Consider the following 57,671-nt stretch of genomic DNA (forward strand, 5'->3'; position numbering starts at 1 on the left):
TGCCGTCCCTGCCGTCCCTGGCGCCGCTGGCGTCCCTGGCGGTCCCTGTGGTCCCTGCGGTCCCTGCGGTCCCTGCGGTCCCTGCCGTCCCTGGCGCCGCTGGCGTCCCTGGCGGTCCCTGTGGTCCCTGTGGTCCCTGTGGTCCCTGTGGTCTCGGCGGTCCCTGTGGTCCGGTCGTGGTCGTCCCCGCCGCCCCGGCGGCCTGTAGCCCTGGTGGTCAAGCCGGCGGACGGTACCGCGCGGCGGCGGCCCGGCGGCGCAGCAGCCGCACCCTGCGCACGATCACGGTCGACCCGGCGACGAGGGTCCCGCCGTACAGCCAGCCGGCCTCGGTGGCCAGGGCGGTCACCAGCCCCATCAGCCGCCCGCCGAGCCCCTTGCCGCTCTCGGCGACGGCCACCAGGCCCACCGCGAAGGCGATGGGCACGACGACGGGGGCGGTCAGCAGGTCACCCCTGCGCACCCAGAGCGCGGTGAGCAGGCACACCGGCAGGAACAGCACGCCGTACACCGTGAGGGACGCGCCGAACAGCAACTTGTCGAGGAAGCCGAGCACCACCATCACGGCCGCGCAGAACAGGCCGCTGCCCAGCCCGGTCAACCGTGGATTGGGCATCCCGCGCAGGGCGCGCACCGCCCGCGCCACGGGAGTACCGGACCGCGCCGCGGGAGAACGGGACCGCGTCGCCGGCCGGCCGGACCGCGCCGCCGGTCGTGCCGCCGCCGGTCGTGCCGTCGCCGGCCGTGCCGCGGCGGGCCCGCGCGGACCGCCGCCCGCACCCGCCCCGACCGGGCGAGCGGCAGGCCGCCCGACCGCGGCGCCGCCCGCTCCCCGCCCCTGCGGGGGCAGCGGCGCCCGGCCCCGTCGCGGTCCGTACTGCGCAGGTCGCGTCCTGTGTTGCTCCACTGGACCAACTTAGGTCGGTTTATGTGCCGAATAGCCCGACAGACACGCCGTCGGGCACAGCTTGGCCAAGCGTTCGACACCGCGCGGGGCCGGTACCGGCCACCCCGTAGACTGGTGGATCGGCCCCTGCCTGGCCCGCCCCACCTCCTCCGCATCCTCACGTACGGGAAGTCGCAACGTGTCGCTCACGATCGGAATCGTCGGTCTGCCCAATGTCGGCAAGTCGACCCTGTTCAACGCCCTGACCAAGAACGACGTGCTGGCGGCCAACTACCCGTTCGCCACGATCGAGCCCAACGTCGGCGTCGTGGGTGTTCCCGACCCCCGCCTGGCGAAGCTGGCCGAGATCTTCTCCTCCGAGAAGGTCCTCCCGGCGACGGTCGACTTCGTCGACATCGCGGGCATCGTGCGCGGCGCGAGCGAGGGCGAGGGCCTGGGCAACAAGTTCCTCGCCAACATCCGCGAGTCCGACGCGATCTGCCAGGTCATCCGCGCCTTCAAGGACGAGAACGTCGTCCACGTCGACGGCAAGGTCTCGCCCAAGGACGACATCGAGACGATCAACACCGAGCTGATCCTCGCCGACCTGCAGACCATCGAGAAGGTCCTCCCGCGCCTCCAGAAGGAGTCCCGGATCAAGAAGGACGTGGCGCCCAAGGTCAAGGCGGTCGAGGAGGCCAAGGAGATCCTGGAGAAGGGCGACACGCTCTTCGCGCACGGCATCCTCCAGGGCAGCGAGCGCGCGGAACTCCTCCACGACCTCCACCTCCTCACGACGAAGCCCTTCCTCTACGTCTTCAACGTCGACGAGGACGAGCTGACCGACGAGGACTTCAAGAACGAGCAGCGCGCCCTGGTCGCCCCCGCCGAGGCGATCTTCCTCAACGCCAAGCTGGAGTCGGACCTCGCCGAGCTGGAGGAGGACGAGGCCCTGGAACTCCTCCAGTCCGTCGGCCAGGAGGAGCCCGGCCTGGCGACCCTGGCCCACGTCGGCTTCCGCACCCTGGGCCTGCAGACCTACCTGACCGCCGGCCCCAAGGAATCCCGCGCCTGGACCATCAAGAAGGGCGCCACCGCCCCCGAGGCCGCCGGTGTCATCCACACCGACTTCCAGAAGGGCTTCATCAAGGCCGAGGTCATCTCCTTCGACGACCTGGTCACCACCGGCTCGGTGGCCGAGGCCCGCGCCAAGGGCAAGGCGCGCATGGAGGGCAAGGACTACGTGATGCAGGACGGGGACGTGGTGGAGTTCCGCTTCAACGTGTAGCCGGGTACTTATCGTCACGTCGCTGATCTTGCAAACTTGCAAGTCAGAAAGGGACCGACATCACGGTCGGGCCCTTTGTGTTTTCCCGTGCTGAGATTGTGTCGGGGTGCGGATGGGCTGACGGTGCTGGGACAGCACCGGGCGTAGAGCCCGACTCGTCTGCCACTCCACATTCCCACGGTTCAGAGGTCCTGTTCCCCGGACGGAAAAACGCCCGGGGGCTGGCCGTGCCAGTGAGTGGCGATGTGGCGTGGGCGCTCGCTCGACATGGAGCGTTCAGTCGAAGTCGGTTTGCGACTCCTGGTCGAGTATCCGCAGAGGAGCCCAGGCCCCAGCATGGCGCGTGCTGTCGCTGATGTGGCCACCGGTACGACAGCCAATACCGCCAGGTACCCTCGAACACATCGTCACGCGGCCCGACGGGCTTCCGCTCCACCTCGTGGAGTCGAAGGACATGCCCCCACCCGCACGGCCTGTTTCGTGCTGCCCCGGGGGAAGTCCTTGTTGTTCCGCGCGTCTGCGAAGACGGTCGCCGCCATGGCGCTCGACAGTTCGCTCTATCTCCACCTAACCGAGCAGTTCACCCACATGCACGGTTGCCGGCCCACCCCCTCGGAGGCGCGGTCCTGGGAGCGGAGCATCCCCGCGCTGACCGCCGCGCTCAATGACGCGGGACTCGGTGACGTGGAGGTCATGCTCGAGTACTCGCTCCCGATGAACAGCAAGCGAGCCGACGCGGTTCTCACCGGGTTTCACCCACGCACGGGCGCCCCCTCCTATGTCGTGGTGGAGCTCAAGCAGTGGAGCGATGTAGTCCCGGACGAGGACGACCCGGTCCTCTGCCACGTCCCTTCCTATACTCAGCCGGTACTCAATCCCATCGAGCAGGTGCGCCGCTACTGCGAGTACCTCGTCAACTTCAACGGCGCTGTCGCCGGCCACCCGGAGAGGGTTGGGGGAGTGGCCTTCCTGCATAACGCAACCGAGTTCGATGTGGCTGCACTGCGCGAGATCGAGTCCGACCAGTGGGGCCAGTTGTTCGCGGGCGACACCCGTGGCGGGTTCATCGACTACGTTTGTGCCCGGCTCAGCCCCGAGTATCCGGGCGCCGCAGCCGCTGACGTGCTGCTCGCGGGCAAGACGGTCCCCTCGAAGCAGCTGATGGCGGTCGCAGCACAGGAAGTTCGTGAGAGGGAGCAGTTCGTGCTCCTCGACGAACAGCAGGTCGCCTACCGCAAGGTCCTCAACGCGGTACGCAAGGCCCAGCAGTCCGACCACAAGGAAGTCGTGGTCATCACCGGTGGTCCTGGCACCGGTAAGAGCGTCATCGCGCTTTCCCTGCTCGGCGAGTTGTACCGGCGAGGCATCCCGGCTCTGCACGCGACCGGGTCCCAGTCCTTCACCAAGACGATGCGCAAGGTCGCCGGTGCGAGGAAGCGCGAAGTGCAGGATCTCTTCAAGTACTTCAACAGCTTCATGACGACGGAGAAGAACAGCCTCGACGTCCTGGTCTGCGATGAGGCCCACCGCATCCGTGAGACATCCGCCAACCGGTACACGCCGGCCGCACGCCGGACCGGCAAGCGGCAGATCGACGAACTGATAGACGTGGCCAAAGTGCCCGTCTTCCTGCTCGACGAGCACCAGGTTGTGCGCCCGGGCGAGATGGGCACGGTGGAGGACATTCGAGCCGCAGCCGCACGCAGGGGGCTGAACTGCCCCGTCGTAAGGCTGGGAAGCCAATTCCGCTGTGGCGGGAGCGATGCTTACCTGCGCTGGGTGGTGCGGCTTCTGGGGCTGGAGCCCGGCGGTCCGGTGGTGTGGGACCCGGATGACCGGATGCAACTCCTGTTGGCCGACAGCCCGGAAGAGATGGAAGGCTTCCTGGACGGCCGCCGCGGCCGGCGCTTCAGCGCTCGCATGTCAGCTGGCTATTGCTGGCAGTGGTCCCCGGAACCCAAGCCGGGACAGCCTCTTCCGGCAGACGTGAGGATCGGGGCCTGGGCGCGCCCCTGGAACCTGCGCGGCGATCGCTCTGTCTCCGGCGCACCGCCGTCCGCCCTGTGGGCCACGGATCCGGCGGGCTTTGGTCAGATCGGTTGCGTCTACACCGCCCAGGGCTTCGAGTACGACTGGTCCGGCGTCATTATCGGCCCCGACCTGGTGTGGCGCGGCGACCGATGGGTGACGGACCGTGCGGCGTCCAAGGACCCGGTCTTCAAGCGCTCGACGCCGGACGCCGATGTGGATCGCCTGATCCGCAACACGTACAAGGTGCTGCTGACCCGAGGAATGGTTGGCACGGTCGTCTACTCCACGGATCGGGAGACGCAGGAGAAACTACGAGAACTGGTGGGTGCCGGGCGGCGCGTGGTTGCTACGGCGTAGACGACCAGCCTGAACTGGCAGCTTTTTTGCCAACCGGCCGCTGACATGACATGGGTCGGCGGGAGGAGTACCCGTGAGCTGCCGCGGTCCCTAAGATCGTCCGTACCAATTGCGGCCCGACGGGCTTCCACTCCGCGAGGACACGCCCCCACCCGCACGAGTCACTCGTGCCCTGGGGGAACCACCTCGTGTCCATGCTCCTGCTGAGGCTGTCGGCGCAGGATCTGCTCACTCTGAACTCGAGGCGGCGGATGGTGCCGCATCTCGCCGCCAGATACCGGTACTTCCGAGGGCGCGACGTGTCCGAGACAGAACGGGAGGCATGGGCCGAGAGCTTGGTCGAGTTGGCGGAAGACCTGGTTGAGGCGGAGCGGGGCAACGTCGAGATGGTCGTCGAGTGCGCGGCGACGGTCGATGAACCGAAGAAGGGGGAGCCGCCTCTCATCGACGTCGTGCTCGTGGGCCGACACCCGGAGACTCGTCTGCCGTCGTTCCAACTCGTCGAGCTGAAACGATGGTCAATGGTGACGCAGGTGGAAGCCGCCACCGCGAAGCTCGTGAGTGTGCCGGGATGCAAAAGGCCCAAGAAGCATCCTGCGTTGCAACTCAGGAACACATACCAATTGTTCACTGGAGACCAGGGACCGCTGCGTGGCATCGCGGTCGAATGCGGCGGATTCGCGTATCTGCACAATGCCACCGATGACTCGGTTCGACCGCTGCTCGATACGTTGGCGCCGACTGGCGCCTATGAGCGTGTGTACACCCGGGACAGCCGCGACCTGCTCCTTGTGGACCTACGAAGGCATTTCGCGGAGGACGGCGCGGCTTCCGAAGCCGAGCAACTCCTGCGGTTCATGAACCTGCGAAACACGCCGCTTCTCGACGCGATGATCAGATCTCGTGGAGAGGACACGGTGTTCACTTTGCGCGGACAGCAGAAGAGAGTGGCGGCGAGTGTTCTGCAACGAGCCGCTCTGGTACTCGGCAATCCAGATCAGCCCGCTTCGCCGCCGGACCACGGACGAGCCGTGTTCATCGTGACGGGTGGTGCAGGCACCGGAAAGAGCGCCGTGGGTCTACAGCTCAGGGCCGATTTCGAGGCAGCCGGACAAACGGTGAAGTACGCCAGTGGCAGCCGTGCCTTCAACGGGGCGCTCCAAGAGCAGGTGGGCTACACCGACAAGGAGTTCAGGAAGAGGTTCGCCTACTTCAGCCACTTCGTGACACCCCCGGACCCTCCCTTGGACGTCCTCATCTGCGACGAGGCGCATCGCTTGAGAGAGCGAACCATCGACATGTACCGTCGAGAGGACAAGTCGGGCAAGCAGCCGCAGGTGGACGATCTGCTCGATGCCTCCCGCCTGACAGTGTTCTTTCTCGACGAGAGTCAGTCCGTGCGACCCAAGGAAGTCGGAACGGTGAGCCTGATCGAGGGAGCCGCAAGAGCGCGGGGGATCACTCCACTCCGCTACGGGCTCAGGGAGGAATGGCGCTGCGGGGGGAGCGACGCCTACATCCGCTGGGTGCGGGCTGTCCTCGACATCGAGACAGGCATCACCGATTGGACCCCCGACGGTTTGATGCACGTCGAAGTCGCGGACAGTCCAGAGGAACTCGAGTACATCATCAGGGCTGAGGCGGAGGCGGGAGCGACGGCACGCATGGTGGCCGGCTTCTGCTGGCCGTGGACCGAGCCGGTGGGACAGGGGAAGGCCGCGCGCCTGGAGACAGACGTGCGGATCGGTGACTGGCACCGACCGTGGAACGCCAAAGGCGACTCCTATCGAGAGAACGGAGCGGTGCCCCCGTCCACGAAGTGGTCAGTGCACCCGTATGGCATCAACCAGATCGGCTGCGTTTACACGGCTCAGGGCCTCGAGTGGGACTGGTGCGGGGTGATCCTCGGCGGGGACATGGTGAGACGCGGCGACCGCTGGGTCTACCGCAAGGGGCAGTGGTGTGAGGACCCGGAAAGCAAGGTCAAACGTGTCAAAGTGCCCGGTTCGTTCGATATGAAGCTCCGCGAGGGAACAGGAAGTGAGGAAGAAAAAGACAAGGAGTTCGCGCGATGTGTTCGGCACGCGTACCACGTGCTCATGACCAGGGCGAGCCGGGCGACGGTGCTGTACTCCACGGATGCGGAGACACAGGCGTACCTCAAGAGCTGCATAGGTGACGTGCAGATACACGGCCTGCGGCCCACGTGGGAAAACCTCCCTGCCGAGGCGCGGGTACCACATCTCCCCAGCCCCAAGCGGAAGGGTAATGACACTCCTCCCGGACAGGAACTGCTCTTCTGAAGGATTCTCGCCGTAGAGCTAAAGCCAGACAGGATGAAGAGTGGCGGGCTCGCCGGGCCCACCACCTGCCTGCCTCAGATGAGGTGGCGCGCTGCCACCGCCAGTGTCTCCCACACGAGGTTGGAGATCGCGCTCGCGGCGGCGCCAACCAGGATCTCGCGGATCCAGGAACGACGCGCAGGCTTGTACTCGACCGATTCCATAAAGGCCCACTCCATGGTGTGAGTTCGAAATGGTAGGACCGCCCTACCGGGCATCCGCCCCATTCGTCACTCACGGCCAGTGGACTGGACCGTGGAGTCCGCCTCGTACCCTCCGGGAAGGTGCGCAGCAGTAACAAGCCTATCTCACGGGGTGCGCCACTCGTCGAGCCAACGACCCGAAGCCGAATGGAGTTAGAGCTGGAGATCGGCCCAGACGGTCTTCCCCCGCAAGCAGCGGGATCGCACACCGGCATCGACGGCCGCCGACTGTACGTCCACCTTGGAACAAGGCCGAACGGACACTGACTTGTCAGCGGAGCGCGATAAGGCCAACCAGGAGTATCTGGCCGAAGCGAGTGAGCGCTTCATGAACGAGGTACATCCCGGAGGCGCGGTGATCACCCGCGGCTCCGGCGGTTGCGTGAAGTGGTGGACATGGGCCGGCCATCGGGCGAACACCACAGGACGCGAGTGGCGCATTGCGACGGGCCTGGGATCGGGTGCTGGAGACCAAGCCGGTGCTGCTGGTCCTCATCGGCTCCGATCTGTCGATGATGCAAGCGCTGAACAGGTACGGGCGGCCGTTCCACCAGCGAGGCCGGGAGATGGTGCTCGGGCCGTTGAACCCGGCCGAGGTAGGGCGGCTGCTTGGGCTGCAACCGGCGGACGCCTTCGACGCCGCGCTGGTCACCGGCGGGTTGCCGCTGATCTGCGCGGAGTGGCCGCGGGGCGCGGGGCTTTGGGACTTCCTGGGCGAGGCGCTGAGTGACCCGGTCTCGGCCCTGCTGGTGTCGGCCGAGCGCTCGCTGGCTGCCGAGTTCCCTCCGCAGGCTCAGGCGCGTACGGTGCTGGCGGCCATCGGCAGTGGCGAGCGAACCTTTACCAACATCGCCCGTGCGGCCGGCGGTATCGGGGCCACGCCCCTGCAGCGAGCGCTGGAGTTGCTCACGGACAAGCGGATCGTCGCCGCGGAACTGCCCGTGTCGCTGCGTCCGTCGAAGGACCGTCGCTACCGGGTGACAGATCCCTATCTGCGGTTTTGGCTGCACCTGCTCGGCCCGTCCATGGAGGAGATCGAGCGAGGGCGGGGCGATCTGACGTTGGCGCGGATCCGGGAGAGCTGGACCAGTTGGCGTGGCCGAGCCGTCGAGCCCCTTGTCAGCGACGCCCTGGCGCGGGTACTGCCCGATGACGAGCTGCCCGCGGCCCCCGCAGTGGGCGGCTACTGGACCCGCACCAACGAGGTCGAAATCGACATCGTCGGGGCGGACCGCGCCCCTATTGCCAAGGAGCTGCTCTTCGTCGGCTCCATCAAGTGGTTGGAGCAGTCCCCCTTCGACCGGCACGACCTGGCAGCTCTCCACCGACACCGGGCCGCCCTCACCGGCGAACCCGTTCCAGTCATGGCGGCCTCGCGCAGCGGAGTCGACTGCCTGGGCCTCGATGCCGCCTACGGCCCCGGCGATTTGCTGGCCGCCTGGCCGCTGTGAATAGCGGATGGCAGGCGCGACACGAGGGCTCGGCCCCTTCCATGTTGCCGGGCGGGCGGTTCCCATCGGTCCGCCATATGCCGGCTCGCGACGACGAGTGACGTGATGGCGGGACGAGTCACCAACGTCTATGTCGTTGACAGAGGCGTTGGGTAACCGGCAGACGCTTTCGACGCCGCGTTGGTCACCGGCGGGCTGCCGCTGATCTGTGCGCAGTGGCCGCACGGTGCCGGACTCTGGGACTTCCTCGGCGAGGCGCTGAGCGTCCCGGTCTCGGCTTCCGTGCCGAGCCTTGCTCACGTCTGTCGTGAGGCCGGTTGGGCGTCCACTGCTCCGGGCCGGAAATGTACCTCGTGGGTATCCCCAACGCCCCGGCACACACCAGGAGTTGATCAGAGATAGCGGTCAGGGAGCACTCTTGACGCGCTGTGACCCTCCGGCCATGATTGGTAGGCCCTTGATCGGTTTCGGACCCATTGCCGATGTGGGCGTCGATGCCGGCAACAGGGGGGTAAGTGAGGGGCGAAGGTCCGCCGTTTCTGAAGTTGGCCCATGTGGTGCCGATCCGTGAGTGTGAGATTTGAAGGACATCCACACGCCCGCCTCGGACAAGCGAATATTACGGACCCTCATCACGTCATCGGCACTTTCGAAGGTTGCCGACTGGCAGCTTGGGATCGTGATTCCGCTGACGGTGTTGGCCGAGTCGGACTCCGTCGCCCTGTCCTTGGCCGTGTTCGCGCTGCGCGGTGTGAGTTACGTGGCATCTCCCTTCGTGGGAGCGGTCATCGACCGGTTCGACAAACGGGCAGTCCTGGTTCTCGGGCTGCTCCAGCAGGCGGCCTGCCTGGCCCTGCTCCCCCTTTCGCTCTCCAGTGCACTGACCGTCGCGCTGATCGTGCTCTTCTCTGGTATGGGCAGCGTCGCCTGCATCATCACGGGTCATTTCGTGACGATCCCCAGACTGATCAGCCCTTCGGCCCGCCCCATGGCAGTGGCCAAACTGAACTCCGCCATGGAGTTCTCGAAGGTGATCGGTCTCCTTCTGGGCGGCGCCGGCTTCACGGCATTCGGCCCGTCCGTCGCTTCACTCTGCATCGCCGCCCTGTATGTGCTGGCCGGACTTGTGGCGCTGGCGCTGCCCAGGATGCCCTCCGCCCAGACCAGGATGAACCTGCGCCGAGATCTCGCGATCGGGTTTCGCTGGGTGGGCAGGACCGAGATCCTCTGGCTCGTCGTCAGCATGTCGATCACCAATATCGCCATCGGCCAGCTGGAGCCGGCGCTGGTCACCGAGTTCTCAAGCGGAGGGATCAACCCGACCGTCATCTCCGCGCTCATGGCATTGGGCTTGCTCACGGGGGCGGTCGCCAGTCGTATCGCCCCGTCCGTTCTTCCCTCGTGGAGCTGGGAGCGGCGAATCCTGGCGGCTCAGGTCATGGCCTTCGCGGGACTGATGTGTATCGCTACCCCCGTACTCCCGGTGCGCATCGCGGGTTTCATGGTGGAATGCTTCGCCATCGCTGTGACCAACGTTGCATCCATCACCTACAGGCAGGAGACGATTCCGCCTGATCTGGCGGGCCGAGTCAATGCGACGATTCGCATGTTCATCACGGGATCCGTGCCGCTGTCCGGATTCCTGTACGCCTGGGCGAGCCGCTTCGACGGGTTCTACTACTGGCTGCCGAGCCTCGTCCTCTGGGTCATAGCGATCGGTATCTGGGCCGCTTACACCCGTTACGGGGGGCGCGTCACGGCCATGGTCCCCTCGGGAGCGGCACCACCGTCAGCAGAACCGGAACTACAGCCACGACAGGAATTGCGCGATGGAGATCGTTGAACAGGAATACCTCGTCATTGCCTCGGTGGATCTCGAGGAGGCTCGAAAAGGAGCCTGGGAAGCGGCCGGCACATCGGTCGATGTGGTCAGGCTCCTGGACTCCGAGGACGTCAGCGACGAGGTCCTGTCCGAGTTGGGATTCGTGCCCCGTCCACGCTGGCTGAACTGGTGCGCTCCGGTGGCAGGCTCCGACGCCGATTTCCTGGGGGCGCTCTCCGGAACAGAGCGCCGGAACATTCGACTCGGCCGCAGGTTCGTCGAGGAGCAGCAGCTCCGGCTCCGCGTTCAGCCCGGGTTGACCGAGGAGTTCATGGACGAGTTCCTGGTCGTGTATGACAGGCAGGTTTCCGACATGCCGCGCGGGAAGAACTTCGCCCGCAAATGGCGGGATCGTCTGCTGGCCGCAGCCGACGAGCATGTGAGCGTGGCTCTCAGCGACGGCGACGGCATGCTTGCCGGGTCCGTATGGCGTGTACGTCCCGAGCCGTCGGTCCTGCAGATGCGTTTCTCCGCCGCGTCGCCCGGAGCTCGATCGGGCCGGGCGCTGCGTGTGCTCTACGCGGAAGCGGTGGCGTATGCCCGCGAAAGCGGCCTGGCCTACGCCTCCCTGGGCAACGATCCCTCCCTCTTCGGCCAGCTCGTGCAGCCCGGCCTGTTCAACTTCAAGAGTCGCATGGGATTCACCCCCGTCCCCTCGGGCCTGCTCGACCCCTCCCTCGGGGGCGAGTTCGCCGACAGGATCCTCCGCCTCGGGGCGCTCCCCGACCCTTCTCTCCTCGTCACTTGGGGGCGGCATCGCGGGGCACTGCCCGCTTGGCCCGATGCGGTAGGCGGCGGCATTCTCGATCTCCTGGTTCTGTCGGATGACCCGCACGACGGGCTGCTCAGCAGCTTCCCCGGGGAGAGGTTCCGGCAGTCGCGGCTGGTGACGGTGCAGGAACTCGCCGGATGACGTGCCGCAGGACCCCGGAACCGAGGTCCTGCGGCGGGTAGTCCCAGGCGATCCGTCAGCTCGTGCGAACGTTCCGGTGGACGGCCGGCAACGTCATCCCTGTCCGCGCAGCACCGCCGGGACAGGCGGCAGCGCGACGCTGGGCGGTCCGCTCAACGTACGGCATTCCAGCACCAGCCAGCCCTCGTATCCGACGCCCTCGAGCGCGGCGAGGGTGTCCTTCCAGTCGTAGTGACCTGCCCCGGGCTCCAACCGGTTGCTGTCGGCGACCTGGACATGTCCCAGCACGTCCGCGTACTTGCGGAGCGAGTCGGCGGGATCGGCCTCCTCGATGTTCATGTGGAACGTGTCGGCCATCAGCTTCACCGACGGCAGCCCGAGCTCATGGATGAGCGAAGCCGCGTCCGCCAGCGTGTTCACCATGTAGTCCTCGTAGCGGTTCAAGGGCTCGAGGAGAACGACGCCGCCGACCTTCCGGGCGTGCTCGCCCAGCTCCGCGAGGGCCTCCAAAAGCACCTCCCGGTCCTCCGCCTCCGAGCGGGGCGGCTCGGACTTGGACAGCCGCCTGGAGAAGATCCCGAACGAGGCGGGGGTGATCGCGCCGAAGCCGCCGGCCTCGACGATCACCGAGAGCAGGGTCTTCATGGTCCGGACGGCGACCCGCCGCTGCTCCGGGTCGAAGTCCCCGATGAAGGGGGGCGCCGCCAGGCAGACCGAGGGCATCACCACCCCGGCCCTGCGGGCCCGCTTCAGCTCGTCGAGCCGGTCGGTGATCTCGGGGCCCGCCCGCAGCTCGACGCCGTCGAAGCCGAGGCCGGTGGCGAATCGCCACTTCTCCTCCAGGCTTGCTCCGTCAAGCGACCGCTCCTGCACGCCCAGCTTCATCGCGCCCGTCACTTGGCACCTTCCTCGAAGCGGAGAACCAACTGCAGCACTCGCTCCCGCGAGTGGTCGAGCCGGTCGAACGCCTCCGCGGCGCGCTCCACCGGCACGATGTCCGTCACCAGGGGCTCGAGTTGGAGGCGCCCCGAGGCGGCGAGGTCCATGACGGTCCGCTGGAGCCGCTCGTCGTTCCACCGGTAGCTCAACTGCGGTGAGACGCCGGAGGCCTGGGAACACTTGATCTCGACGCGGTTGTGGTGGAACTCCTCCCCGAGCGCGAGCCCGGCGCCCTCGCCCTGGAAGAATCCGGAGGCCACCACCCGGCCGCTGTAGGCGGCCGACCGGACCGCCTCGTGCAGCGCCGGGTACGAGCCGGTCACCTCGAGCGCGACATCGACGCCGCGCCCACCGGTCAGCTCACGGATACGCTCGCCGATCAGGCCGCCCTTGGCATTCAGCGTGTGCGCGACGCCGTGCGACTCGGCGGTCTTCAACCGGCTGTCGTGCGGATCGACGGCGATCACCTCGGCGCCGTTCAGGCGCGCCAGCTGGGCCGTGATCTGGCCGAGCACCCCGAGGCCGAACACGGCGACCGTCTCACCCACGTGAATGTCCGCGTCCAGCACGATGTTGAGGGCGGTGGCGCCGATCTGCGAGAAGACGCCGAGGACGGGATTCGCCCCCGCCGGCAGCCTGCGCGGACGTACGTAGTCGGCGGGCTTCACCGCCAGGCTCCGGTGGCCCCACTTCCCCCAGACGAGGTCGCCCGGTGCGATGCCGTCGACCTCGGCACCGACCTCGACGACGACGCCGACCTCCTGCTGGCCCTTGCCGTCCACCGGGTACGACAGGCTCGCCGCACCACCGCCCTCGCCCAACGGCCGGAAGATCCGCTGATCGGGGTCCCAGTGCTTGCCGAAGCGCGGATTGGTCCCGCGGTAGTAGGAGAGCTCCGTCCCGGCGGAGATACCGGAGAAGATCGTGGCGATCCGCACCTGCGACGGTGTCGGCTGCTGGTCCTCCTCCTCGACGACGGTCACGTTCCGCGGCGACGCGAAGCGCACGAATCGGCCCATTTGTTCCCTCTCTGCTCGTCGGACACGGTGGGGCCGGCGATGCTCGCGCCGGTCCTGTGATGCTCGCGCCGGCCCTACGATGCAGCCGCCGGCCCTGTGATGCAGCCGCCGGCCCTGTGATGCTCGCCGGTCCGGCGACTGCCCCGGCGTCCCCGCGACCGCGGCTATTCGGTGAGGTTGCCCCAGCGGGGCGGACGTCCCGTCTCCAGTACGTGGAGGATCTCCTCGGCGACCCGCCGCCGCTGGCTCAGCTCCGACTCCGCGGACAGGAAGGCGCGGTGGGAGGTGACGACCACGTTGTCGAACGACAGCATGCGCTTGTTCCACTCGTTGTCGTTGGGGTCCTCCGGCGTGAACACATCGCTGGCGTAGCCGCCGATCCGGCCCCCGGCCAGCGCGTCGTGGACCGCCTGCGGGTCGACGAGGCCGCCGCGCGCCGTGTTCAGCAGCAGCGCGTCGTCCTTCATCTCGTCGAGGAAGGACGCGTCGACGAGGTTCTTCGTCTCGTCGTTGAGCAGGCAGTGCAGGATGACGACGTCGGCCTCGTTCAGAAGCTCACGGAGCGTGTGCCGCTTCGCCACCCCATAGCCGATCATGTGGTCGCCGTGGACGTGGGGGTCGTAGCCGATGACCCTGCCGTAGAAGTTGCGGATCTTCTGCGCGGTCGACTTGCCGATCCGGCCCAGCCCGATGATCCCGACCGTCGACTCCTGGAGGCGACGGGGGTACCCGCCGTCGTAGATGTCCCAGTGACCGTTCTTCAGGTGGTCGTTCTGCAGGCAGACATGCCGCTCGAGCGCGAGCACGAGCGACATCGTGTGGGTGGAGACCTCGTCGACGCAGTAGTCCGGCACGTTGAACCCGAAGATGCCGTTGGGCTTCAGGTGGGGCAGGCCGATGTTGTCGAAGCCCACGCCCTGCCGTCCGATGACCTTGACGTCGCCGCGGACCGTTTCGAAGACTTCCTCCGTCATCTGCGCCCGGTAGATGGCGAGTGCGGACGCGCCCTTCAGGTTGTCGAGGAAGCGCTGCCCGCTCTTCACGAACGCACCGTCCTCGGTCACACCGAAGCGGAGTTCGAGCTTGTCGCCGAACACTTCCTGCTCAACGGTCGCCAGCGCCGGGTTCACTTCGCCGTCCTCGAGGGCCCAGAACGGATCGGTGTACACAACGATCGGTTTCATGTTCATCCTAAAAGACGATGGTCTTGACGGTGGTCATCTCTTCGATGGCGAACCTTGCGCCCTCGCGTCCGAGCCCGCTCTTCTTCACGCCGCCGAACGGGATGAACGGCGATTCGAACTGCGGGCCGTCGTTGATGACGACGGCACCGGACCTGATCTTCCGCGCGGCGTCGAACGCACGATGGATGTCGGTCGTGAAGACACCGGTCTGCAGGCCGTACTCACCGCCGTTGACGTACTCGACGGCCTCGGCCAGGTCCTTGACGCGGACGATCGGAGCGCACGGCCCGAAGGTCTCCTCGAGGACCAGGGGCGAATCCTTCGGCACGAAGTCGAGGACGCGCGGGCCCACCACGGCGCCCTCCCGGGGCGGACCGTAAAGCAGCTTCGCGCCGGACCGCACCGATTCCTCGACGCGCTCCTCCACCGCCTGCGCCGCGGCCTCGTCGATCAGGCACCCGATGTCGTTCAGCGTGGAGCGCGGATCACCGAACGACAGCTTCCTCGCCTGCTCGACCAGCAGGGCCGAGAAGCGGTCCGCCACGCCCTCCTGGACCAGGATCCGCTTCACGCCGCGGCACGACTGGCCGGCCGTCGCGAAGGCCCCCTTCGCGGCGGCATCGGCGGCGCGCTCCAGGTCGGCGTCGTCGAGCACGACCAGGGCACCGCTGTCGCCGAGCTCGAAGGTCGTACGGACCATTCCGGCGCTCTTCGCGATGGACTCGCCGACCGCGCGACTCCCCGTGAAGGTGATCATGTCGACGTCGCGGCAGGTCACCAGAGCCTCCCCGACCTCGCGGGGATCACCGGTCACGACCGAGACCATCTTCGCCGGCAGCCCGTTCGCGATCAGGCACTTCACGAACTTCACCGCGCTCAGCGGCGTCCTCTCCGACGGCTTGAGGATGACCGAGTTGTTCGCCGCGATGGCCGGCGCGAGCTTGACCACCACCTGGTTCAACGGCCGGTTGAACGGGGTGATGGCGAGGACCAGGCCGACCGGCTCGCGGAGCGTCACCGCGAGGTTCCTCTTCCGGTCGGACGTGACGTCGGTGGGGATCGCCTCGCCGGAGATGCGCTTCGCCTCCTCCGCGCAGACGCGCAGCAGGGTGACGGCTCGTCGCACCTCCTTCTGCGCCTCCTTCACGGCGGCGCCGCACTCGGCGACGATCTGCCCGACGAACTCCGCTTCCTCACGCTCGATCTGCGCGGCCGTGTCGGTCAGGATCTCGAATCGGTCGTAGGCCGTGAGGTCCGACTCGTACGCCTTGGCGTACTTGGCCGCGGCCAGTGCCTGCTCCCGCGTCGCACGGGACGCGTAGCCGACGATCTCTTCGTCGAACGGGCTGCGGACGGCGATCTTCTCGTCCGTCTCGAGCCATTCACCGTTGATCAACAACATCCGGGTCTGAACTCCCCTGTCGTGCGCGCTCCGTCACGCGAGGCTCTTGGCGGGCTTCCCGAACCAGTCGTCCCGGAGGCGGAAGGCCTTGGTCACCATCGAGCGGTAGATCTCGATGTCGGTGCTGCCCAGGTCCGCGTACCTCTCGACGATCTGCGGCTCGAGCGAACTGATCCCCGCCCCGTGCTGGCCGCGGAGCTTGGCGTTGAAGAGGAGGTGGAAGGGCAGGAAGGACTCGTCCGCGGCGTGCATCCCGGCGACCATGAGCGGGAACTTCCAGAACAGTTTCTCGACGTCCGTGTGCTGGCTCTCGTCGAACCCCTCCGGCTGGTCGCCGCCGGCGTCGAGGTACTTGACCAGGTAGTCGTGGATCCAGGGCAGCTGCGCCCCCCAGTTCTCCTGCGATCCGGCCCGCTTCGAGATCAGCTCCAGCATCAGCTCGACGTTGTGCGGAGTGATCTTGAGCCACTTGGGGTCGACTCCGAGCAGGTACTCGCACACCGCCGGGCGCAGGAAGGGGAACCGCGCTTCGATCGGCCCCCGCTCCATGAAGATGATGGAGGCCCGGCGCATCATGTTTTCCCAGATGTTGTTGATGAAGAGATGCCGTGCGGCGTAGCCGGACTGGACCTTGTGCGGGGTGTTGAGCTCCTTCCAGTTGTCGTAGGCCCCAAGCAGTTCGTCGACGCCGTGTCCGCCGATCGTCACCTTGAACCCGTCGGCCCGCATGGCCGGCGCGAGGTAGTAGTAGATCGGCAGCGGATAGACGCTCAGCGCCTTGATGTTCCGCATCTCGAAGAGGCGGATGATGTCCGGGATGTCCTCGACCAGCTGCTCGGCCGTCGCGTGGATCTCCTTGTGGACCAGGCCGATCTCCCGGAAGCCCTCGGCGGCGATCCTCGCCCGACGGACGTCCGGCGAGTCGAACCCCTCGACCGCGAAGACATACGAAGTGGGCTCGTACGAGACCTTGTCGAAGTCGATGCTGGAGAGCACGTAGTACGTCGTCATCAGGCTGTCGATGCCACCCGAGAGCATCGTGCAGATCGGCACGTCGCCCATCGTCCGGTTCCGCGCGCTCTGCTGCAGGTGCTGGTGGAGCTCCCGGCCGATGTCCAGGATCTCCTGGTCCTTCTTGACCGCCTGTACCTTGTAATAGCAGGTCGTCTCGAGCTCGAAGGTATCCAGGTCCAGCGTGAGGAAGTGGCCCGGAACCAGTTCCCGAGCCTCGTTCAGGTCGACCCGGTCCAGTGTGCGCAGGCCGCTGAGCTGGCTGGAGAACAGGAACGTGCGGCTGTCCCGGTCGTAGTAGTAGAACAGCGGCACGCGGCCCGGCCAGTCACGCGTGACGTAGAGCTTGTTCTTCTCGCGGTCGAGGATGCCGAGGGCATACATCGAGTCGATGTCGCGGCGCTTCAGGAAGTCGATGCCCTCGGCTTCGTACAGTTTCAGGAAGGCTTCGGTGTCGCCTTCGGTCTGGAACCGAGTGTCCCTGAAGTGGCCCGCCTTGTGCTCGGCGAAGTTGAAGAACTCGCCATTGAAGACGAGTGAGACGGGAAGGACATCGGAGTCGTAGGGCTGGTCCGACTCGCCGGCCGGCACCCCTTCTTTGTTGGAAGTCTTGACCAGGTGCCGACGACTGCCCAGGAGTACGTCTCCGTAGCTCCTCACCGTGATTCCGTCGTCACCCCGATTGATGTGTTCGAGCGCGACTCGGGCTTCGTCCTCACTGACCCCGACGCCGCCGAAGATTCCGCACACAACTGACTCCTTCAGGTATCAAGGTGCATCTGATGCCGCTTCGCTGTGTGGGAACACGAGAACGAGGCGCCGTCCACCCCAGGAACAATCCGTCGCGACCGCTTTCAGCGGATTCCGAGACCGGCGTTCTGGTTCGCAGCGTGACTGCTGCCGATCATGATTCGCAACATCTCCCGGTTGCCCGAATAGGCACGGCGCCCGTGGAACCAGAGGTCGTTGCGGATCGCGTACCCCTTGCCGGGTGCCAGGGTGAACGCGATCTCCGCCTCCTCGAAGGCGCGTTCCAACGCCGGCAGTGCACGGGCGGCGTTCGGGGCGAAGTAGACGTACGGATCGAAGCGCAGCCGTACCTCGGTGACGGCTCCGTCCACCATCCGGAAGATCGGGCTGACCATCTCCTCGCCCCCCGTGCGGAAGATCGCCGCGTCGTCCTCGCAGTACGCCTTCAGGGCGTCCGGGTCCCGCTCGCCCAGCCTGGCGGCCACGTCCGTGCCCCGCAGCACGGTTGCCTCGCCCCCGTCGGTGCTGCTGCTACGGCACCAGAGCAGCAGGACGCGGGGCGGTACCTTGGCGGCGGGGCGGTCCGTGTGCGGCAGGAGTGGCCCCGTGGTGAAGCCGACGCCGCGCTCGGGCCCCAGGCCCGGTCGTTCGTGGAGGTAGGTGATACCCCGGTCGTCCGCATCGCGGTGAGGGAAGACGACGCCGTACTCCTGGGCTGCCGCCAGGAAGGCCTCCTCGCTCTCGCAGTCGAATGTCGCGAAGCCGTCGCCGGCCTCCATCGCGTCATGCAACATACTGCCGGTGAGAGTTCCCCGGTAATTGGGCAGATTTGTCTCGGCCACGGCTATTTCCTCTTCAGCGGGTTGCCGAGCCTCATCGCATGGCTGGTCGCCCCGTCTGGTAGTGGACACTACTGGCGGTGAAGGTCGAATTCACGGAAAGCAGGTCGGCTGGGTCTTGCCACCGACCCGGAAGGGCTCTGCTCCAGCACGGGCCGCAGCAGGGTGCACTTGCTCGTCGGCTCGTCGGCTCGTCGGCTCGTCGGCTCGTCGGCTCGTCGGGTCGTCGGGTCGTCGGGTCCGGTCGGCGTGCGGGCCGAGGACTCGTCCCGGCCGATCAGCGCTTGCTGGCCGGCTCCGGCACGCCCTGCCAGGGCTCGTCGCCCAGCACGTCGTTCATGCCGATCAACTCGAACAGCTCGCCCAGTGTGGCCATCGAGGACTCGAGTTCGGCGCTGGAGTCGTGCTTGGCGATCGACGCCATCGCCTCGGCGATCGCCTTGGTGGAGGCTCGGATCGCCTGGTTGGCGTAGATGATTGCGCTGACGCCCATCTCGCCCAGTTCTCGTGCGGCGACGCTCGCATAGGTGGTGGGCACGCACAGCACGGGCACGTCCCGGCCGGTCCGCTTCCAGCGCTCACAGAACTCACGGATCTCGTCGGCATGCGAGGCCCGGCTGTGGATCAGGACCGCGTCGGCGCCCGCGTCGTGGTAGAGCTCGCCTCGCGACAGCGCGTCGTCCATGCCGGCCCCGGCGATCAGCGACTCGAGCCGTGCGACGACCACGAAGTCGGTGCCGCGCTGCGCGGCCTTCGCCACCGTGATCTTCTGGGCGAACGCGTTCGGGTCCTCCAGATGGTGGCCGCCGCGGAAGCTGTTGCGTTTCGGGTACTGCTTGTCCTCGATGCAGATCGCGTCGATCCCCGCCGCCTCGTAGAGCTGCACCATCCGGCGGATGACATTGCTGTCGCCGAATCCGCCGTCCACATCCGCAATGATCGGCAAGCTGCACGCAGCGCGCATCTGGGTCGCCGCATTGAGGAACTCGGTCATCGTGAGCAGGCCGGCGTCGGCCACCCGGAATGACGACGATATTCCTAGTCCGCCGGCCCAGATGGCTTCGAATCCGGCATTCTCCGCGAGGCTCGCGCTAAGACCGTCGTGCGCCCCCATGACCCGCAGGTAACCCGGACCGTCGAGCATGCACCGTAAATTGCTGTTCAATGTATTCCCCCCAGCCGCGTACGCCGACGTGCTTTGCGTAGTCGACATACGCGGCACACGTGCGATTGTGGACGAGTATGGCGCTCATCAGGCAGCAACTGCGATCTCTTCACAAGATCGGCCAGCTGCGATCCCACCACAGGAAACGCGTCCACGACAAGAGGATTCCCTGTATCCCTGCCTTCGGCATTGATTTCAAATCGCGGTGATCTTGTGAGATGCCTGGTCACAGGGGCGTGACGATCGGAGTGGAGTCATCGACGGAAGTAACGGAGCTCCGGCTGGATCACCCTGCCCCGCACACGGCCCCGGCTCCAGCCGAGTAAACGCGAAATGCCGATGGTCAGTTTCTCCCTGTATGGGTGGCATTTTGAGGTGAAGGATCAAATATGCCCTTATCGCGGTTGCGGGGAAAGCGGTAATCCTTCGGTTCGAGAGGTAAAGAAAAGGCCCCGCGGTGTCGTCCGACGCTGTCGGCGCGCCGTCATTCGACGGGCAACTCGAGCCCGGGCGTTGACAGTTGAACACCTTTGGACGATGGTGACCGAATGTCTGCTCTGTCGCAGGAGGGAACGCCCTCCTCCCGTTCCGAGGCGTATTTCGGCGGAGGCGCAGCCCTCTACGATCGTTCCCGGCCCGCATACCCGGACGCCCTGATCAAGCGAATCACCGGTGCACTGTCAGGGCGCGACGTCCTGGACGTCGGGTGCGGCAGCGGCATCGAGGCCCGGCAGTTCCAAGCCGCGGGGTGCACCGTGCTCGGTGTCGATCCCGACGCGCAGATGGCAGAGCACGCCCGCAGCGGCGGTGTCACAGTCGAGACCGGGAAATTCGAGAGCTGGGACCCGGCGGGCCGGACGTTCGACGCGGTCGTCGCCGGGACGGCGTGGCACTGGGTCGACCCGTCGGCCGGCCCGGCCCTGGCCGCCCGGGTGCTGAAGCCGGGCGGCCTGCTCGCGCCGTTCCACCACGCCTCCCTCACCCCGCCCCAGCTGGCCGATGCCGCCGGCATGGCGCTGCCGGGCTGGTCGACCCGTTCCGCGGCCGCCTACCAACGAGTGGCGCCCGACTCGGTGTTCGACCCCGACGGTCGGCGGAAGTCGCCCTTCGAGCTCTACCAGCCGCTGTTCGACGCGATGGCCGACGCGATGCGGCGGACGGGCTGCTTCACCGAGCCCGAACTGTGGCGGTTCGACTGGGAGCAGACGTACACGCGGGACGAGTGGCTCGCCTACCTCCCCACGCAGGGCGTGCTCGCCAAGCTCCCGCCGGAGGAACTGGCCAGGAGGCTGGACGCGGTCGGAGCCGAGATCGACCGGATGGGCGGCAGCTTCAGCCTGCCCTACGCCACCGTCGCCGTGACCGCGGTGCGGACCGACGCCGGCTGATCCCGGCAGGAAGCGCCGGACGGAGCGACCTCCGTCTCGAGGCCCCCCGCCTTCGAGCGGAGGGGTCCGTTCGTCCGGGGAAGGCACGGTCAGCGCGGCCGTACCTCCCAACGGGGCTGCCGGACCTCGTCGTTGTGCACGACGAAGTGGGCGTGATCGAGCGGGCGGGCCTCGGCGGAGTACAGCTTCTGGGCGGGCAGGTAGCGGACCCGGAAACGCCGCTCGACCTCGGCGGCGGACTCGAACCGCGCCAGGTCCCGGACCCGGGCCCGGTCCACCAACCGCTCGTCCGACGCCGACACGAAGACTCGCAGGTCCCACCGGTCGACCAGCTCCGGGCGCTGCAGGAACACTCCGTCGACCAGCAGCACCGCCTCCGCCGACGCGGTGGCCGCCGGCTCCAGGAGAGGCGTGTCCGCGTGCCAGTCGTACACCGCGGACCGGTACCGCCGGTCGCCGCCCGGGCCCAAGGGGTCGAGCAGCACTCGCCGCAACGCCGCGTAGTCGAAGGAGTCCCGGTAGCAGGCGACGGGCGAGTCGACGCCGTGCCTGTAGCGCACCGCCCGGGGGAACATGAAGTTGTCGATCGACGCGCGGACGGCCTCACGACCGCGGGCCCACAGGACCGCGGCGAGCTCGTCGGCCAGCATCGTCTTGCCGCCGGCCGGGGGCCCGTCGACGGCGACCCGCAGCGGGTGCCCGGTCGAGATGGACCCGATCGCCCCGGCCAGCCGGTCGAGCAGTTCGGCGCGAGTGCCGCTGCCCGTCCCCTGCTCCGTCTCGATCACCGAGGGGGAGTGGACCTCACTCGCTCCGGGCATCGGAACCACCCGGGTGGGTCGCGTACCGGCTCGGCGGCCGGCGCAGGCCGTAGTGCTCCCGCAGCGTGGTGCCCCGGTACTCGGAGCGGATCAGGCCGCGCGAGCGCAGGAGCGGCACCACGTGCTCGACGAACAGCTCGAAGCCGGAGGGCAGCGTCGCCGGCATGATGTTGAACCCGTCCGCCGCGCCTTCCCGGGCCCACGTCTCGATCGTGTCCGCGACCTGCTCGGGGGTGCCGGCGAAGGTGCGGTGCCCTCGGCCGCTGCCGAGCCGCCCGACCAGTTGGCGGACCGTCAGCGACTCCCGGCGGGCCAGTTCGACGATCAGCGTGAACCGGCTCTTGTCGCCCTCGATGTCGTCCTCGGTGGGCAGGTCTTCGGGCAGCGGCTCGTCCAGGGGCAGCCGCGCCGGGTCGACGCCGAGCTGCTTGGCCATCCGGTCGCGGCCGGACTCGGCCAGGACCAACTGATCGAGCTCTTCGTCCAGTTCCCGCGCCTCGGCCTCGGTCGAGCCGATCACCGGGACGATCCCGGGGAGGATCTTCACGCCGTCGGGGTCCCGCCCGGCGAGCTTGACCCGGCGCTTCAGGTCGGCGTAGAAGGCCTGTCCGTCGGCGAGGGAATGCTGCGCGGTGAAGACCGCCTCGGCGTGCCGGGCCGCGAAGTCCTTGCCGTCCTCCGACGACCCGGCCTGCACCAGAACCGGGTGGCCCTGTGGGGAGCGCGGCGTGTTCAGCGGGCCGCGCACCGAGAAGAAGCGTTCACGGTGCTCGATGGCGTGGATCTTCGACTCGTCGGCCCACACCCCGGCTTCCCGGTCGGCGACGATCGCGTCGTCCTCCCAGCTGTCCCAGAGCTTCTGGGCGACGGCCAGGAACTCGTCCGCCCGCTGGTACCGCTCGACGTGGGACGCCTGGGAGTCCAGGCCGAAGTTGCGGGCGGAGGCGTCGCCCGGCGTCGTGACGATGTTCCAGCCGACCCGGCCGCCGCTGATCAGGTCCAGCGAGGCGAACCGGCGGGCGACGTTGAAGGGGTCGTTGTAGCTGGTCGAGGCGGTGGCGATCAGCCCGATCCGGCTCGTCGCCCGCGCCACTGCGGTCAGCACCGTGAGCGGGTCGAGCCGCCCCGCGGGCCGACGCGACACGCCCTCCAGCGCGACGTGGTCGGCCAGGAAGACGGAGTCGAACATCACGGACTCGGCGAGCCGGGCCATCTTCTCGTGATACTCGATGTCCAGGTTGGCCAGCGGCCGGCTGCCGGGCAGGCGCCACGACGCCTCGTGGTGGCCGGTGCCGTTGTTGAACAAGTTGAAGATCAGGGGCTTGCCGTTCGGAGCGCCGGCCATCAGTCGGCCGCCGTCATGGTGTGCTTGCCGGCTTCCCGCATGTTCGTCATGACGATTCCCCGTTCTCTCGTGCTTCACCCGGAGCACGGCGAGAGGCCGGCTCGGGAGTGGTGTGGAGTCCCCGGGACCGCCGGTCGACCGGGGGGCCTCGACAGTGCGCAGAAACGGTCGCACCGGACAGAGATCAGGCCGATGTGACCATACACGGCCGCGCCGAAGTGCGTACACCGGCACGGGTGGTGTCACACGGCGTGGACCTGGTGGGTGGTGCGGGTGGTGCGGGGGTGCGGGTGGTGCGGGCCGAAGGCGCCGTCGTGGTGGGTCGGGGGCGGGCCCGTCCCGGCTACCCGGAGAGGGCGTCGCCGAGCGGGACGAGGTGGTCGCCGCCCTCCGGGAACCGGCCGACCCGGCAGGCCGGAAAGCCGGCCGCGCCCGGAAGGCGCGGCACACCGCCGTCGGACTGCCGGGGCACGGTGGCCGGGCACGGCGGCCGAAGCGGTACGGCGGCCAGGACACCGGTGACCGTGGCCTCGCCGCCTCGCCGCCTCGCCGCCTCGCCGCCTCGCCGCCTCGCCGCCTCGCCGCCTCGCCGCCTCGCTGCCTCGCCGCCTTGGTGCCCGCCGCCTCGCTGCCTTGGTGCCGGATCGGGCGAGGGGGCCTTCGCCGTTCGGGGGACCGCCCGCCGTCACCGGGTCGCGGTCTGCGCGGCGGGCGCGGCCGCTTCCAGGGCCGCCGCCACCTGGGCGGGCGAGCCGGTCCCGTCGATCCGGACGAGGACGGCGAGCTCCTCGTAGTGGGCCAGCAGTTCCTCGGCGCCCTGGCGTTGCCGCGTCAGGCGGCGGCGGAAGTTCTGCCGGCCGTCGTCGGGGCGACGGACCAGCTCCCGGCCGCACCGGGAGCAGGCGGAACCGGGCACCGGTATCGCCTCGGCCACGATGGTGTCGCAGCTCGTGCACACCTCGCGATTCATCACCCGGGCCTCGCAGACCTCCTCGGGCGCGTCCAGGTAGACCATCCGGTTCACGCGCAGGCCGCGCTCGCCGAGGACGCGGTCCAGGGCGAGGGCCTGCGACCGGTTGCGCGGAAAGCCTTCGAGGACGGCGCAGGTGGCATCGGGCAGGCTCTCGTCCAGCCAGTGGTTGATGCCGGCGAATATGAGTTCGTCCGGGTGCCAGATCTTCCTCACGTGGTAGGGCTCGGCCTGTTGCCCAAGGGGCGTGCCCTGCTCCATCTGCCGCTCGAAGAAGACCCGCACTCCGAAGTGGATGAGCCCGGGGAAGCGGCGGCGGAAGGCCCCCATGGCGGTGGACTTGCCCGCGCCGGGCGGGCCGGCCAGGACCATCACCGGGATCTCGGCGGGGCGGTCGGACGCCGCCGAAGCGGCAGGAACGGTCGGCATGAAAGGTGTCCTGTTTCGTGAGTAGTGGGTCCGGTCGGCCCGGGCGGGTCACCGTGCGGCTGGCCGCCTCCACGGCGGACCCTCACGGCCGGCCGGGGAGGTCCAGTAGGTCGTGGCCCGCGGATCGCGCCGCCGCGACAGCGGGTCGCGGAACAGCCGGCTCGCCAGGCCGGCGGGTACGGCGACCAGGCAGTACAGGATGGAGACCATGACGTTGCTCATCGCCTTCGGGACTTGACGGTGGATGGGACGGGCAGTCGCTCAGTCGAGGGGGATCTCCGCCCGCCAGTCGCTCTCCTCCGACCAGGCCGGCTGCTCGTCCTTGTACAGCAGGAAGTTGCCGAGGGCGAGCATGTCGATGTTGGTGCGCATGAAGCAGGTGTAGGCGTCGTGCGGGGAATTCACGATCGGCTCGCCGCGGACGTTGAACGAGGTGTTCACCAGAACCGGGCAGCCCGTACGGGCTTTGAAGGCGGTCAGCAGCTCGTGGTACGCGGGGTTGCTCTCCGCGGTGACCGTCTGTACCCGCGCGGACCCGTCGACATGGGTGACGGCGGGGATGGTGGAGCGCCGCACGCGCAGCAGGTCGATGCCGGTCGCGCCGGTGTCGGCGGCGGGGACCTGCTGGGCCGCCGCGACCTGCGCCACCACCAGCATGTACGGACTGTCCTGCCGGAGGTCGAACCAGTCCTTGGCGTCCGCGGCCAGCACGGCGGGCGCGAACGGGCGGAAGGACTCGCGGAACTTGGTCTTGAGGTTCATCGCGGACTGCATCTCGGGATCGCGCGGATCGCCCAGGATGGAACGGGCCCCCAGCGCACGCGGGCCGAACTCCATACGGTCCTGGAACCACCCGACGATCCTGCCGTCGGCCAGTGCGGCCACGACGTCACCGACCAGGGCACCGCGGTCCGGGTGATGGTGGTACGGGACCCCACGGCCGCGCAGGTACTCGGCGATCTGCTCGTCGCCGTAGGCCGGGCCCAGCAGCGAGCCGGACATCGCGTCCCGCCCGCTGCCGGCGTGGTTCCGGGGCGCGTCCCGGTCCATCGCCACCGCGAGTGCGGCGCCCAGGGCGCCCCCGGCGTCGCCGGCGGCGGGCTGGATCCACACCTCGTCGAAGATCCCGCTGTCGACGATCTTCCCGTTGGCGACGCAGTTCAGCGCCACACCGCCGGCCAGGCACAGGGTGGACTCCCCGGTGCGCTCCCGCGCGGTGCGCGCCAGCCGGAGCATCACCTCCTCGGTGACGCTCTGGACGGATGCCGCGAGGTCGAACTCGCGCTCCGTGAGCGGTCCTTCGGGAGTGCGGCGCGGCCCGTCGAAGAGCTTCTCGAAGGCCCGGCCGGTCATGGTGTGGCCGCGCAGGTACTCGAAGTACCGCATGTCCATGTGGAAGGAGCCATCCGGCTTGACGTCGATCAGCCGCTCCCTGATCAGGTCCGCGTAGCGGGGCTTGCCGTACGGCGCCAGGCCCATGAGCTTGTACTCGCCGGAGTCGACCCTGAAGCCGCAGAAGTAGGTGAAGGCGGAGTACAACAGCCCGAGGGAGTGCGGGAACCGGATCTCGGCCAGCGGCTTCAGGGCCGACTCCCGGCCGTGCCACAGCGTCGTGGTGGCCCATTCGCCCACGCCGTCCACGCACAGGACGGCGGCCGACCGGAACGGGCTGGGGAAGAAGGCCGAGGCCGCGTGGGACTCGTGGTGCCTGCGGACCGCGATGTCCGGCACCGGCCCCAGGTCCAGCGACTCGAGGTCGCGCCGCAGGCCCTGGACCGCCCGGAGCTTGCCGTCGGTCCCCAGCCACCTCGGCAGCGTTTCACGGAAGGACGTGAGGTTCGTCGGCGCCGCACCGACCAGGGTCGCCAGCACCCGGCGGAACTTCAGCCGCGGGTCCTCGTAGTAGGCGACCGTCGAGACATCCCGTAAGGACGCTCCCAGCTCGTCGAGGCAGTAGCGGACCGCCTGAGCGGGGAACGACGGGTCGTGCCGCTTGCGGCTGAAGCGCTCCTCCTGCGCCGCCGCCACGGGGACTCCGCCGCGGACCAGCGCCGCGGCGCTGTCATGGTAGGACGCCGAGATCCCGAGAATCAGCTCAGACAACGGTGCGCTCCTCAGACATCGGCATGACAGGTTTCTCCCGCCGCCACCGGCCGCCGGCGAGGCGGGCGCGGCGTGCGGCCCCGCGCGCCAGGAATCCGCCGGGCGGGTTGAGCGAGCGGTAGCCGGCCCGCACCCGCTCCCAGACCTCGGTCCGGCCGCCCGACCCGGGCGAGTCCGCCAGGCCGGACATCAGGGCGTCGACGGCGTCGGCCGCCCACGCGGAATGCCCCGTGGCGACGTTGTCGATGGTGTTGTGGAGGTCCACGAAGCGGGTGCTGAAGCCGTATTCCCGCAGGGCCATGCCGGCTCTGCGGTACGCACCGCCCACGCCGGACAACTCCATGGCCAGGTTGAGACCGAGTACCTCGGGCAGGAAGGTCCGCGGCAGGCGCCCGATGCAGAGCCAGTAGACGGGCAACTCGAACGACTCGTCCCGGAAGCCCGGCCAGTTCGCGAACTCCGCCGACGCCGTGGGCGGCAGGTCGACGTCCATCTCCTTCAGGACCTCGCGGTAGATCAGGGGATGGTTCAACTCCGGTTCGCCGTTGCCGAGTTCGTCCCAGTAGGTGGCGAAGAGCGAGTGGCCGATGTCCGAGGACGCCAGCTCGTAGTCGGTGAAGCCGTGCAGCCAGCTTCCGTCGATCAGCGTCAGCGGCGCGGTCTGCACCGCGTCGTCCACCACCGCGTCCCTCGACGGCAGCGGGATGTCCGCGCCCTCCTCGAACTGCATTCCGTGGCGGTCGTGTTGCGCCTGGAGCCACGGTCTCAGTCCCTCGTTCCGCCATTGCGGCGGGAGTGGCCCGGACCGGGCGTCCATGCGATGCCGGGCACGGGCCAGCCAGCCCCTGACGTACCCCAGGCACCAGTCGCCGAGCTCCGGGCTGCAATTGCGCGCCATGAGCAGGTGGTACGCCTCGCGGAGGTCCTTCGGTTTGCGGCCGGGCGGCGCGCCGGTCGTCGGCGCGTCGGTGACGGTGACCGGCCACGGCCGGCCGGCCGCCCGCCGGGCCGCGTTCGGCGTGCCGACGGCGGTGCCGGCCTCGGTGGTGCCGGCCTCGGTTCCCTTCCGCGGGCGGCCGTCGGCCGGGAGCGCGTCGATCCAGCGGCTGATGACGGTGAGGTCGTCCGGCGAGAAGACACGGAACATCGGGCCGCGCTCGCCGACCAATCCCTGGACCAGGGGACTGGCACCCGACCGCCCCGGTCTGACCAGCCTGCTGCGCGCCAGGACCTCGAGGAATGGCTGCGGTTCGTTCTGGCAGTCCTTCAGCCACGCCGACAGCGGCCGGTCCTCGAGCCGGACCTCGTGGTGGTAGACCGCGCCTTCCCTGGCGCGGAGCCGCATGAGCTCGGCCATGTCGTAGGCGGGGTCGAGCGAGGCGCGCAGCTCGTCGAACAGCGCCGAGCCGTGACCGCGCAGGCAGTCCAGTGCCCAGGCGAAGCCCGCGCGGACCCGCGCGGCCGGCTCCGGGCCGGTCCGCACCAGCGCGTCGGCGATGGCGCGGCACTCCTCCAACGGCGAAGGGCCGCCGCCCCTGGCGTTCGCGGGGTCGATCGCCGCCCAGTCCGCCGGTAGCTCGGGCCTGGCCAGGGCCAGCGGCGGTGCCAGTCCCACGGCCCGCAGACACAGGTCCGCTCCGATGAGTTCCCGGTGGAAGTCGTCCGGTCGCCGGCTCATCAGCAGGAGTGAGGCGGGCAGGCGGAACGCCGTGTCGTCGATCCGCGGGTCACCGGCCAGTCGGGCCGGCGGCACGGCGTACTCCGAGGCACGCAGTTGCCGCAGCAGGCCGAGGTAGGCACTGCCCCGAGCGGTACCGGGATGGCCGACACCGATATCGGAGGCGTAGAGCGCGAGAATCCGGAGGAACAGCGGCTCGTCCGCGGTTCCCGGGCTGGTCAGCCACTGGAGCCAGGCCCCGGACACGAGTCCGCAGGGCGCCCACCCGAGGACCGCCCTGCGGACCAGGAGGCGGCGGCCGTCGTGGTCCGTGAGGTCCCCCAGTGCCCGGAAGCGCTCGGCCGCGGCGGACGACCAGTCCGCCGCTTCGCCGGTCAGGCTGTCCAGGTGCGCTTCGGTGTCCGGGGCGGCCCGCCGCAGTTCGGCGCGCAGGCCTTCGAGCGACTCGTCCCCCGGAACGAACGCCTCAGGATCGCCGGCCCGGGCGTAGAGCCCCCGGAACACCGCATCGGAGCCCGCGACCGGCCGGTACGACCGAGCGGCCGCCGCGCCGTCGGGTCTCGCATCATCGTGCATAGCCGTTCCCCGTTACTGGACTGAGCACATGTGCCTGGTGGAGTAGTGCGGTTCAGGACATCGAATCGTCAGAACATCGGATAGATCGATGCGTCCTGCTTTCGGCCGGCACGCTTCTTGCGCCCGAACAGCTTGCCGATGAGTTTGCGTAGAAAGGACATACCGGTACTCCTTTGGGAGGCGCACGGAAGGCTGCTACGTCGGGTGGGGCCTAGGAGAGCCCGAGGGTCTCGGCCGTCACCCTGGCGACGATGTCGTGACCCGCGTCGTTGTAGTGGACACGGTCGACGAACACCCAGTCCTGCTCGGTGACCACGTCGGCGACGACCGGGTTGAGGTCGAAGAACCGGATGCCCTGCCGCTCACAGCCCGCGCGCAGTGACGAGGCGTAGGCCTGTCCGAACTCCATGGTGGCGATGTCCGCGTAGACCTCCTCCCACGGCCCCAGCTCGGACAGCCGGTCGTTCTCGTCGAAGAGGAGCCGTTCCTGCGGGGCGTCGGTGTAGCGCATCCACCGCGTCATGGGCTGCAGAACGTAGGAGATCCGGGTGTCCGGGCCGGCCATACGCCGCCAGATGTCGAGTTGACGGAGTGTCGTCTCCGCCGCCGCGTCGATCACCGTGGGGGTGTCGCGGCGCATGTCGTCGAGAGTCGCGATGGTGGCGGACGATCCCGATCGGCGGCCGAAGAGTCTGGAGCTCTTGCGGCTCTGCTCCCGCAGCTCCTCCATCTTCGCGAAGTACTCGCCGCAGAAGAAGAACGCGCCGTGGTCGCCCTGCTGCCACTCGGGGAACCTGGCCACCATGACGGCGTTGATCCCCGAGAGGATGACGATCTCGTCGATGTCCCCGAGCCGGTGCCGGTAGAGGGTGAAGAGCAGGGCTTCCTGGGTCGGGTTGAAGCAGTAGCTGCCGAAGTTGAGCCAGGGCGCGGAGGGGGCGTACTTGCTCCACAGCAGGGATGCCAGCGTGCTCGAATCGCTGGAGGCGCCCACACCGAGAGTGGTCGAGCCACCCGCGAGGATGCGTACCGGCCCCGGGGGGACGTGGCCCCCGGCCGACGCCCGGGCCCCGTCCGGCCCGGTGCTGACGCGAAAGCCGGACCGGTCGGTGTTGACCGTCGGTGAGGCGAAATCGGTCCGGTGAAAATACATTAAATACGGCACGTAATTGCGCCGGCCGGGGTCCTTCATTGTGTCGTAATCCCGCATCTGCGGGGTCAGCTCGTTTCGCTTGAGTTTCACTGAATCCCCCCGGAATATGGAACCCAACCTCATAACGGCTCATTCACTCTGCCATGACACACGACAAGTCGGCAAGCCTCACTCGCCACCGTGTCGGCGTTTGCCCGTGTTGGCCCGGTTCATAGGTGAGCTATTTCCGGCCATAGCTTGCACGGTTCAAGCGAAGGGCGTCGGCGGTCTGGGGCGAGTGGCGCTATGGAGATTAACCATGATATGTCCAGGTTTCTGCATTTATGATGCGCTGCTGGTTCGGCATGCTTGGCCCATGTTCAACTTCTCCCGGGAAACGGGGTAGCGGCGATGACGGCCATCGCTTACGGTAACGCGCATGAAGATCAATCAAGACAAACCGTTAACGGGTATACCTGAAGACTTCGGGAGAGAAGGCTGGTTCTTCTGCGCTCCTGTTGAGCAGCCCCGGGCTCACCGAAAACGGCGCGGGATCGCATGACCGAGCGCGTTCTCATCACAAATCACACTCCAATTCACGGCTCCGGGAGCGGGACGTACATTCTGGCGCTGGCCACCGGCCTGGCCCGGCGCGGTCACGACGTCGCACTGCTGACCCCGCCCGGCGGGACCCGGGTGGCCCTGCCGTCGGGGATCCGGCACTTCGAGGCCGCCGAACTGGCCGGCGAATTCCCGTCCTTCACCGGGCACCCGTGCAGCTCGCGGCTGTACAGCGGGATGTCTCCGGACGAACTGGCGGACGTGACGAGAACCTGGCGGCGAGCCCTGGAGCCCGTGGTACGGGCCTGGGCGCCGACGGTCGTCCATTCCCAGCACCTTTGGCTGCTGACCAGCGCGGTACTCGACCTGGGGCTGCCCGTGGTCGCCACCTGCCACGGTTCCGAGGTTCCGTACCTCGACGCCGAGGCGCACCTGCGGCGGTTCCGGGGCGACGAGTCCCCGGACGCGGTGATCTCCATATCGCGCTTCGTCCAGCGCGAGGTCAGCAGGCATCTGCCGGCCGATACACCGCATGTGGCGATGCTGAATCCTTACGACGCCCGACGCTTTTCCTACGGTCCGCGACCGGCGACCAGCCGCGGGCCGCGTATCGGCTTTGTGAATCGACTGGTCGAGTACAAACGGGGCGACCGATTCCTCGAGATCACCCGCGGACTCGTCGACCTGGTGCCCGGTCTGGAGGCCTGGATCATCGGCGACGGCACTGAGCGGCCTGCGCTGGAAGCCCTTTCGGAAAAACTTGGACTGACTGGGCGCACTCGTTTCCTCGGATTCCAGCCGCTTACCTCGATGCCCGATGTCTTTCGTGATCTCGACGCGGTCGTGATGTGCAGCCCCAGTGAGCCATTCGGCCTCGCGGCCATCGAGGCGGCCGCCTGCGGCACTCCGGTCTTCGTACCCGACTCGGGCGGCCTCGGTGAACTCGCGGCGAGTCCCCATATCCGTGGCTACGCGCTGGATGAATCGGCCGTCATCGGCGAAGTCGCCGACGTGCTCACCAGCCCGGAGACCGAGTCGCAGCGGGAAATGCGCAGTCTGCACATCGCCGAGCGGTACTCATTGGAGTCGTATCTCAGCCAGCTGGAGGACGTCTACTCCGGCGCGATTCAACACCGCCAGGGAGGGCACTCATGAGCACGGCAGGGGAATTCGGTCCCGATTCGGCCCATGCCGCACGTGCCGCCGCACTGCTGCGCGCGGCCGCCAACGACCTCAAGCGCAACGACCGGGCGGCGGAGGCGGACCTGGGGCTGCCGCCCGGCAGCTTCGCCGACTACGTCTCCGGCCGCCTCCCGATCACTTGGGACCTGATCAGCCAGGCCGCCCGGGCGTGGCCGCTCAACGAGCGCGACCTGCTGCCCATGCACAACGACACCCCGCAGGGCCTGCGCATGATGCGGGCCAAGGAGTCCGAGGCGAGTTCGCGGATCATCGAGCGGGGCGGTGGGCCCTACTACGAGTACCGGGACACCGCCATGTCCCGGCAGGCGTCCTACCGGCCGGAGTGGATCAAAATGCTCCGGGTCGTCGAGGACGACGACCCGGACAATCCGCGAGTGGAGTGGAACAAGGGGCACCTCCTCTACCAGTTCACCTACTTCGTCGGCCCGGTCAACTACTACTTCCGCAGCGGCGGCCGGTCCCATTGCGTACCGATGAACACCGGCGACTCCGTCTGGGGACTCCCGTTCGCGCCGCACTCGTTCACCGCGCGCTCCGCGGACGAGCCGGCCTACATCCTCGCGCTCACCTACGGCGGCGAACTGACCGGCGACGCGCAGCGCGAACTGGCCACCTTCGGCCGCGCCGTCACGGGCTCGCTCGCCCTGCCGCTCGGCGACCACGGAGCGATGCTGCGCTCGGTCATGGCGGCCCGGCTGATGACGGTCGGGGAACTCGCCGACCGCTCCGGCCTGATGACCGACCGCGTCGCGGCCCTGTGCCAGACGCCGGCCCGTGCCGAATGGCCCGAACTGGTGGCGCTCGCCGAGGCGCTCGGGGTGTCCGTCCGCGAACTGCTGGCCCCGCACACCACCACCGAAGCCGACGTCCGCATCCAGCCGGGCCGTACCGCGGCGCGGTGGTCGTACCCCGGACCGGACGCTCCCGCGTACCGGTTCACGCGGCTCGCCGACGATCCGCTGCACCCGCACACCACGAGCCTCGGAGTCGACGTGCTGACCGCACGGCCGGATGCCATGCTCCCGCCGACATACCAGCACCAGTACCTCTACGCGCTCGGGGACGAGCCGGTGTCGGTGCGGTGGCGGCACAACGGTGAGCAGTACGAAGGCCGGCTCGCACCGGGTGACTCGGCGTACGTGATCCCGGGCATCGAGCTGAGTCTGAGTGCGGAGAACCCCACCGCGCTGCTGATGCTGCGGATCGGAGGGTCGGCCACGCCGGACGTCCGCTTCGCCCTGGGCGCGATGCCGGACGGCGGGATCGACCGTTATGTCGCCGAGGACCGGCTCTGGTACTGAGCCCCTGCCACCGAACCGCTCGCCGACCACGACGGGAAAGGGTCATATGACCGGCGATCTCCGATTCCTCGGCCCACCGGCCGGCATACGCACCGCCGGGCAGCGGACGAAGGCCTGGCTGTCATGATCACCTCACAAGCCATGCTGGACGCGCTGACGGCCCACAGCTACGGGCTGGTCACCGGAGTGCCCTGCTCGTACTTCGCGGGTCCCCTGCGGCTGCTCGAGCGGGGCGAAGGGCCCCGCTACGTCCCCGCGGTGAACGAGGGCAGCGCGGTCGCGATCGCCGCCGGCGCACGGCTCGGCGGACGGCTGCCCATGGTGCTGGCCCAGAACTCCGGCTTCGGCAACATGATCAACCCGCTCACCTCGCTCGTACTGCCCTACTGCATACCGATGACCGTGATGGTCAGCATGCGCGGCTGGCCGACGGCGGAAGCGGGCGAGCCCCAGCACTACTGGATGGGGCGGGTGGTACCGGACTGGCTCGACTCCCTCGGCATCCCGCACTGGATGCTCACCACGGGCGGGCCGTCCCTGAACCAGGTGCTGCGAGAAGCGCGGCCCGCCCTGGAGGAGGGCCGGCCGGCAGTCGTCCTGGTCGCCAAGGGGGCCATCGCGAACGACTCGCCCACCGACCCGCCGACCGTGCCGCCCGGACCCCGGCCGACTCGCGAGGAGGTGGTGTCGGCGGTGCTCGCGGAGGCGGGCGACGCGCACCTGCTGAGCACGACCGGCTACCTGTCCCGCAGTCTGTTCAATCTCGGCGACAGCGGCCGGAACTTCTACATGCAGGGATCGATGGGCCACGTCTCGGGCATCGCGCTCGGCGCGGCACTGGCGTGCCCCGAGAAGCGGTTCGTCGTCCTGGACGGCGACGGCGCCGTGCTGATGCACATGGGCTCCCTGGCGACGATCGGCGACCTCGCCCCGGCCAACCTGACCCACGTGGTCTTCGACAACGGCGTCTACGACTCGACCGGCGGCCAGCTGACGGGGGGCCGGCGGACCGACTTCGCCGCGGCTGCGCTGGCCTGCGGATACCGCAACGCCTGGGGGGCCGATTCGATCGACGAACTGCGCGGGGCGCTGCGCACGGCACTCACCGCTGACGGACCGTCCGCCATCGTGGTGCGCGGAGCACCCGGGGGCGCCGCCGGCGAGCGGGCATCGAACAACGTGAGTGTCCAGGAGATCGGCGACCGGTTCACCAAGAGCCTGGAAGCACACCACCACCACACGACACCCGACCGGAGGCCGACATCGCCCCGCACATCCGCTTAGGCCCGGGCGTAGTGAGGCAGCTGCCCGAGGTGCTCGTCCCCGCCCGGCGGGTATTCGTCGTCCACGGCCGCAGGTCGTTCCGGGAGGGCGCGGCCGCGGCGGCGGTGGACCGCGTCGACGCGGACGTCCGCTGCTTCGCGGGCGTGTGCCCGAACCCGGACGTGGCGCAGGTCCGTGAAGCAGTCGCGCTGGCCCGGGAGTTCGCGCCCGACGCGGTCGTCGGCATCGGCGGGGGCAGCGCGATGGACGTGGCCAAGTGCGTCGCGGTCCTCGCCGGCTGCGCCGGTGACCCGGGGGAGTACCTGTTCAAGCCCGGCTCGATACCGGACGGCAGGACCACCACACTGGTCCAGGTCCCGACGATCACGGGCTCCGGCAGCGAGCTCACGAGCTTCGCCACGGTCTACATCGGCCACCACAAGCACTCGCTCGACCACCCGAGCGCACAGGCGGACCACGTCCTCATCGACCCGGATCTCGCCGCGACGGTGCCGGCGCCGACGGCTGCCGCCAGTGCCCTGGACGCGCTCGCGCAGGCGGTCGAGTCGGCGTGGGCGGTCGCGGCGACGGCCGAGTCGCGTGACACGGCCGTCCGCGCGCTGGAGACACTCGTGCCGCCGCTCGACGTCGCGACGGGCCGCGGGGACTTCGCGGATCCGGGGCTGCGAGCCGAACTGGCCCGTGGTGCCGCGCTCGCGGGCGCCGCGATCAACATCTCCCGCACCACCGCGGCGCACGCCCTGTCCTACGCCCTGACGGCACGGCACGGCATCGCCCACGGCGCCGCTGTCGGGCTCCACCTGCGGTGGCTCATCGGCCACAACGCGGCCGCGACGGCCGCGGACACCCGCCACCCGGAGGGCGCCGACGCGCTGCGGGGCCTCATCGGCGACCTGCAGCAGATCTGTCTGGACGGTACCGGCGTACCGCTCGAGGAACTCATCGACCGCCTGCTCGGGATGCACGGCTTGGCCGAATACCGCATGCCCCGTCGTGACTGGCAGGAGGATCTCGCCGGCAGCAGGGCGTCGAACAACCCGCGCCTGCTGAGCCCGGAGGACGTCCTCGCCCATACGGGCGGGGCCACGGCACGGACCGTCACGATCGGTGCCGCCCGCAGCTGAGGTCGCGCCCGCAGCTGAGGTCGCGCCCGTCGCGGGGGTCGCGCCCGTCGCGGGGATCGCGGTCGCCGCAGGGACCGCGGCCGTCGCGGGGATCACGGCCGTCGTTCCTCCGCGGAGGAACGGCGACCGCGGCCTCAGGCCCATCGACTTCCACGACGACCCCGAGGAAAGGCGAGAATGCCCATACGGAAACTCCGGCCGGGGCAGACCTGTCAGGTCTGGACCGTCGGGCCCGGCCGCCCGGAGCCCGTCAAGCGGTTCGAGACGTCGCGGTGCCTGCTCGAGTCGCCGAACTGGCTGCACTCGGGTGACGCCCTGCTCCTCAACGGCGACGGCCGGCTGTGGAGGCTGTCCCTGTCCGCGGTTCCGCAACTCGACCAGATCGTGGTCACCGGGGCCCCGGACCTCAACAACGACCATGTGCTCGATCCGGACGGTGAGCACATCTATCTCTCGGCCTACGACCGGCAGCTCTACCGGGCCCCGGTACGCGGCGGAGCCGCCGAGCTGATCACCAAGGGACCGTCGCCGGACGGAATACTCCACTTCCTGCACGGCGTCCACCCCCGCGGTGACCGCCTCGCGTTCACCGGGCTCCAGGAGACACCGGAGGGCGCGCGGACGCCGGGCGACGTCTACACGATGTCGGCGAACGGCGGCGACTACCGCAGGCTCACCTCCGGCCCCGGGGCCTCGGACGGGTGCGAGTACTCGCCCGACGGGGAGTGGCTCTACTTCAATACGGAACTGTTCGACGGGCACGCCCAGATCGCCCGGGTCCGGCCCGACGGCAGCGGCCTCGAACAGCTGACCTTCGACGACCACGCCAACTGGTTCCCGCACCTGTCACCCGACGGCCGATGGGCGGTGTACCTCGCGTTCCCGCCCGGCACCCAGGGCCATCCCTCCAACGTCTGGGTCGAGGTGAAGATCGTCGCCTTGGACGACTGGGCCTCGGCCGGCACCGCTGCCCGGGTCTTCGGCGGTCAAGGCACCCTGAACACCGCCGGCTGGGCCCCGGACGGTTCGGCCTTCGCCTATGTGGCCTACCCGACCGGTACGGCCTGACGCCGGCGGACCGCGCACCTTGCTCATCGCGAGCAGGACCGGAGCCACGACGGCAACCCCCGCAGGGAGGACACCGGACCGACCGTGCGGACACCGTGTCCGCGACGGCCCGGACCATTCGAGCGACGCCGAGTGCACCGAGCGAATGGCGCCGCCCCGGGAGGTGAAGCGGACCGAGGCGCCGGTTCCATGCCCAAACGCGGCCGGCGATCGGCGTCCTCCGCCGCCCGGCTCCCCTGCTCGACGGCGGCTGTCCCCGGAGGGTCCACAGCACACGGGACGGCCGCCGGACCGGACTCCGACGGGAGGGTGAATCCCCCAGGTGGTGGCACTCGGGCGCCGGCTCCAACGCGACGTCAACTGCACTTTGAGCCCCCTGACTTCGGCCAGGAGTGAGCCAAATGACACTTGCGCAGCACGCGCCGAGCCCATAGCGTGTCGATGTATCGAACCGATACATCGGGCCGATACGCGCCACAAGATCCGCCGATCCGGCGACTGGGGCACCGACGTGGCAGTCGCGTACACGCCAGGGCGTAGCCGAGCACTGCGCCTCGTACCGGCCGCATCCGGGCGCAGTGTCATCGCCCTCGTCGACGCCCGTGCGCCGACGCGGCACCACTCTGGAGACTGGGAATATCGTGGAGACAACGAAGCAGCACATCGAGCCTGCCGCCGGCCGCCTGGGCGTCCTGACCGTGGGGCTCGGCGCCGTGGCGACGACCCTCATCGCAGGCGTCGAGCTGACCAGGCGCGGCCTCGCGGAGCCCGTCGGTTCGCTCACTCAGATGGGAACCATCCGCCTGGCCGGGGACCGGGCGCCGCTCATCCGCGACTTCGTGCCTCTGGCCGGCCTCGACCAGCTGACCTTCGGCGCCTGGGACCCGATCTCGGACACGGCCTACGAGTCCGCGCAGAAGTGCGGTGTGCTGGACCGGTACAACCACATCGAGCCGATCGCAGCCGCGCTCAAGGCGATCGAGCCGATGCCGGCCGTCTTCGACCAGAACTACGTGCGCCTGCTCGAGGGCGGCAACGTCAAGACCGAGGCGACCAAGCGAGAGCTCGCCGAGGCCCTGCGCAAGGACATCCGCGACTTCAAGGCGGCGAACTCCTGCGACCGCCTGGTCATCATCTGGTGCGCGTCCACCGAGATCTTCATCGAGCCCGGCGCGGCCCACGAGAGCCTCGCCGCCCTCGAGGCCGCCATGGACTCGAACGACGAGAGCGTCCCGCCGTCGATGATCTACGCGTACGCGGCCCTCAAGGAGGGCGTGCCCTTCATCAACGGAGCGCCCAACCTCACCACCGACGTGCCGGCGATCACAGAGCTCGCCCACTCGGCCGGCGTGCCGATCGGCGGCAAGGACTTCAAGTCCGGTCAGACCCTGCTGAAGACCGTGCTGGCGCCGATGCTGAAGGCCCGCATGCTGGGGCTCCAGGGCTGGTACTCGACCAACATCCTGGGCAACCGCGACGGCGAGGTGCTGGAAGACCCGGACAGCTTCCGCAGCAAGGAGGTCACCAAGCTCGGCGTCCTCGAGCACATCCTGCAGCCGGACCTCCACCCCGAGCTCTACGGCGACTTCCACCACAAGGTCCGCATCAACTACTACCCGCCGCGCGGTGACAACAAGGAGGGCTGGGACAACATCGACATCTCGGGTTGGCTCGGCTACCCGATGCAGATCAAGGTCAACTTCCTGTGCCGTGACTCGATCCTGGCCGCGCCGCTGGCACTCGACCTGGTGCTCTTCATGGACTTCGCCCACCGAGCCGGCCTCAAGGGCGTCCAGGAGTGGCTCTCGTTCTACTTCAAGAGCCCGCAGCACGCCCCCGACACCCAGCCCGAGCACGACCTGTTCATCCAGCAGGGCAGGCTGGAGAACACCCTCCGCTCGCTGATGGGTGAAGAGCAGATCGCCAACCTGGCCGTGGACCACCACCAGGGCTGACCCACCGCCGCCCCGGACGGGCGGGACGCGATGTGGCTGCGCCGCTCCCCGGAGCGGCGCAGCCACATCGCGTCCCGCTCCAGGCGGAGCCTCTTCGCGTACGAGACGAGCCGAGCAGTGGTATTAACCGCTGTCCACGCACAACTTCGCTTTGTCGCAGGGATTTTGGAAAGGCGCTGAATCAACTCGCCTTTTGCGTAAAGCTGTTGACTGGTCGAAGGTGACATGCGTATGATCTTGCCGGGAAATGATCATGATAAACTGGTGGGTTTTTATACCTTTCCGTCAAGGTCATGCATTGACAGCCCGGTTCGCGATTCAAGTCCGCTCCGCGAAGAACAGCCTGAGTACTGCGGTCGAGCACGACCGCCAATCGAGGAGGACCGCCCCGGGCACCCCATGACGGACACCTCTCCCCTTCCCAGTGGCTGAGCCAGAAGGACGTGAAGTGTGAAAACGCGGCATGTGCGCTCGTCCGGCGATTTGACGCACCGCCGCGTCTCTCCTCTTCGGGGGTCTCGTTCCCTCGGCTCATCGCTGCCCGGCGGGGTGAGAGCCCCGGAAGTGCGGGATGAACCCGCGGCCCGGACTCCGACGGCATCCCACCGTCACGAGGTCACCCGCTACTTCGAGATGAATCCGGATCGCAGGATCGAGGGGGGAAGATGGCAGAGGCGCACAGCACCGCGCGACCCGATGCCCACACCGTGGTTCTCGTCGACGCGACGGTGCCGGTGTCGAGAGCCGCGCACGGGCTGGGATGCCGCGTCGTCCTGGTGCAGCGGCCCGGGGCACCGGTGCATGAACTGGTGGGCGAGGACACGGACTACTACTCGATCGAATGGGAGGACGAGTCGTTCGCCGACTTCGTCGATACGGTCCTGCGCCCCCGCGACCCCGCGGCCGTCCTCTCCTTGACCTCGGCCGGAGTCATGGCGGCGGCGACGGCCAACTCCATGCTGGGGACCAGGGGCACTCCGGTCGGCGTGGTGAAGGCGATGGCCGCGGCCGGGGACGGAGAGGCAGACGGCGAGGGAGGCGGCGGGCGACGGCGCATCAGGGCCCGCACCTTCAGCACGGCGGGAGCGCACCGTTGGGTCGCCGCCGTCACGGAGGGGCACACGCCCTCGCTGCCCGGACACGTCGTACCGGAGCACTGCCTGTCGGCCGCAGAACATCGTGCGGCCCTGGCCGCGATGACAGACCTGCTGGACACGGCCGGACTCACCGACGGCCCGGCACTCATCCGCCTCGAGCTTCACGAGCGCGGAGTGCGGATCCTCACCGCGGAACCCACCGCCGATGACGACGACGAGACAGAGCTCGTCCGGCGGCTCACGGGATTCGATCTGGTGCGACGGTCGCTCGAGTGGCCCCTCGGCATATCCCCCGCCCCGCACGGAGAGGAGGGCGGGCGATGAGCAAGGAGGCCGCGCTCTTCATCAACAAGCACCCCTACGAGCACATCAGCCGGGGCGGCAGAACCCTGCTGCCCGTATCGGAGCTCGACGTCCACCTCGTCACCCGGCGCCGCTGGCAAGGCGGGCTCGACGGCTTCGCGGACCATCCCCTGCCCCATGTCGCCGTCTGCGACGGAGATGACGAGAACTACAACCGCTGGCGGGACGTCTGCACGTGGATCCTGCGGCACCACCCCATCGGCCGGATCATCGCCGTCCACGAGCGGGCGGTGCTGCTCGCGGCGGAGCTGCGCTCGGCATTCTCGCTGCCCGGGATGGACTACGAAACCGCACTGCGCTTCCGCGACAAGCTGCGGATGAAGGAGGCCGTACAGCGGGCCGGGGCGGCTGCACTGCCCGCGTTCTCCGCGCTCGACACCCCGGAGGACCTCGACCGGGTCGACTGGAGCACCGGGCGAAAGGTGATCAAGAGCCGGTGGGGGCTGGCCGCCAAGGACGTCTACATGGTGGATTCCCTCGACCAGGCCCGCACTGTGGTTTCGGCCCTCGACCTGTCCGGCGGGCAGTTCGGGATCGAGGAGTTCATCGACGGCCCCATCTTCCACTGTGACTCGGTGCTGGCGGACGGGGAGATCAGGTTCGTCAGCGTCGGAAAGTACCTGGCCAATCCGTCCGCCTACTGCGCGGGAGGCGTCTTCGGGACCGTCCTCGTCGACGACGCCGAGCTGCTCCCCCGTATCCACAAGATGAACGAGGCCGTGTTGCACGCGCTCGGGCTCAAGGACGGCACCGCGCATCTGGAGCTGTTCCGGACCGCGGCCGACGAGCTCGTCTTCTGCGAGGTGGCGAGCCGGCCTCCTGGTGGTGCCATTCCGCAGGTCATCCAGTGGCAGTACGGGTTCGACATCGTCGAGGCGCAGATCCGTATCGACGCGGGCTTGCCTGTGTCGCTGGGCCGCACCACCGCCACCGGCACCTGCGGCTTCCTCTCCTTCTACCCGGGCGGAGGCGAGGCGCGCGGCATCCTCCCGCACAGGTTCGGCGCACTCGGCGTCGTCGAGCACATCGAGCACCACGGGGCTGGCAACGGCCTCGGCGGAGTGCGGCACTCCACGGACTTCCTTGACTCGTACGTGGTCAGGGCGCCCGACGAGGACGCCTTCATGGACCGGATGGCCCGTATCCAGGACGAGTACTGGCAGTGAACCGGTGCGCCGCCCAGTTCCTCACCCGTCACCTCGGGACGCCGGCCCACTACCCCAGGGAGTGATCGCCCATGCCTGACTACGACCTCATCGGAATCGGTGTGGGCCCGGCGAATCTGAGTCTCGCCGCCCAGACCGACCCACTGCCAGAACTGCGCACGCTGTTCCTGGACGACAAGCCCGGGTTCCGGTGGCATCCGGGACTGATGCTCCCCGACTCGCAGCTGACCGTCACCTACTTCAGGGACCTGGTCACCCTGGTCGACCCGACGAGCAAGTTCTCCTTCCTCAATTTCCTCGTCCAGAAGGGCAGGGCGTTCCGCTTCCTGGAAGCCAACGGCCTGAGCTGCTCGCGACGTGAGTTCGAGCAGTACTACCAGTGGGCGGCGGCGCAGCTGAGCTCCCTGCGGTGGGGAACACGGGTCAACTCCGTCTCGGTGTCCGGCGACCGCTTCCAGGTGGCCTGCGACGGCGGCGAGGTCCACACCGCACGCAACCTCGTCGTCGGCTCGGGTGCCGAACCGGGACTCCCGTCCTTCGCGAAGCCGTACCGGGGAAGGGACGTGCTGCACAGCAGCGACCTCACCCACGTCCGCCCCGAGTGGAAGGGCCGCCGGGTCGTGGTGATCGGGGCCGGGCAGAGTGGTGCCGAGGTCGTCAACCATCTCCTCGCCGACGAGCACGGGCTGCCTTCCTCACTCACCTGGACCTCCAGCAAGGTCGGCTTCACGCCGCTGGACGATTCGCCGTTCACCAACGAGTGGTTCTCCTCCTCTTACGCCCGCTACTTCCACGGTCTGCCGCCCGCGCGCCGGGCCGCGGTGATCGCGGAGCAGCTCAACGCGGGCGGGGACGGGATCACCGACGAACTGCTCGGCGGGATCTATCGGCGGCTCTACCACCTGGACCATGTGACGCAGGCGGGAATGCGGCACCGGCTACTCACCTCCCGTCGCGCGGTCGGACTCGAGCAGGACGGAGCCGAGTACCGGTTGACGCTGTACGACGAGAATCGCGAGGCCGCCGAGGTGGTCCCCGCCGATCTCGTCATCCTGTGCACCGGGTACCACCGGCAGAGCCCGGAATACCTCAAGCCGGTACAGGGACAACTGGCGATGACCGACGGCAGGTTCGAGGTCGACGCCGACTACTCGGTGAAATTCGACGGGCCGGAAGGGCTGAACATATACGCGCAGGGATTTTCGCAGGCCGGCCACGGCATCAACGACTCGCTGCTGTCCCTCGCAGCGTGGCGCAGCGCCTGCATCGTCAACTCGGTGGCCGGGCGTCAGATCTACCGCACCGACGTCGACAGCACGACCGTGGCCTGGCAGTAGCAAAACCCGAGAAGAGACAGGGGGAGATGTGGACACCCACGAGGCTTTACCGGACATACTGTTCGAGCGGGCACGCGTGTCCCGGAAGGACGAACTCGTCTTTGTGGGCAAACTGGCGGCGGCGCTCGTCATCTGTTGCGTCGGCGCCGTACTCGCGATGACTCCGTTCTGGCCGGCGCAAGCAGCCGGAGTCCTCTTGCTCGCCGCCATCTACACCCACCTGGTGGAACTACAGCACCAGTGTCTGCACCATTCGGCCTTCCGCAAGAGCACGGTGCACCGCCCGGTCGGCGTCCTGCTCGGGCTTCCTCTGCTGTCGGCCTACAGTCACTACCGGGTCCAACACCTGCAGCATCACAAGTACCTCGGCACCCCGCGGGACAGTGAGTTCTTCGGATTCGACACCCGGGCGCCACTGACCTGGGTCGCGCTGCTCCGTGGCGCGGCGAGCCCCGCGCGGCTGGCCGGGGTCGCCGCGGACGTGCTCCGCAGCTGCGCGGGCAACTGGAGCTACTCCCTGGGGCAGATCGGTGAGCGCACCAGACGCCAGGTCGTGAACGAGTACCGCCTCATCGGAATCGCGGTGCTCGTTGCCTGCGCCGCGGTGGCCCTGGGGCAGGGACGCGCCGTGGTTCTCCTGTGGGTGCTTCCGCTGCTGCTCTCGATCCCCATCCACTTCTTCATGGAACTGCCCGAGCACGTCCTGTGCGATCTGGACGGCGACACGAGTGTCATGAGGAACACTCGGACGATCAGCGGAAGCAGGTTCAGCCGCTGGTTCACCAATGGCAACAACTTCCACGTGGAGCACCATGCGGCAATGGCGGTGCCCATCAACAGGCTGGCCCAACGGCATCCGGTTGCCAAAAGGTATGCCGCGCATTCCGAGGACAGTTATGTCGCCTTCTATCTGAAGATACTGCGTGAGGTTCGCCGGAACCGCGGAAGCAGCGCGTAGAAGAGCGACTCGGCCCCGGACGGACCCGGCCGCTGCCGGACGCCGCGTCCGCTCATGCCGAGCACGGCATATGACGCACATGACGCACACGACCCCGCACGGGAAGACCGAAGGAGCGACCCACCATGCACGCTGCAACCGGCGCCGAGCCAACGACCACTCCCGTCACCAGACACCTGGTGCTGGGGGACATCGCACGGCAGTACCAGGTGCTCGGAGGCAAGAACACCCCCCTCATAGCCGCCGAACTCGCCCCCGAGCCGGACGCGGCGCAGCGGGCCACCGAGCACCTGCGCCCGGCGGACACCGTCACCCTGGGCCTGCGCGTGCTGGACGGCGGTACGCAGACGCCGGTGCAGCCGGCCGCGGACCCGGCCGGTCCGGTGTGGGCGGGTCTCGGCCCGGGAACCGCACTGACCGGCTCGAGCGGCGGCGCGCCGGCTGCCGCCCTGGCCGGGTACGACCTGACCTGCCTGGCCCCCCTCATGCTGCTGCGTACGCACAGCACCGACGCCGGGGGACTCACCGAGGTCATGATGTGCTCGCGGGTGCGCGCCTCCGGCTTGGTCTTCGTCAGGGTGGCCCGGTTCACGCACGACCCCGGCCCGTCCCTGTCCGACCTGGTCGCCGAGGCGTTCACCTACTCCTCGCGGCTGGCCGACCCGGTCATGTCCGACGGCAGGGCCTTCGAAGTCCTCGAACCGGAGGTCGAGATCGAGCAGAAGATCAATCTGCTCGACGAGGTCAGCATCTGGGCCGTGGCGCAGGCCGTGTGCGCGGCCATCGAGGAGGGCCAGTACCCCGGGTTCTTCCTCGACCCCGGGTACGAACTCACCCGCTGGCAGTTCACACAGGACACCTTCGAGGTGCTCAGCCCCCGGGAACAGGCCGGCTACTTCGCCTTCGCGAAGATGCCGGACGGCCGGTACGTGCTGAAGATGAAGACGTCCGAACGGAAGACCTACAGGCACGAGAAGACCTTCCGGCACGATCTGGATATCCCGGGCGACGACCTCGGGGCATTCCTGGAGCGTGAATACCCCACGTACTCCTTCCACCGCCTGCCCACGCTGGTCAGGGCGCGTTTCGACGTCAACCTGGAGTCCACCGGAACCGGGCATTGCTTCGGTATCGAGATCGACGACGTCACAGTGGCCGGGGGGCACAGACTGCGGCAGGCGGAGATCGAGTACCTCAAGACGCGCGTACACGACGGCTCGGACCACGCCCTGCTGGACTCGGAGATGGGCCGGCTCGTGTCCCTGGTCGAGGAGCACTTGAAGCGGCTGGACGTGCGGGCGGAGCGCAGCCGGCTGTCCAAACTGACATTCCTCAAGAGCTGCGAGGAACAGGCCGCCACGGCCGGTCCCGGGCAGGGCGGATGAGCCGCGGGGGACAGGCGCGAGGAACGGGGCCGGTTCGGTCGCCGGCGCGAGAGCCGTGTCAGACGGTGCCCGCACCCCGCCGAACAGCCGCGGCAGCCGCCGTGGCGCAGTACGTCCGGGCCGTCGGTGCTGTCCGTTCCGGGGACCATGCGCCGCCCACGACGCAGCGCGGCCCGCACTTCCGGATCGTCTCCGTGACGCCTTCCACCTGCCACCCGTGATCGCTGTCGCCGGACTTCACCGGGGCTCGGCCGGCCCCGGCAAGTGCGCCGCCAGTGCCGCGCGAGGCCCTGGCCACGGTCCCGGCACCCGGCCGGTGCCGGGGCCGGCGGTGGCAGTATGCGGGGACGCAGCGAAAGGGGCCGGGGCGGGATGGGGAGCAGTGCGCGGGAGGCGCTTGCCGCGGGAGGGCGGCTGTACGAGGCGGCGCAGGCGGTGGCCGGTGATCACGGGCGGGCTGTCGAGGCGGTTCGGGCGGCGCTGAAGCCGATCTGCGACACGGCGGCGGAACGGGCGCTGGACGCCATCCCGGTGGCCCGTTTGAAGGAGGTCACCGAAGGGCGGCTCAGACTCGGGGAAGTCGAGAGGGGCGGGCTCCGGACGGTCCGGCAGGTACTCGATGCCGGTTCCTACCGGTTGCGGCAGATTCCTGGCGTGGGACAGCGGACCGCCGATCAGGTCATCGCGGCGGCGCGTCAGATATCCGCTGCCGTTCGGGAGACCATCGCCGTCCACATCGACGCGGACCGGCCGGAGCCGCGAACCACCTCACTCGTCATGGCCCTGCGGGTGCTGGTGGAAGCGGGCCCCGACGCGCGGCGCGCCGTCGACACGGCGGCGGCTCTCTCGGAGCGGCTCGGTCCGCTCCTGGCCGAGGCCAGGCCGGCCGCCGGGCGGCTGCGGATGCTGCTGGCGGGGCAGGCCAGGCGGACTCGGGCACTGGAGGCCGTCGCGGAGGTCCGCGGGCTGACCGGGGAGGCAGCGCGGGAGGGTGTGCCGGAGCTGCTCGCGCAGGCCTCGGTGGATCTGCTGCGCGGTACCTCGACCGAGGTCGCTGCCTGGGCCGACTTCGAGCTGCGTTCCGCCGAGTACTACAGCCTGCTCGCGGAGATCTCCGGCCGCAGCCCCGACACCGCCGCCGCCGAGGGGTTCCTGCCCGACGAAGTTGCCGAGCGGGTCCGCGATCAGATGCTGGACGACACTCACCGGCGGGTGTCCCTGCGCGGCTACCAAGCCTTCGGGGCCCGCTTCGCCCTGGCACAACGCAAGGTGATCCTCGGCGACGAGATGGGGCTCGGCAAGACCATCCAGGCCATCGCCGCTCTGGCTCATCTCGCCGCCGAGGGGCAGAGCCACTTCATGGTCGTCTGCCCGGCCAGCGTCCTGATCAACTGGACGCGCGAGATCGAGGGCCGCAGCAGGCTGCGCGTGCTGCCTCTTCACGGACCCGACAGGCAGGAGGCGTTCGCCGACTGGAAGGGCCGGGGCGGCGTAGGGGTGACCACCTTCGACGCCTTGCGTGGTTTCCCGGCCCCCAAAGGCGGCGAGCTGGGGATGCTGGTGGTGGACGAGGCGCACTACGTGAAGAATCCGAAGACGCGTCGCTCCCAGGCCGTGACCGAATGGTCCGGGCACTGCGAACGCGTTCTGTTCATGACCGGCACGCCCATGGAGAACCGGGTCGACGAGTTTCGCAGCCTCGTCCGGATTCTCCAGCCGCACCTGGCGGAGGCTGTCGGCGACCGGGACGGTGTGGCCGGCTCCCAGGCCTTCCGGAAGGCCGTCGCCCCCGTCTATCTGCGCCGCAACCAGCAGGACGTTCTGACCGAACTGCCCGCGCTCCAGCAGACGGACGAGTGGGAAGAGCTGAGCGCGTCGGACGAAGACGCCTACCGCGAGGCCGTGCGCGCCGGCAATTTCATGGCGATGCGCAGAGCGGCGTACGCGTGCCCCGAGAAGTCGGCCAAGCTGAACCGGCTGTGCGAGATCGTCGGGGAAGCCGCCGAGAACGGGTCGAAGGTGGTGGTGTTCTCCAACTTCAGGGATGTCCTCGCGGCGGTGAAGGACACGCTGGACGCCACGCGGAGCAAGGGCGACGGCCGGGTCTTCGGTCCGATCTCGGGAAGTGTGCCGCCCGCGCGCCGTCAGCAGCTGGTGGACGAGTTCGCCGCCGTGCCGGGGCACGCGGTGCTGGTGGCGCAGATCGAGGCAGCGGGGGTGGGGCTCAACATGCAGGCCGCCTCCGTCGTGATCATCTGTGAGCCCCAGATCAAGCCGACCATCGAGCACCAGGCGGTGGCGCGGGCCCACCGCATGGGGCAGCTGCGTCCGGTCCGGGTGCACCGGCTGCTCGCCACCCGCGGGGTGGACGAGCGGATGGTGGAGCTGCTGAAGAACAAGACCCGTCTGTTCGACGCGTACGCGCGTCGCAGCGTGGTCGCCGAGTCGACGCCGGACGCGGTCGACGTTTCGGACACGGCGATGGCCCGCCAGATCGTCGAGGAGGAGCAGGCGCGGCTGGGAGCGGTCCGCGAAGAGTCCGCGGGACACCCGTGAGCGACCGTCGGGAGCGGTGCGTCCTCGTCCTGCGCGTCTGCACGTTCGCCGTTGGTCCGGGGACCTCCGGGCCGACCGGGGCTTCCCGGCCGGCTGCCGGAGCGCGTCGTCTCCCAGCGCACACCCGGCCCGGCGGCGTCTCCACCGCCGTCTCCGCCGCCATCCACGGCGGCCCGGCTCGACGCGGGAGCCGACCGGTCGACGCGGGAGCCCACCGGCCGGCGTGGCCGTGCCGGGCCTGCCCTCGATCACCAGCGACGCGGCCCGCCGTGAGGTCGGCGGGCCGTGGTACCGAGGGGTCCTTCAGTGCCGGTCGACCAGCGCGTACAGGCCGGACACCGTGGCGCCGCGTCGCCGCTTGGCCTCGATCGTGGTCATGCCCGCGTGCAGGCCGGTCGTGCCGTGGGCGTAGCCGGCTTCGATGGGCAGGTAGTACATCAGGTTGAAGTACAGGTGCGGTGCCGGGTGCCGGCGGTCGACGGCGACCGCACGGATCCATGTCGTGGCTCCGTAGTGGTAGTACAGGCAGAGCCCGATCATCCGCTGCCCGTCGTGGGCGGACAGCACTCGCGCCTCGCTGCCCATCGCCGCCGCCTGACGCTTCAGCAGCCCGGTCATCGCGTCGACGCCGTCCCGGTCGTGGCCGTGGCCCCGCTGATGTCCGGAGAGCAGGACCCCGGCCTCCTCCCAGCAGTCCGCGAGCACCCGGTGGCGCACATCGAGCCCGGCCGCGGCGAAGGCACGGCGTTCGCGGCGTATGCCGGCACGGCGGCGCGAGGGCAGGGAGGCGATGTAGTCGTCGACACCCGCGCCGGGCAGCGGGATAAAAGCGTCGTCTTGCAGGTGGCAGGGTCGTTCCGGGTAGAAGTGGGCGAGGCGGGTGGTGGCCCGAGCGGTGAGGTAGGGCCACCAGTGCGTCGTGCCGTGCCGGCCGGCGAAGTGGCGTGCGGCGTCTCGGAGGAGGACGAGGCAGGCGGTTCGCCGTTCGGTTCCGAGGCCGGGGGCGGTGAGCGGGGTGTTGTGGTAGCCGCGGCGCGCCCCGGCGACCACGCGGGGCCGCGGGTGCGGGGGCAGCACGGTGCCGGGGTCGTAGTAGTCGTTCGGTTCGTTCCGCACCAGGTAGAGGGGAGTGGCGGCGAGCAGGGTGCCCCTGCGGTCCCTTACCAGCGCGTACGCGCACGTGGCGGTGGGGTCCCGCTCTTCGCCGAGGAGCCACCGGCGGGAGAGGTAGAGGCCGGCCGGGCGGGCGAGGCGCTCCCACTCGGCGGCGGGGACGGCGCGCAGGGACTCGACGATGCTCGTGATCAACGGGCTTTCCTCCGGCGGTGGCGGTTGGGGGCCTTGAGAGCGGGCGCGGCGAGCACGGCGATCAGGCAGGCGGCGGCCTCGACGCTCCACGGCAGGAGGGGCCCGGCCGCCAGCAGCAGGGTGAACAGGGCGGGAGCGGCGACCATGCCGATGGCCCAGGAGAACTGGTACAGGCCCTGTGTGAAGCCTCCGGCCGCCTCGGGGGTGAGGCTCACGGACAGCTCGCTCAGCGCCGGGCCGAGAAGGATCTCGGCCACGCTGAACAGCGTGATCGCGACGACGAGGGCCGCCCAGGCGGTGAAGGCGAGGCGGGGCAGCGCGGGCAGCGCGAACGCCGCCATCCCCGCGGCCATGATCAGGTACCCGGCCGCCACGGCGCGGCGGGGGACCTTCGGCGCCACGTGCGCGGTGATCGCCGTCGAACACCCGGAGACGATGACGGTGTTGACGACGAACAGCGCGCTCGCCGCCGACGCGGGAAGCCCCAGGGCGCGGGTGGTGTAGAGGGCGACGAGCACGGCGAGGAGGGCCTGGGCGAGGACGTAGGGGATGTTCACGGCCACGAGCAGCAGGTAGCGACGCGTGTTGTCCGCCCGGGTCACCAGCGCGCTCGGCGGCGCGTCCGCCGGTTTCGGCGCAGTGGTGGTGAGGGCGGCGAAGCAGACGGCGGCCAGCAGGTAGGTCACGGCGTCAGCCGCGATCATCCACCACAGTGAGCCTTTCCCGAACACCGTCAGGGCCCCCGCCGCGACGGCGGCCCCCGCCGCGAGGCCGATGTTGCGCAGCGAGCCGGTGAACGCGAACCACGACCGGCGCTCCTCGGCCGCGGTGACGTGCGTGATCAGGGTGCGCTGCGCGGTGAAGTACATGTTGATCCCCGCCTGCACGAGCACGTACACGCCGACGACGTGCCACAGCTCCTCCGCGAGGAGGAAGAGGGCGAACCCGGCGGCGGAGACGACGTTCGCCCACACCACGACCGGCTTCGGCCCCACCCGGTCCATGAGGCGTCCGGCGAGGAAGGTGACCGGCAGGGCGATGGCCTGGCCCACGGTCATCGCCACGCCCACCCGCGCCGGCGGCAGGCCCTGCACGTCGGTGAAGTACAGCAGTCCCAGCGGCAGGAGCATGCCGTTGCCGACGGAGTCGATCAGGTTCCCGGTGATGAAGAGGCCGTGCCCCCGCAGCACGGGCACGCCGAGGCGGTTCGCGGTGCCGGTGCCGGTGCCGGTGCCGGTGCGGGGGCGGCGGCGGGCCGGCGGGACCACGCTCACGGGCACAGCAGGGAACCGATCTTGCCCATGACGTGGGCCGAAGGGAAGCCGGTCGTCTCGTGCAGCTCCGCCAGGGCCCTCACGGTCTTGTCCTCCTCGCCGCCGGCGAGGGCGATCACGACGATGTCGCCGCGTGACGCCCCGTCGATGACCAGCTCGTGGACGGTGACCACCTCGACGCGCTCCCGAAGCCTCGCCACCGCCGCCGCGGGGACGCGGTCCCCGGCGAGGAATTCGATCGCCCACCCGGTCCGTCGCACCATGCCGCCGGTGACGGGAAGGCCGCGGGCCATGCGGGCGAGGGAAGTGAAGGTGTTCGTGCCCGACGCGGCGCACGACAGGGTGGTGGCGCCGCCGATGCGCGGGTTGATCTCCAGGATCACGAACTCGCCGCCGGTGTAGACCATGTCGACGTTGACCGACCCGCACACCCCCAGGCCCCCGCACAGGCTGACCAGGGCGCGGGCCACTTCGACGAACGCGGCGTCCGCCTCCGCGCGGGGCCCGCACCAGCGCAGGTCGGCGAAGGTGAACACCGGCTCCGCCCCGGCGCGTCCGGTCCAGCACAACGGCAGAACCCGGTAGGAGCCGGGCCGCCCCACGATGTCCACGCTGCACAGGTCGCCTTCGACGACCTGCTCCACCACCGCCGACACCTCCGGCGGGGACGCGAGGTAGGCGTCCAGATCGGCGGGGGAGCGCAGCGTGCGGATTCCCATGCTGGTCGAGTCCCACACGGGCTTCGACATCAGCGGATAGCCGGTCTGTTCGGCCCGCACGCGCAGCACGTCCCGGTAGCCGGGCACCGGCAGGCCCCGCCCCGCCAGCAGATCCGAGTCGGTACGGAACCCGTCCGGCACCTTCAGCCCGGCCTGCTCGCAGAGCCGCTTGGTCTCCCATTTGTCCACCAGCAGCGTCGTCGCCGCGAGCGGTGTCATGATCGTCGGGATGCCCACGGCGTCCAGGAGAGCCTTGGCCGCGGCATCACGCAGCGCGTTCTCGCACGGCAGCGAAATCGACACCGCCGCATCCGCTCCCCAGGCGGCGACCGCATCCGCGAGCTCCCGCGGCGTCACCTCACGGTCGAGCCGCTCCCGGTACCCGGGGAAGTCGTCGTCGCCGGCGCTGCCACTGGTGCAGAAGAGCCCGGACTCGATCCCTTCGGCCGCCAGCCCGTTCACGGCCTGCTGGATGTAGGGGTCGGCGCGCTGGATGCCCACCGACCGCAAGAACGCCATCCTCCGCGCCATCCTCCGCACCTTTTCAGCTCACTTCCACTCGGGACCGGGCGGTCACCCGGCCGGCCAGCTCGCATGCCTGGTCGACCGTTTCCGCGCGGGCCACCACGTGCCCGATCCGGCAGGCCGAATCCGTCGGCTCGGGCACCGTGTCTCCGGGCCGAAGGTGCAGCTCGCTGTGCGTGCCGGGCGTCTTCGGGATGACCGCCCGCCGCAGCACGCCGCCGTGCCCGGGCAGCAGGAACCGGATCGTCGCCGCGTCCGTACGGGAGGCGACGGTGTCGGGGACCCGGCCGAGTACGGCCTGAAGGTAGGCCACGGCTTCCCGCACGCCCGTCGCGGCCTCGACGACCTCGCACAGGTTGTCCCCCGGCAGGCGGGCTCCGGTCTCGATCACGTACGGCGTCCGAGTGCCCGGGGGGATCTTCACCTCCGTGTGCGCGATCCCGTTGCGTACGCCGACGGCGAGCGCCGCCCGCGCCGCGATGTGCTGCACCCTCCTGGCGAGCGGCGGTGCCAGACCGGAGGGGCAGGTGTGCCCGGTCTCGATCCGGTACCGGCCCTCGGTGGTGTCCTTCCTGACAACCGGCAGAGGGTAGGCCACCCCGTCCGCGACCACCGTCTCGCACGAGTACTCCTCCCCGGGGATGTACTCCTGCACCAGAGCCCGTGTGTCGAGCTTCAGGCCGTGCGGGCGGGCGTGCGTGTACTGCCGGGCCGCGCCGACCGCGCGGGCCAGCTGATCCGGGCCGTCCGCCACGGAGACGCCCCACGAGCCGCCCTGCTCCGCCGGCTTCACCACCAGCGGGCGGCCCAGCTCCCGCGCCCGGACCACCCGGTGCGCCTCGGCTGCGTCGTGCACGACCGCCCACCGGGGGGCGGGGATCCCGGCGGCCGCGAACGCCTCCCCCATCAGGACCTTGTTCCTGGCCGCCCGCGCGAGCAGAGGGTCGTTGCCGGGCAGGCCGACCCGCGCGGCGAGCAGCGCGACGAGCGGCGTGAACAGCTCGAAGCAGGCGGCGACACCCGCGAGGGCACGGCGCCGGCAGAAGGCCTCCATGTCTCCCAGCGCCCTCTGGGTGTCCGCGAGATCCGTCGCGCACACTCCCGCGAGCGCCGAGCGCAGCCAGAGCGGGTAGCCGTCGTAGATGTCCTTGTGAGTGGCCGCGTACAAGCGCAGCCCCAGCCGGTCAGCGGCCTCGACCAGGAAACGCCCCGCGTTCCCCATCGGCTCGATCACCAGTACTCCCGGCCCGCGCGGGCCCGCACCGATTGTCATTCCACCAGCAAAGCCGCAGGGCGAGCGCGGAGGCTATGAGCCTGATCGACGAAAACAACTCACCATGCGGCACGGCGTTTTGGAGCAAAGTACAGCCAACTGATCAGTAATCACCTGGCAGTTGGTACGCATGGCCCATGGAGCCGCACAAGCGTTCCGTGATCGGATCGTCACGCAAGGCAATCCGCACCCGCGACCGGATCGGGGAACGCACCGTCGTGACCAGCCTGAACCAGCAGCTCGCCGACTACATCGACCAGGGTGTCGTCCCGCCCTACCAGTACTCCTACCCGCCCCGCTCCACCTACCGCCCCCTCCCGGAGGGCAAGTGGACCGTCCCCGAGGTGTGGGCCGGGGACCTCGCCAACCACCAGGTCCCCGAACTCAATCTCTACCTGCACGTCCCCTTCTGCGACCGCAAATGCGGCTTCTGCAACCTCTACACGATCATCAGCACCGACGAGGACGTCTTCGACGCCTACACCGACGCCCTGTGCACCCAGATCCGGGACCATGCCGAGATCATCCAGGCCCGGCGCCTGCGCACCGTCTACATCGGCGGCGGCACCCCCGCCCTGCTCAAGCCCCGCCACTTCGAGCAGATCTTCGCCACCATCGGCGGCGTCTACCCCAACTGGCGCTCCACCGTCGAAGAGGTCGCCGTCGAGGCCACCCCGTCCTCCATCGCCGACGAGCCCGACGAGTTCAAGGCCCTCATCGGCATGGGCCTCACCCGCGCCAACGTCGGCATCCAGTCCCTCGTCCCCCGGGAGATCCGCGAAGCCGGCCGCGGCGGCGAGGACGAGAACGTCATCCGCCGCGCCCTGCGCACCGCACAGGAGCTGGGCCTGCCGGACCTGTCCACCGACCTGATCATGGGTTTCGCCGGACAGACCCCCGAAACCTGGCGCCACAGCGTGGACGAACTGGCCAGACTCCAGCCCACCACGATCAGCACCTACTTCCTCACCGTGCGGCCGGACGCCTGGTTCTCCAAGACCGGCGCCTACCAGTACATGTGGCAGCCCGAGCTGTACGACCGCTACGACTACGCCCGCCAGGTCTTCCTCGAGCACGGCTACGTCCAGGAGGGCTCCGTCCGCTACAAGAGGCCCGGCCGCGGCGGCTACGCCCAGAAGGTACTCACCTTCCACGGCGTCCCCCTGCTCGGTCTCGGCGTCGGCGCCCGCTCCTACACCAGCGTCCTCGACTACATGACCGGCAGCGTGAAGCCCTCGACGGCCGAGGTCGCCGACTACATCGAGAAGGCCCGGAACCACGAGCTCACCGCCGTCACCGGCTTCGAACTGACCGGCGAAGAACTCGTCCGCAAGCGCCTCGTCCTCGACTCCTTCGACCTCGACCTCGCCGAACTCGACCGCTTCGGCTACCAGCGGCACGCCGACGAGTTCGAACCGATCCTCGACGCGGCGCAGTCCAACGGACTCGTCCACCGCATGGGCCGGCGCGTGCAGCTCACCCCCAAGGGCTTCAAGTACCGCGACATCCTCTCCTGGATGTTCTACTCCGAGCCCGTCAAGGACCTCGACCGCGAGTACTACGAAAACCTCCACGCGGCGAACGAACGCGCCCGCAGGAGCATGGGAGCGACTCCCGTACGCATCACCGGCATAGACCTGCGCGAGGGAGCCGCATGACCGACCTGTACGTCGCGGCCGGTGGCGGCGGAGACCCCATCGGCACTCTCGTCGCCGCCCGCACCATCACCGTCGACCCGGCCCCGCCGCTGATCGCCACCTACGCATGGGAGCGGCCCGAAGTCGACCCCACCCCAAGGCCCCTCGGGGTACGGGACTTCGCCGGGCTCGCCCGCGGAGCCGGCGGCGCCGCGGCATTCACGCCCGCCACCCGTGCCCACCCGCCGGCCGGATCCACCATGCCCGGCCTCGCCAGGGACCTGCCTGCCCGGCTGCTGCTGCTCGACCCCACCGAGGGGCTCTCCGCCCTCTCACGGCAGATCGAGGCCATGGCCACGGCCGCGGGCGGCCGGATCCGCGTCATCGACATCGGCGGCGACATCCTCACCCACGGTGACGAGCCCGCCCTGTGCAGCCCGTTCGGGGATGCCTGCACCCTCGCCGCCTGCCACCTCGCCGGCATCCCCACCACCGTCTATGTCGCGGGCCCCGGCCTCGACGGAGAGATCGCGGAGAAAGCCCTCCTGGAACGCCTCACCGGACACCACCCCCTCGTCCCCGGCCGGAGCGCGGTCTCGGCAGCCGCCTCCGCACTGGCCTGGCACCCCTCCGAGGCGTCCGCGCTGTGGGCCGCCGCCATCCATGGCGCCCGCGGCACCGTCCGCACCGTCCGCGACACGATCCACCTCACGGAGGCCTCCCCACGGCTGTACCCGCTGCCGCTCCAGGAGGCCATCGGCCACAACCCGGTCGCACGAGCCCTCGTCGACGAGCGCCCGGCGACCCTGGACGCGGCGGCCCGCCTCTCCCACCGGCTGACCGGCATTCACGGGCTGGCGCACGAAGCCGGCCGGACACCCCTGCGACACCATCGCGCCGAGGCGACCGCCTTCCCCGGCCGGGACGAGGCCGTGAAGACGCTCCGTGAAGCGGCCGACGGCGCCGACCACGTCACCCTCCGGTACGCCGCCCGCACCCTCGGTCTCACCTGGACGGAGGTGCCGGCCCTCCGGGACGTCCTCGGCAGCGACACCCCACTGCTCCGGCTCACCTGAACCGCACACCGGAAGGTCCGGCACGCATGCGGTGTGCCGGACCGTCGCCCTGGCCGCCCCGTTGGCCGCTCCGTGCGCTCGGCTGGTGTGGGCGATGCGGCCCCGGGTGTTATTGAATGAGGTGTGCGGTCAGGAATCTCGGAGTCCCGTCGCACGGGTTCCGGTACGGCCCCGGCGCCGCGCCGGGGCTGGTGAGCGAGCTGAGGGAGCCGTATGGACTCCACACCCTCGTCCTCGTCCTCGTCGCCGTTCGACCTGGTCAGCAGTGCCTTGGGGAAGTACATCCCGCGCGGCGGAGCGGCAGCGGCCGCCGATTCCGCCGGCTCGGGGGACGAGGGCACCGCCCGCCGGCAGGGACCCGCCAACCCCACGGCCCGCCGTCAGGAGCAGATCCTCGGCGTGGTCAACCTGGACCGGGACCTCAGGATCACCCGCTGCAATCTGGACGCCCCCGTCTTCGCGGGGCTGGACCCCGTGATCGGGACCCCTGTCGTCGACCTCCTGCCTCCCGGGGACGTACCGACGGTCACGCGGCGGTTGCGACAGGTCCTGGAGACCGGTGACGCGCACGTCGCCCGGGTCCAGCGACTGCGGCGCGGCGACGGGTCGGAGCTGGTCGTCTCGATGAGCATCCTGGCCGCCGCGCCACCCCACGAGGGCCTGACCGTCTCCCTGATCGCCATGGCCAGAAGGCTGCACCTGTACGCCGCCGAGACCGCGATCGGCACCTCTTTGGACATCGGCGAGACCGCGCAGTCGCTGGCGGAATCCCTGCTGGCCTGGGGAGACGTGGCGGCCATCGACCTCGACTTCGCGGTGTGGTCGGGTGAGGGGGTCGCCCATCAGGCGCCGGGGCGCATCCGGCTGCGGCGGGCGGCCCTGGTACCGGACCGGGCCTGGCCCGAGGGCTATCTGACTCCGGGCGACGATCTTCCCCGGGACGCCAGTCGCCTGCTGTCGCAGGCGATACGGCGTGACGACGCCGCCCAGGCCATCGTCATACCCGACCGGGAGGCGATCGAGCGGGTACTCGGCAGCCCGCGACTGGTGCGTGCCCTGGTGCCCAGTGACCGGCCGGCGGGTGTCGCCTGCATACCGCTGGTCCTGGACGGCACACCGCCCGTCGTGCTGGGGGTGGCCGAGGTCTGGCGGCGCGCGGACCGTCCCTTCCACGACAGCGAGCTGTTCGACCTCCAGGAACTGGTGGCCAGGACCTCCCACCACGTCGACCTGGCCCGTCAGCACCAGCGCGAGCACACGCAGGTGCTGGCGTTGCAGCGCCGGCTGCTGCCGCGGGCCGGCGGCGACACCATCGAGACCGCCAGCGTCTACCAGCCCGCCACCCCCGACAGCGCCGGCGTCGGCGGTGACTGGGTGAACAGCTTCCCGCTGCCGGACGGCCGTACCGCGCTGGTGGTCGGCGACGTCGTCGGGCACGGCCTGGGAGCCGCGGCGACCATGGGGCAGCTGAGCATGGAGGCCCGCGCGCTGCTCTCCGCGGGGCTGGCGCCCGACGAGGTGCTGGAGCACCTGGACGAGACGGTGACGCTGCTGGACGACGCGGAGTCCGGGCTGGCGGCCGGCTACAGCGCTCTCGGATCGACCTGCTGCATCGCCGTGTACGACCCGGTCAGCCACCAGGTGGCGCTGTCCAGCGCCGGCCACCTCCCCCCGGTACTGGTGACCCCGGACGGAGCCGCCGGACCGCTCGCGGTCCGCCCCCATCCCGGCCTGGGTGCCGAGTTCGCGCTCCGGGAGCCGTTCGACGTGCACACGTTCGACGTGCCCCCGGGCTCCCTGCTCGCCCTCTACACCGACGGCCTGGTGGAGGATCCCGCCCTGTCGATCGACGAGGGCATCGGCCGGCTGTCGGACGCGGTGGCCACGGTGCACCCCTGGGACGCCCTGCAGCAGGCCGCACGGCACGTGGTCGCCACGCTGGCGCCGGCGCGCCGGCGCGACGACGTGACCCTGCTCCTCGCGCGCATGATCGGCTACCGCAAGGGGGACACCGCGACCTGGCGGCTGCCCGCCCGCGACGACGCGGCGGCCCGGGCCCGCACGCTGGTCTCGGCACTGCTGCGGCAATGGCGCAGCAGTGCCGAGACCCGGGACAGCGTGCTGCTACTGGTCAGCGAGCTGGTCACCAACGCCGTCCGCTTCGCCGGCGGACCCGTCACGGTACGGCTGATCCGGGCCGGTCACGGCCTGCTGTGCGAGGTGGGGGACACCGGCAACGGCAGACCTCGGCTGGGCTCCGGCGGGCTCCTCGACGACAGCGGCCGTGGCCTGCACGTGGTGCACCGGCTCACCACCGGATGGGGAGTGCGCTGGACGGACACCGGCAAGGTGGTCTGGGCGAAGGTCGCGACCCGGCCGTGGAGCCGGTGACCGGTG

41 protein-coding genes and 2 pseudogenes are annotated in these 57,671 nt (G+C 69.4%); 23 read left to right on the forward strand and 20 right to left on the reverse strand.

The features are described 5' to 3' along the window. Positions 1-217: 217 nt before the first annotated feature. Positions 218-907 carry a DUF6542 domain-containing protein gene (locus tag ACZ4V1_RS07200; RefSeq protein ID WP_468330573.1) on the reverse strand — a complete coding sequence of 230 codons (690 nt, stop codon included), beginning with the start codon at positions 905-907 and terminating at the stop codon, positions 218-220. Positions 908-1,085: 178 nt separating this feature from the next. On the opposite strand from ACZ4V1_RS07200, the gene ychF reads away from it, so the two are divergent. From ychF to ACZ4V1_RS07215, 3 genes are all read left to right on the forward strand, one after another. Then, complete coding sequence (gene ychF / locus ACZ4V1_RS07205) at positions 1,086-2,174, forward strand: redox-regulated ATPase YchF (RefSeq protein WP_468330576.1); 1,089 nt, start codon at positions 1,086-1,088, stop codon at positions 2,172-2,174. Positions 2,175-2,675: 501 nt separating this feature from the next. Next, positions 2,676-4,562 carry a DNA/RNA helicase domain-containing protein gene (locus ACZ4V1_RS07210; RefSeq protein ID WP_468330579.1) on the forward strand — a complete coding sequence of 629 codons (1,887 nt, stop codon included), beginning with the start codon at positions 2,676-2,678 and terminating at the stop codon, positions 4,560-4,562. 194 nt (positions 4,563-4,756) lie between these two features. Further along, positions 4,757-6,865 (forward strand): DUF2075 domain-containing protein, encoded by a 2,109-nt coding sequence (locus ACZ4V1_RS07215; protein ID WP_468330959.1) that lies wholly within the window; start codon positions 4,757-4,759, stop codon positions 6,863-6,865. Between the two features lie 74 nt (positions 6,866-6,939). Here ACZ4V1_RS07215 and ACZ4V1_RS07220 read toward each other — a convergent pair whose 3' ends face one another. After that, positions 6,940-7,068 carry a DUF6408 family protein gene (locus ACZ4V1_RS07220; protein ID WP_468330582.1) on the reverse strand — a complete coding sequence of 43 codons (129 nt, stop codon included), beginning with the start codon at positions 7,066-7,068 and terminating at the stop codon, positions 6,940-6,942. A 473-nt stretch (positions 7,069-7,541) separates the two neighbouring features. Between ACZ4V1_RS07220 and ACZ4V1_RS07225 the strand changes: the two are divergent. The 4 genes and pseudogenes from ACZ4V1_RS07225 to ACZ4V1_RS07240 all read left to right on the forward strand — a co-directional run. Further along, positions 7,542-8,558: pseudogene (locus ACZ4V1_RS07225) on the forward strand (ATP-binding protein); the annotation flags it as partial. Positions 8,559-8,714: 156 nt separating this feature from the next. Further along, positions 8,715-8,849, forward strand: a pseudogene (locus ACZ4V1_RS07230) (ATP-binding protein); the annotation flags it as partial. Between the two features lie 289 nt (positions 8,850-9,138). Continuing rightward, positions 9,139-10,401, forward strand: coding sequence for an MFS transporter (locus ACZ4V1_RS07235; RefSeq protein WP_468330585.1), 1,263 nt, complete (start codon positions 9,139-9,141; stop codon positions 10,399-10,401). Continuing rightward, positions 10,388-11,353 carry a hypothetical protein gene (locus ACZ4V1_RS07240; RefSeq protein ID WP_468330588.1) on the forward strand — a complete coding sequence of 322 codons (966 nt, stop codon included), beginning with the start codon at positions 10,388-10,390 and terminating at the stop codon, positions 11,351-11,353. The genes ACZ4V1_RS07235 and ACZ4V1_RS07240 overlap by 14 nt, the downstream gene beginning before the upstream one ends. A 93-nt stretch (positions 11,354-11,446) precedes the next feature. Here the strand turns inward: ACZ4V1_RS07240 and ACZ4V1_RS07245 are convergent, their stop codons facing one another. The 7 genes from ACZ4V1_RS07245 to ACZ4V1_RS07275 all read right to left on the reverse strand — a co-directional run bounded on the left by ACZ4V1_RS07245 (position 11,447) and on the right by ACZ4V1_RS07275 (position 19,641). Beyond that, positions 11,447-12,250 (reverse strand): TIM barrel protein, encoded by an 804-nt coding sequence (locus ACZ4V1_RS07245; RefSeq protein ID WP_468330591.1) that lies wholly within the window; start codon positions 12,248-12,250, stop codon positions 11,447-11,449. Then, positions 12,247-13,311, reverse strand: a complete 1,065-nt coding sequence (locus ACZ4V1_RS07250) for a zinc-dependent alcohol dehydrogenase (RefSeq protein ID WP_468330594.1) — start codon at positions 13,309-13,311, stop codon at positions 12,247-12,249. Before ACZ4V1_RS07250 ends, ACZ4V1_RS07245 begins: the two co-directional genes overlap by 4 nt. Before the next feature lie 164 nt (positions 13,312-13,475). Continuing rightward, positions 13,476-14,495, reverse strand: a complete 1,020-nt coding sequence (locus ACZ4V1_RS07255; RefSeq protein WP_468330597.1) for a C-terminal binding protein — start codon at positions 14,493-14,495, stop codon at positions 13,476-13,478. Between the two features lie 7 nt (positions 14,496-14,502). Beyond that, positions 14,503-15,897, reverse strand: a complete 1,395-nt coding sequence (locus ACZ4V1_RS07260; RefSeq protein WP_468330600.1) for an aldehyde dehydrogenase family protein — start codon at positions 15,895-15,897, stop codon at positions 14,503-14,505. 33 nt (positions 15,898-15,930) lie between these two features. Further along, positions 15,931-17,568 carry an asparagine synthase-related protein gene (locus ACZ4V1_RS07265; RefSeq protein WP_468330603.1) on the reverse strand — a complete coding sequence of 546 codons (1,638 nt, stop codon included), beginning with the start codon at positions 17,566-17,568 and terminating at the stop codon, positions 15,931-15,933. A 194-nt stretch (positions 17,569-17,762) separates the two neighbouring features. Then, a complete protein-coding gene (locus tag ACZ4V1_RS07270; protein ID WP_468330606.1) occupies positions 17,763-18,452 on the reverse strand; it encodes a TauD/TfdA family dioxygenase in 690 nt (229 codons plus the stop codon). Between the two features lie 322 nt (positions 18,453-18,774). Next, positions 18,775-19,641 (reverse strand): isocitrate lyase/phosphoenolpyruvate mutase family protein, encoded by an 867-nt coding sequence (locus ACZ4V1_RS07275; protein ID WP_468330609.1) that lies wholly within the window; start codon positions 19,639-19,641, stop codon positions 18,775-18,777. A 569-nt stretch (positions 19,642-20,210) separates the two neighbouring features. Here ACZ4V1_RS07275 and ACZ4V1_RS07280 point away from each other — a divergent pair. Then, positions 20,211-21,050, forward strand: a complete 840-nt coding sequence (locus tag ACZ4V1_RS07280) for a class I SAM-dependent methyltransferase (protein WP_468330612.1) — start codon at positions 20,211-20,213, stop codon at positions 21,048-21,050. An 89-nt stretch (positions 21,051-21,139) separates the two neighbouring features. On the opposite strand, the gene ACZ4V1_RS07285 is transcribed toward ACZ4V1_RS07280, so the two are convergent. The 7 genes from ACZ4V1_RS07285 to ACZ4V1_RS07315 all read right to left on the reverse strand — a co-directional run bounded on the left by ACZ4V1_RS07285 (position 21,140) and on the right by ACZ4V1_RS07315 (position 30,215). Next, entirely contained in the window at positions 21,140-21,871 is a 732-nt protein-coding gene (locus ACZ4V1_RS07285; RefSeq protein WP_468330615.1) for a nucleoside/nucleotide kinase family protein, read from the reverse strand. Beyond that, positions 21,855-23,216, reverse strand: coding sequence for an LLM class flavin-dependent oxidoreductase (locus ACZ4V1_RS07290; RefSeq protein WP_468330617.1), 1,362 nt, complete (start codon positions 23,214-23,216; stop codon positions 21,855-21,857). The genes ACZ4V1_RS07285 and ACZ4V1_RS07290 overlap by 17 nt, the downstream gene beginning before the upstream one ends. Positions 23,217-23,901: 685 nt before the next feature. Continuing rightward, a complete protein-coding gene (locus ACZ4V1_RS07295) occupies positions 23,902-24,615 on the reverse strand; it encodes an adenylate kinase family protein (RefSeq protein WP_468330620.1) in 714 nt (237 codons plus the stop codon). A 48-nt stretch (positions 24,616-24,663) separates the two neighbouring features. Further along, positions 24,664-24,837, reverse strand: a complete 174-nt coding sequence (locus tag ACZ4V1_RS07300) for a hypothetical protein (RefSeq protein WP_468330623.1) — start codon at positions 24,835-24,837, stop codon at positions 24,664-24,666. Positions 24,838-24,876: 39 nt separating this feature from the next. Further along, positions 24,877-26,718: a carbamoyltransferase family protein gene (locus ACZ4V1_RS07305; protein ID WP_468330626.1), complete on the reverse strand. Its 1,842-nt coding sequence runs from the start codon at positions 26,716-26,718 to the stop codon at positions 24,877-24,879. Continuing rightward, positions 26,711-28,972 (reverse strand): iron-containing redox enzyme family protein, encoded by a 2,262-nt coding sequence (locus tag ACZ4V1_RS07310; protein WP_468330629.1) that lies wholly within the window; start codon positions 28,970-28,972, stop codon positions 26,711-26,713. Before ACZ4V1_RS07310 ends, ACZ4V1_RS07305 begins: the two co-directional genes overlap by 8 nt. Before the next feature lie 211 nt (positions 28,973-29,183). Next, the gene (locus ACZ4V1_RS07315) at positions 29,184-30,215 is read right to left on the reverse strand and encodes an Inducer of phenazine A (protein ID WP_468330632.1); all 1,032 of its coding nucleotides are present in this window, start codon (positions 30,213-30,215) and stop codon (positions 29,184-29,186) included. 447 nt (positions 30,216-30,662) lie between these two features. Here ACZ4V1_RS07315 and ACZ4V1_RS07320 point away from each other — a divergent pair, with 447 nt between their 5' ends. The 12 genes from ACZ4V1_RS07320 (at position 30,663) to ACZ4V1_RS07375 (ending at position 47,462) form a co-directional block, all read left to right on the forward strand. Next, positions 30,663-31,820: a glycosyltransferase family 4 protein gene (locus tag ACZ4V1_RS07320; protein ID WP_468330635.1), complete on the forward strand. Its 1,158-nt coding sequence runs from the start codon at positions 30,663-30,665 to the stop codon at positions 31,818-31,820. After that, a complete protein-coding gene (locus tag ACZ4V1_RS07325) occupies positions 31,817-33,169 on the forward strand; it encodes a helix-turn-helix domain-containing protein (RefSeq protein WP_468330638.1) in 1,353 nt (450 codons plus the stop codon). The genes ACZ4V1_RS07320 and ACZ4V1_RS07325 overlap by 4 nt, the downstream gene beginning before the upstream one ends. Positions 33,170-33,292: 123 nt before the next feature. Beyond that, on the forward strand, positions 33,293-34,453 hold the full coding sequence (aepY, locus tag ACZ4V1_RS07330) for a phosphonopyruvate decarboxylase (RefSeq protein WP_468330641.1): 1,161 nt from the start codon (positions 33,293-33,295) through the stop codon (positions 34,451-34,453). A gap of 11 nt (positions 34,454-34,464) precedes the next feature. Continuing rightward, a complete protein-coding gene (locus ACZ4V1_RS07335) occupies positions 34,465-35,577 on the forward strand; it encodes an iron-containing alcohol dehydrogenase (protein ID WP_468330644.1) in 1,113 nt (370 codons plus the stop codon). Positions 35,578-35,754: 177 nt separating this feature from the next. Then, on the forward strand, positions 35,755-36,645 hold the full coding sequence (locus ACZ4V1_RS07340) for a TolB family protein (protein WP_468330646.1): 891 nt from the start codon (positions 35,755-35,757) through the stop codon (positions 36,643-36,645). 641 nt (positions 36,646-37,286) lie between these two features. Beyond that, positions 37,287-38,600, forward strand: coding sequence for an inositol-3-phosphate synthase (locus tag ACZ4V1_RS07345; RefSeq protein WP_468330648.1), 1,314 nt, complete (start codon positions 37,287-37,289; stop codon positions 38,598-38,600). Positions 38,601-39,265: 665 nt separating this feature from the next. Further along, positions 39,266-40,021 (forward strand): hypothetical protein, encoded by a 756-nt coding sequence (locus ACZ4V1_RS07350; protein ID WP_468330651.1) that lies wholly within the window; start codon positions 39,266-39,268, stop codon positions 40,019-40,021. Further along, positions 40,018-41,226, forward strand: coding sequence for an ATP-grasp domain-containing protein (locus ACZ4V1_RS07355; RefSeq protein WP_468330654.1), 1,209 nt, complete (start codon positions 40,018-40,020; stop codon positions 41,224-41,226). The genes ACZ4V1_RS07350 and ACZ4V1_RS07355 overlap by 4 nt, the downstream gene beginning before the upstream one ends. Before the next feature lie 71 nt (positions 41,227-41,297). Continuing rightward, positions 41,298-42,563, forward strand: coding sequence for a lysine N(6)-hydroxylase/L-ornithine N(5)-oxygenase family protein (locus tag ACZ4V1_RS07360; RefSeq protein WP_468330657.1), 1,266 nt, complete (start codon positions 41,298-41,300; stop codon positions 42,561-42,563). 28 nt (positions 42,564-42,591) lie between these two features. Further along, complete coding sequence (locus tag ACZ4V1_RS07365) at positions 42,592-43,521, forward strand: fatty acid desaturase family protein (protein WP_468330660.1); 930 nt, start codon at positions 42,592-42,594, stop codon at positions 43,519-43,521. 125 nt (positions 43,522-43,646) lie between these two features. After that, on the forward strand, positions 43,647-44,906 hold the full coding sequence (locus ACZ4V1_RS07370) for a hypothetical protein (RefSeq protein ID WP_468330663.1): 1,260 nt from the start codon (positions 43,647-43,649) through the stop codon (positions 44,904-44,906). A gap of 372 nt (positions 44,907-45,278) precedes the next feature. Next, positions 45,279-47,462 carry a DEAD/DEAH box helicase gene (locus ACZ4V1_RS07375; protein WP_468330666.1) on the forward strand — a complete coding sequence of 728 codons (2,184 nt, stop codon included), beginning with the start codon at positions 45,279-45,281 and terminating at the stop codon, positions 47,460-47,462. 303 nt (positions 47,463-47,765) lie between these two features. Here ACZ4V1_RS07375 and ACZ4V1_RS07380 read toward each other — a convergent pair whose 3' ends face one another. From ACZ4V1_RS07380 to ACZ4V1_RS07395, 4 genes are read right to left on the reverse strand one after another with little or no spacing between them, the layout of a single operon-like run. Further along, entirely contained in the window at positions 47,766-48,770 is a 1,005-nt protein-coding gene (locus ACZ4V1_RS07380; RefSeq protein ID WP_468330669.1) for a peptidogalycan biosysnthesis protein, read from the reverse strand. Further along, positions 48,767-50,044, reverse strand: a complete 1,278-nt coding sequence (locus ACZ4V1_RS07385) for an MFS transporter (protein ID WP_468330672.1) — start codon at positions 50,042-50,044, stop codon at positions 48,767-48,769. The genes ACZ4V1_RS07380 and ACZ4V1_RS07385 overlap by 4 nt, the downstream gene beginning before the upstream one ends. After that, a complete protein-coding gene (locus ACZ4V1_RS07390) occupies positions 50,041-51,282 on the reverse strand; it encodes an ATP-grasp domain-containing protein (RefSeq protein WP_468330675.1) in 1,242 nt (413 codons plus the stop codon). Before ACZ4V1_RS07390 ends, ACZ4V1_RS07385 begins: the two co-directional genes overlap by 4 nt. 25 nt (positions 51,283-51,307) lie before the next feature. Further along, on the reverse strand, positions 51,308-52,561 hold the full coding sequence (locus tag ACZ4V1_RS07395) for an ATP-grasp domain-containing protein (protein ID WP_468330678.1): 1,254 nt from the start codon (positions 52,559-52,561) through the stop codon (positions 51,308-51,310). Between the two features lie 137 nt (positions 52,562-52,698). On the opposite strand from ACZ4V1_RS07395, the gene ACZ4V1_RS07400 reads away from it, so the two are divergent. The 3 genes from ACZ4V1_RS07400 (at position 52,699) to ACZ4V1_RS07410 (ending at position 57,665) form a co-directional block, all read left to right on the forward strand. Next, positions 52,699-54,219, forward strand: coding sequence for a coproporphyrinogen-III oxidase family protein (locus ACZ4V1_RS07400; RefSeq protein ID WP_468330681.1), 1,521 nt, complete (start codon positions 52,699-52,701; stop codon positions 54,217-54,219). Next, on the forward strand, positions 54,216-55,274 hold the full coding sequence (locus ACZ4V1_RS07405) for a DUF1152 domain-containing protein (RefSeq protein ID WP_468330684.1): 1,059 nt from the start codon (positions 54,216-54,218) through the stop codon (positions 55,272-55,274). Before ACZ4V1_RS07400 ends, ACZ4V1_RS07405 begins: the two co-directional genes overlap by 4 nt. Before the next feature lie 213 nt (positions 55,275-55,487). After that, a complete protein-coding gene (locus tag ACZ4V1_RS07410) occupies positions 55,488-57,665 on the forward strand; it encodes an ATP-binding SpoIIE family protein phosphatase (protein WP_468330687.1) in 2,178 nt (725 codons plus the stop codon). Positions 57,666-57,671: the final 6 nt, after the last annotated feature.

It is taken from the genome of Streptomyces sp. NPDC028991, assembly GCF_055564775.1.

What these genes read in the sequence shown, in the direction of transcription:
- ACZ4V1_RS07215 (WP_468330959.1), top strand. Translation starts at nt 4,757, where the DNA reads ATGCTCCTGCTGAGGCTGTCGGCGCAGGATCTGCTCACTCTGAACTCG.
- ACZ4V1_RS07250 (WP_468330594.1), bottom strand. Translation starts at nt 13,311, where the DNA reads ATGGGCCGATTCGTGCGCTTCGCGTCGCCGCGGAACGTGACCGTCGTC.
- ACZ4V1_RS07410 (WP_468330687.1), top strand. Translation starts at nt 55,488, where the DNA reads ATGGACTCCACACCCTCGTCCTCGTCCTCGTCGCCGTTCGACCTGGTC.
- ACZ4V1_RS07270 (WP_468330606.1), bottom strand. Translation starts at nt 18,452, where the DNA reads ATGTTGCATGACGCGATGGAGGCCGGCGACGGCTTCGCGACATTCGAC.
- ACZ4V1_RS07220 (WP_468330582.1), bottom strand. Translation starts at nt 7,068, where the DNA reads ATGGAATCGGTCGAGTACAAGCCTGCGCGTCGTTCCTGGATCCGCGAG.
- ACZ4V1_RS07280 (WP_468330612.1), top strand. Translation starts at nt 20,211, where the DNA reads ATGTCTGCTCTGTCGCAGGAGGGAACGCCCTCCTCCCGTTCCGAGGCG.
- ACZ4V1_RS07325 (WP_468330638.1), top strand. Translation starts at nt 31,817, where the DNA reads ATGAGCACGGCAGGGGAATTCGGTCCCGATTCGGCCCATGCCGCACGT.
- ACZ4V1_RS07240 (WP_468330588.1), top strand. Translation starts at nt 10,388, where the DNA reads ATGGAGATCGTTGAACAGGAATACCTCGTCATTGCCTCGGTGGATCTC.
- ACZ4V1_RS07285 (WP_468330615.1), bottom strand. Translation starts at nt 21,871, where the DNA reads ATGCCCGGAGCGAGTGAGGTCCACTCCCCCTCGGTGATCGAGACGGAG.
- ACZ4V1_RS07370 (WP_468330663.1), top strand. Translation starts at nt 43,647, where the DNA reads ATGCACGCTGCAACCGGCGCCGAGCCAACGACCACTCCCGTCACCAGA.
- ACZ4V1_RS07310 (WP_468330629.1), bottom strand. Translation starts at nt 28,972, where the DNA reads ATGCACGATGATGCGAGACCCGACGGCGCGGCGGCCGCTCGGTCGTAC.
- ACZ4V1_RS07350 (WP_468330651.1), top strand. Translation starts at nt 39,266, where the DNA reads ATGGCAGAGGCGCACAGCACCGCGCGACCCGATGCCCACACCGTGGTT.
- ACZ4V1_RS07295 (WP_468330620.1), bottom strand. Translation starts at nt 24,615, where the DNA reads ATGCCGACCGTTCCTGCCGCTTCGGCGGCGTCCGACCGCCCCGCCGAG.
- ACZ4V1_RS07275 (WP_468330609.1), bottom strand. Translation starts at nt 19,641, where the DNA reads ATGCTCGACGGTCCGGGTTACCTGCGGGTCATGGGGGCGCACGACGGT.
- ACZ4V1_RS07260 (WP_468330600.1), bottom strand. Translation starts at nt 15,897, where the DNA reads ATGTTGTTGATCAACGGTGAATGGCTCGAGACGGACGAGAAGATCGCC.
- ACZ4V1_RS07340 (WP_468330646.1), top strand. Translation starts at nt 35,755, where the DNA reads ATGCCCATACGGAAACTCCGGCCGGGGCAGACCTGTCAGGTCTGGACC.
- ACZ4V1_RS07405 (WP_468330684.1), top strand. Translation starts at nt 54,216, where the DNA reads ATGACCGACCTGTACGTCGCGGCCGGTGGCGGCGGAGACCCCATCGGC.
- ACZ4V1_RS07395 (WP_468330678.1), bottom strand. Translation starts at nt 52,561, where the DNA reads ATGACAATCGGTGCGGGCCCGCGCGGGCCGGGAGTACTGGTGATCGAG.
- ACZ4V1_RS07300 (WP_468330623.1), bottom strand. Translation starts at nt 24,837, where the DNA reads ATGAGCAACGTCATGGTCTCCATCCTGTACTGCCTGGTCGCCGTACCC.
- ACZ4V1_RS07320 (WP_468330635.1), top strand. Translation starts at nt 30,663, where the DNA reads ATGACCGAGCGCGTTCTCATCACAAATCACACTCCAATTCACGGCTCC.
- ACZ4V1_RS07390 (WP_468330675.1), bottom strand. Translation starts at nt 51,282, where the DNA reads ATGGCGTTCTTGCGGTCGGTGGGCATCCAGCGCGCCGACCCCTACATC.
- ACZ4V1_RS07255 (WP_468330597.1), bottom strand. Translation starts at nt 14,495, where the DNA reads ATGAAACCGATCGTTGTGTACACCGATCCGTTCTGGGCCCTCGAGGAC.
- aepY (WP_468330641.1), top strand. Translation starts at nt 33,293, where the DNA reads ATGATCACCTCACAAGCCATGCTGGACGCGCTGACGGCCCACAGCTAC.
- ACZ4V1_RS07375 (WP_468330666.1), top strand. Translation starts at nt 45,279, where the DNA reads ATGGGGAGCAGTGCGCGGGAGGCGCTTGCCGCGGGAGGGCGGCTGTAC.
- ACZ4V1_RS07290 (WP_468330617.1), bottom strand. Translation starts at nt 23,216, where the DNA reads ATGGCCGGCGCTCCGAACGGCAAGCCCCTGATCTTCAACTTGTTCAAC.
- ACZ4V1_RS07400 (WP_468330681.1), top strand. Translation starts at nt 52,699, where the DNA reads ATGGAGCCGCACAAGCGTTCCGTGATCGGATCGTCACGCAAGGCAATC.
- ACZ4V1_RS07355 (WP_468330654.1), top strand. Translation starts at nt 40,018, where the DNA reads ATGAGCAAGGAGGCCGCGCTCTTCATCAACAAGCACCCCTACGAGCAC.
- ACZ4V1_RS07360 (WP_468330657.1), top strand. Translation starts at nt 41,298, where the DNA reads ATGCCTGACTACGACCTCATCGGAATCGGTGTGGGCCCGGCGAATCTG.